This is a genomic window from Rhodanobacter sp. MP7CTX1, from assembly GCF_014205795.1.
GTDB lineage: Bacteria > Pseudomonadota > Gammaproteobacteria > Xanthomonadales > Rhodanobacteraceae > Rhodanobacter.
In genome coordinates this window covers 306156-361895 of the sequence record NZ_JACHCN010000004.1, presented here as the reverse complement: position 1 = coordinate 361895, position 55740 = coordinate 306156, and the positions used below count along the sequence as shown (strand labels likewise).

The window sequence follows — 55740 nt, the reverse complement described above, 5'->3', positions numbered from 1 at the left end:
GCAAGGCAATGCGGCCAAGATTAAACAGTACGAAACTCCGCAGTAACCATTCAAAAATAAACTTTACGATCGCAACCAGGCCTTCGGCGATTAAATCTTTCATGGAGGCCCCGCATCCGGTTCACTTCAGTGAGTGGTCGCTTCATCGAGTGTTGCCAATACCTGTGCTTCAGCCACACCCCCGACAATCTCGGCGCGACCGATGCCACGCCACAGAATCAGTCGCAGCGATCCGGCGGTGTTTTTCTTGTCCAGCCGCATCAGCGCGAGCAGTTGCTGCGCATCCATGCCGGCCGGGATCGAGGTGGGCAGGCCGAGTTTTTCCAGCAATTGGCGCAGGCGCGAGGTATCGGCGCTGCTGCTCATGCCCAGTCGTTCGGACAGCTGCGCAGCCAGCAGCATGCCGATCGCCACGCCTTCGCCGTGCAGCAACGTGGTGTAGTGGCCGGCGGTTTCCAGCGCATGCCCGAACGTGTGGCCGAGGTTGAGCAACGCGCGCTCACCCTGTTCGGTTTCGTCGCGGGCAACCACGCCGGCCTTGTAGCGCACCTTGCGCGCGATCGCTTCCAGTACCGTGCCGGCATCGCGTGCGGCCAGCGCGTCGGCATGTTGTTCCAGCCAGCCGAAGAAGGGTTCGTCGCCGATCGCTGCACCTTTCACGACTTCGGCGAGGCCAGCGCGATATTCGCGCGCGGGTAGGGTGGTCAAGGTGTCGAGGTCGGCGACTACGGCGCGCGGCTGGTGAAACGCGCCCGCGAGGTTTTTGCCCACAGGCAGGTTTACGCCGGTCTTTCCGCCGACCGAGGAGTCGACCATTGCCAGCAACGTGGTCGGCATCTGGATGAAGTCGATACCGCGCATCCAGCACGCGGCGCTGAAGCCGGCAAGATCACCGACCACGCCGCCGCCCAATGCGATCACGCAGGCATCGCGAGTCGCGCCGAGCTGGCCCAGCGCTTCGAGCGCACGGCCCACGTTCGCGAACGTCTTGTGCGCCTCGCCGTCGTCAAGCAGGAAGGATGACCAGTGCAGCCCTTCCAGCCCCGTCGCCACGCGTTCCAGATACAGCGGCGCGACCGTGGTATTGCTGATCACCATTGCATGTCGGCCACGTAACATGACGCGCCAGCGGGCATGGTCGGCGAGCAGGCCGGCGCCGATCCATACCGGATAGCTGCGCTGGCCGAGGGCGACCGTGATGGTCTGGAAATCCGGATTGTTCATGCGGTTTGCTGGGGCCATGCGGTGGGTGTGCGCTGCCAATGATGATCGATCAGCGCGATGCAGCGTTCACTGGCGGCGGCGACGCTGCCGTGCTCGCCGGGAACCGTCAAGTCGGCAAGGTCGCGGTATATCGGCCCGCGGACCAGTGCCATCGCCTGCAGTTTCTCGTGGCGATCCACGCCAGCCAGCAGCGGTCGGCGGGTGTCGCGCTCCAGTCTCTCCAGTTGTTGTTCGATGCTGGTCTGCAGCCATACCACGTAGCCGCGCTCGGTCAGGTGTCGGCGATTGTGTTCGGCGAGAACGGCGCCGGCGCCGGTCGCCAGCAATACGCCAGGGCGTTGGCTTTGCTCATCCAGCAAGGCGCTTTCGCGCTGGCGAAATCCGGCCTCGCCCTCGATCTCGAACACCGTGCTCACGTCCACGCCGCAATGGCGTTCGATTTCCTGGTCGAGATCAACGAACGGCAGTCCATAATGCGCGGCAAGGCGACGCCCGATGGACGTCTTGCCGGCGCCGGTCGGGCCGATGATGAACAGGTTGCACGACGGATTCATGGGCAAATGCTAACAGGGCAGGTCCGGCACCTGTGGAGAGCGAGGCAGTGGTGAATGAATGCGTGTTGCTGGCCGGCTGCGGCGACCTTGGCCTGCGTGTGGCGCAGCGCCTGCTGGCACGTGGCGACGAAGTGTGGGCGCTGCGGCGCAATCCACCGCTGCCGGACGACAGTGGCATCCGCTGGCTGCACGCTGATCTGACCCAACCGGAATCACTGCGCCAGCTTCCCGCAGGCATTACCCAGCTGGTGTATCTGCCGACGCCGGATCGACGCGACGAGTCCGCCTATCACGCGACGTTTGTGGATGGTCTGCGCCACCTGCTGGAGGCGCTGGGCAGCCGATCGCTGCAGCGTGTGCTGCTGGTTTCTTCCAGTGCGGTCTACGGCGAGCACGGTGGTGACTGGGTGGATGAATCCACGCCGCCGGCACCGCCGGGCTTCAACGGCAGGATTTTACTTGAGGCAGAACAGCTGCTCGCTGCGCAGCCGATAGCTTCGATCGTATTGCGCCTGGCGGGGCTGTACGGGCCCGGCCGCCTGCAGCTGCTCGAGCGCTTGCGGGCAGGGCAGGTGCGGGTGCCGCGCACGCTGCCACATTGGGCCAACCGCATCCACATCGACGATGCTGCTGCCGCGGTCGTGCATCTGCTGGAGCTGGCCGATCCGCTGCCGCTGTACCTGGGTGTGGACAGCACCCCATTGCCGCTTGACGTGTTGTATGACCACCTGGCCGGATTAGTGGGTGCGCTGCTCCCCGGCGACGGCCCTGCACCTGCCGGCGTCGGCAGCAAACAGCTCAGCAATGCACGTTTGCGCGCCAGTGGATTCAGACCACGGTGGCCGGATGCGCGAGAGGGTTACGCAGCACTCGTCGATCCATCGACGCAGCGCACTCTCTGAATCACTGGCGACCGGGGATAGTCACGCGGACGCGGCGATTCAGCCGTGACTAAGCCCGGTGACGTGCCGCTCGTCGTCGTATTCCACGCAGGTGTCGGCCAGTGCCGGCAGCGTGGCCAGCGCGTGCCGGCTCAGGCGCTCGAAGTGAGCGAGAAATCGCTGCATGGCTACTGCATCCAGGGCCAGTGGCGCGTGCCGTGCCAGCAGATCCTGTTCCTGTTCGCTGCGCCAGCGGTTCACGATCTGCCAGCTGGGCGCCTGCAGCACGATCAGCGCATCGAACTTGCGCCATAGCGGCTGGTAGCCGCGCAATTGCTTGTTGACCCAGTTTCGCCAGCTGCCATCAGGGTCTTCGGTGCGCTCCAGCTCGTTGATCGGGGCGCTCAATGCGCCCTGAAATTGCGGGCGGATGCCCAGCGCCCAGCCCTCCACGATCACCAGCTTCGGCGGGCGGGTAATGCGCGGCCAGCGCGAGGGCGGAATGCGCGTGTCGCGACCTTTGTCGAAACGCGGATGCGTCACCGGCAGCTTGTCCGAAGCAAGCGGCAGCGCCGACAGCACCGAGAGGAGTAGCTCGATCTCATGCGTGCCCGGAACGCCGCGACTGCGCAACAGTGGATGCACTTGTTGTGCCAGCGCCTCGCGATCGCCACGGGCGTAATAGAAGTCGTCCAGCGAAAGCACTTCGGTGGCCCAGCCGCGCGCCTCGGCCTGGACCTTCATCACCCGAGCCAGAGTGCTCTTACCGCTGCCCTGCAAGCCGGATAACCCGATAATGTAGGGCCGCCGTGAGCGGGCAATGCGGCCCGCATACTGGTCCAGCAGGTGGCTGGCCAGTCCCTCGTTCTGCATGCTGGGCTGAGATTTCATCCGCATCGTACCGTCGTGCACCGCCGCCGCGACTGGCAAGCCACACTAGTTGCCAGCCCGGCAGCGGAGCCGACGCCGCCATAACATGCCATGGCAGGGAAGTGCTCTGTCGCCGGATTTGTGATGGCGGTACTGGATAGGTGGGGCATTGCACTATCATCGGTAGTGATCATCTGCGCCATGATGGCGCGAGTCGGCCACGATGCAAAAGGAAAGTTTCAGACGCCATGCTTAATCCCGAAATTCTGGATACCTTGCTGCGACTCCTGGATGAAGCCAAAGCCAGTGACGAGCGCGAACCGACCGCGATGAACCTGGCCACTGTGGATAGTTCCGGCCGGGTGGCTTCACGCGTCGTCTTGCTGAAGGGCGTCGACGAGCGCGGCCTGCGTTTCTATACCAATTACCAGAGTGACAAGGGCGGCCAGATCGAAGCGCATCCGCAGGTCGCGTTGTGCATCCACTGGAAGCAGCTGCGCGAGGGTGTGCAGGTGCGCGTCGAAGGTGTTGCGCGCAAGCTGCAGGCGGAGGAATCGGATGCCTACTTTGCCAGTCGCGAACGCGAGAGTCAGATTGGCGCCTGGGCTTCGCTGCAATCGCAGACGTTGCCGGATCGCGACACGTTCGAGCAGCGTGTCGCGCGCTACGAACATGAGTTCGAGGGACGCGAGGTGACCCGGCCGCCCCATTGGGGTGGCTACGTGGTGGAACCGGACATGCTGGAGTTCTGGTACGGCGCCGAATTCCGCCTGCATGAGCGCGTGCGCTGGAGCCGCCACGGCCAGACCTGGACCAGCAGGCTGCTCTACCCGTGACTCGACCCATGCCCGCGGAGCATGTCGCGCAGGGCGGTTTCGCCGTGCACACGCGTGGCCGCGGCTTCAGCGACATCACGGCAAAGGTCGGAGATGCCGTGGCATCCAGTCATGTGCAGACGGGTATTGCGCATGTGTTCACCGCGCACACCAGCTGTTCGCTGCTGATCAGCGAGAATGCCGACCCCGCCGTGCGCACTGACCTGGAGCGCTGGTTCGCCCGCGCCGTGCCCGATGGCGATGCGATATTCCAGCACGATGCCGAGGGTCCTGACGACATGCCGGCGCATGTCCGCGCCATTCTCACCGGTGTCAGCCTCACCATACCCGTGCATGGCGGCAAACTGCAGTTGGGCACCTGGCAGGGCGTCTATCTTTGGGAACACCGTACCGACTCGCACCAGCGCAAGGTCACGGTGACCGTGCTGGGGCATTGAACGCGTGACCGATCCGAATCTGTTCGACCACTTTCCGCAGCGCATTGTTTGCCTCACCGAAGAACCGACCGAGGTGCTCTACGCGCTGGGCGAGGACCGACGCATCGTCGGCATCTCCGGTTTCACCGTGCGCCCGCCGCGAGCGCGCAAGGAAAAGCCCAAGGTCTCGGCGTTCATCAACGCGAAGATCGGCGAAATCCTGAAACTCGAACCCGACCTGGCGATTGGCTTTTCCGATATCCAGGCCGACATCGCGCGCGAGTTGATCAAGGCGGGCGTCGAGGTTTGGATCAGCAATCATCGCAGTGTGGATGGGATCCTCGCTTATGTCCGTCGACTTGGCGCGATGGTCGGAGCGCACGAAAAGGCCGAGGCCTATGCGCAGCAGATCGAGCAACACATCGCCGATATCCGCGCTGTAGCGGCGAAACTTCCGCGTCGCCCGAAGGTGTATTTCGAGGAATGGGACGAGCCGATCATCACCGGCATCCGCTGGGTCGCCGAAGTCATCGGCATGGCTGGCGGCGATGACTGTTTCCCCGAACTCGCACGCGAGCCACTGGCAAAGCAACGCATCCTGCCGAATGGCGATGAAGTGATACGTCGTGCGCCGGACATCATTCTCGGCTCGTGGTGCGGCAAGCGTTTCCGTCCGGAGAAGGTTGCGGCGCGGCCGGGGTGGGAGGCGATCCCGGCAGTGCGTAACGGCGACCTTTACGAGATCAAGTCGCCGATCATCCTGCAACCGGGACCGGCGGCGCTGCTGGATGGGCTGGATGCCATTCATCGAATCATCGTTGAGTGGGCGCAGCGCTGACGCTCTGCAGGTTGCCACCTTTTGTGGGAGCGACTTCAGTCGCGATGCTCTTCCTTTAGCTTTTGCTGTTCGCTTGCAAAACAGCAAAACCGACAGCAGAGCATCGCGACTGAAGTCGCTCCCACAACAGCGGCGGCTCGCCTGGTGGCAACCATTGCGGGCCGTCGACGGATCAGCCGCCCAATGCCAACCGGGTACCCAGATCCATCAGCGGCTGGGCCAGCAGCAGGCGGGCGAGTAGCAGGACGATCATCACGGCCATCGGTGCGAAATCGATCTGGCCGGCGATCAGCTTGCCGCGCAGTGGACGTAGTAAAGGCTCGACGATGGTGCCGGCGAGCCGAAGCAGGGGTTGTCGCCGATCCACCGCGAACATGCTCAGCAACGACCAGCCGAAGATCAGCACGATGTAGAACAAGAGTATGAAGTCGAGCAGCTCGGCCAGCGCCAGCACCAGGAGGCCGGTGAAGTGCGGCACAATTCCGATCACGGCAAACAGCAACAGGCGTTTGAGCAGCATGGCCAGCCACGCCAGCAACAGCGCGGCCAGGTTGATCCGGCGCCAGTTCGGCAACACACGTCGTATCGGCGCCAACACCGGATTGGTGTAGCGGTAGACGAACTGGCTCAGCGGGTTGTTGAAATCCGCTCGGCTGGCTTCGGCCAGCAGGCGCAGCACCAGCAAGGTGGCCACCGCGTCGAACGCCAGTTCGATCAGCAATGACAGTGCATTCAGCAGATAGATCACGAGAGCTTGTCCAGGCTGGCGGCGAGTTCCACGCCGCGGTGGGTGGCAGCAGCCACAGCGCGGGACACGATACGGGTCAGGCCATCGGCTGTGAAGCTTTCGAGTGCGGCTTGGGTGGTGCCGTTGGGCGAGGTGACGCGCTGGCGCAGGAGGGCGGGATCCTCGCCACCCTCCACCAGCATGCGGCCGGCGCCGAGGCAGGTTTGCGCGGCAAGTGCGCGGGCGGTGTCCCGTGGCAGCCCCTGCGCGACGGCGGCGGCTTCCAGTGCTTCGACCAAGGCAAAGAAATACGCCGGCCCGGAACCGGAGAGGGCGGTGACGGTATCCATCAATGCTTCGTCGTCGATCCAGCGGGTGATGCCGCAGGTATCCAGGATGTGCTGCGCCTGAGCCTTCTGCGGTGGGCTGACCCGGCTGTTGGCGCACAGCCCGGTGGCGCCGGCGCCGATCAGCGCCGGTGTGTTCGGCATGCAGCGCACGATCGGCAGGCTGGCGCCGAACCAGCGTTCCAGCTGATCCAGCCGCACCCCGGCCGCAATCGAGATCAGCAGTGGCCGGTTGCGCTGCAGGATGTCGCGTAGATCGGCGTGGATCGACGGCATGATCTGCGGCTTGACGGCCAGCAGGATGACTTCGGCTTCTGCCACCGCCAGCCGACTTTCGGCGTAGCAGGCGACCCCGAATTCGCGGCCCAGCGCATGCCGCGCTTCGGCCAACGGCTCGGCCACACTGATGCTGGCGGCGGCCACGCCGGTTTTCAGCAGGCCACCGATCAGGCTGCGTGCCATGTTGCCGCCGCCGATAAAGGCAAGTCGTGTCATGCGGGTTCCTCGAACGATCCAGAGCGCTACCTTAGCGGGAGCGGGCGCGACAGCGTAGCGGGGTTGCCCGCGGAAATGCGCAGGCCCCGGCAATGACTGCAGCACCGGCGGTATGGCGCATTTCTCCATCGACCACGCAAACCGTGGCGGTGGTTCGCATTTCGAGAACGGGAAAGACTGGCCGCATGACCCGTTGCGCGAGTAGTATCGACGCGGCTGCAAGGGGGATTCGGGTATTTTCGTTCAGGTGTTCCGATGGCGTCCGCGCCATGCGTTACGGCGCACTGCACCTGCGAACTTCGTCCACCCCCCGTTGCGGCATCCAATTCATGCCATCCAGACGATCGGTTGAGGGGAACGATAGATGGACATTGCCGAACTGCTTGCCTTCTCGGTGAAGAACAAGGCCTCGGACTTGCATTTGTCCGCAGGTCTGCCGCCGATGATTCGTGTTGACGGCGATGTGCGCCGCATCAACATCCCCGCGCTTGAACACAAGCAGGTGCACTCGCTGATCTACGACATCATGTCGGACAAGCAGCGGCGCGATTACGAAGAGTTCTACGAGACCGACTTCTCGTTCGAGATTCCCGGTCTGGCGCGCTTCCGCGTCAACGCGTTCAATCAGAACCGTGGCGCTGGCGCGGTGTTCCGCACCATTCCGTCCGAGGTGCTGACGCTGGAAGACCTGGGTGCCCCGCGCATCTTCAAGGAGCTGATCGAGCAGCCGCAGGGGTTGATCCTGGTGACCGGCCCGACCGGTTCGGGCAAATCGACTACGCTGGCGGCGATGGTCGACCACATCAACAAGAACGAATACGGCCACATGCTCACGATCGAGGATCCGATCGAGTTTGTGCATACGTCGCAGAAGTGCCTGGTCAACCAGCGCGAAATTCACCGCGACACGCTGGGTTTCAACGAGGCCCTGCGCTCGGCGCTGCGCGAGGATCCGGACTTCATCCTGGTCGGCGAGCTGCGCGATCTGGAGACCATTCGACTCGCGTTGACCGCTGCTGAAACCGGGCATCTGGTGTTCGCGACCGTGCATACCAGCTCGGCGGCCAAGACCATTGACCGCATCATCGACGTGTTTCCCGCCGGCGAAAAGCCGATGGTGCGTTCGATGCTGTCCGAATCGCTGCGCGCGGTCGTCTCGCAGTCGTTGCTGAAAAAGGTCGGCGGCGGACGTATTGCAGCGCACGAAATCATGGTCGGCATCCCGGCGATCCGCAACCTGATCCGCGAGGACAAGGTGGCGCAGATGTATTCGTCGATCCAGACCGGTCAGCAGTTCGGCATGCAGACGCTGGATCAGTGCCTGCAGGATCTGGTCAAGCGCGGTCTGGTGACGCGGCAGCAGGCGTCGAGCTATGCCAAGAACAAGGACAGCTTCAAGTAAACGGAATCGTCATCGAGGAACTAATTCACGGTGGGACGTCGGTTTTAGCGCTATATTTTTCACGCGGTATATGCGCTGCCACATCACCCGAACGCGACCGTCATGCCCAGGATGGCATGGGGATCCGGTCAAGCTGACCTCGATACGCCGTTCCACAATTCGGGAGTAGAACCATGAGCGATTTCGATTTCACCTCGTTCCTGAAACTGATGGTGCACAAAAAGGCATCGGACCTGTTCATCACGGCCGGTGTGGCACCTTCGATGAAGGTGCAGGGCCGGATCGTGCCAATTACGCAGAGCCCGCTCAGCGTGCAGCAGTCGCGCGACATGGTGCTCAACGTGATGACGCCAGGACAGCGCGAGGAGTTCGAGAAAACTCACGAGTGCCAGTTTGCGATCTCCGCGCAAGGCGTTGGCCGCTTCCGCGTGTCCTGCTTCTATCAGCGTAATTGTGTCGGCATGGTGCTACGCAGGATCGATTCGAAGATTCCGACCACCGAAGAACTGAACCTGCCGCCGGTGATCAAGCAGCTGGCGATGACCAAGCGCGGCATCATCATTTTCGTCGGCGCCACCGGTTCGGGCAAGTCGACCTCATTGGCAGCGATGGTTGGCTACCGCAATCTGAATTCGACCGGTCACATCATCACGATCGAGGATCCGATCGAGTACGTGCACAAGCACGAGGGCTGCATCATCACGCAGCGCGAAGTCGGCATCGATACCGACAGCTGGGAAAACGCACTGAAGAACACGCTGCGCCAGGCGCCGGACGTGATCATGATCGGCGAGGTGCGCACGCGCGAGGGTATGGATCACGCGATCGCGTTCGCCGAAACGGGCCACCTGGTGTTGTGCACGCTGCACGCGAACAACGCGAATCAGGCGATGGACCGCATCCTGCACTTCTTCCCGGAAGATCGTCGCGAACAGCTGCTGATGGATCTGTCGCTGAACCTGAAGGGCATCGTGGCGCAGATGTTGATCCCGACCCCCGACGGCAAGGCGCGCCGGGTGGCGGTGGAGATTCTGCTGGGCACGCCGCTGGCACAGGATTACATCCGCCAGGGCGAAATTCACAAGCTCAAGGAGCTGATGAAGGAGTCCAACCTGCTTGGCATGAAGACGTTCGATCAGAGCCTGGTCGAGCTGTATCACGCCGGCGAGATCTCCTACGAGGACGCACTGCGTCACGCTGACAGCTCCAATGAGGTGCGCCTGCGCATCAAACTGGCTCAGGGCGGCGACGCGCATACCTTGTCACAGGGACTAGACGGGGTGGAGCTGGAAGAAACCAGCAATGCGCAAAACTTTGGTGGTGGCAGCGGCCTGCTGAATCGCTGAATCTACAACGCGCCATGCGCAGACGAGAGAAGAAGGGGCCCGTGGGGCCCCTTCTTCGTTTTCGCTAGCTCGCGTCAACGATGACGCGGCTGATCTTTGCTCAGTGGCCGCTGGTCGAGCTCGAAGCCGGCATCGACGACTTCATGCTGTTCGACGTTGAAGGAGTAACAGTCAGGCCAGTAGCGTCGACACTCTTCACGCCCTTGACCTTCTTGGCAACACTGACAGCCTTTGATTTTTCATGACTGCTGGTCGCCGTGCCGGTCAACGTCACCTTGCCATCCGTGGTGGTTACTGAAATATCGGTGGAGCTGATCCCTTTGGTCGTGGTGAATTCGGATTTCACCTTGGTGGTGATCCATGCATCGCCAGTCTCGCTGGTAGACGAACTCGACATCGGGGCAGTCGAGTCCTGCGCTGCCACCTGGCCAAACGGCACCGCTGCGAAAGCGATCACCAGGCCAGCGGCAAACATGCTGTTGCGAATCATCGAAGGGGTACGCATGGGCAATCTCCTTGAGCGGTGAGGGTGTGCGAACGATGACAACAGCTGCTACGTGAATATCGCGTGGCCGTGCGAGGTAACGGTTCAGCAAGCGCTTATGGGGACGCGAAGGGGAGGTTATGGCGATGTTGGCGTGGCGTTCGACACAGCCACGCACATGAAAAAAAGACGGGGCGCCAGAGCGCCCCGTCTTTTTTTGCATCCGGTACTACCCGTGTCAGATGCTGCGTTACTTCAAAGCGGTCTGGCTGGTGATCACCATACCGTTGTCGTCGACGTGCATTTCGGCATCGATGGTGTTGACGCGTTCCGCCTGGGATTTCATGGCGGCGAACTGCGCCTTCGAGCGCGCTACATTGGCGGCGGCCTGGGTTGCATCGTCGGTGCTGCTGTCGTTATCGAGTGAAGGTTCGTCGCTCTTGTTGATCGCAGCGGTGGCTGCGGCCAGGCTGTCGGCCTTCTGCTCCATCAGCTGCAGCCAGTCCAGGTACATCGCGCCACTGAGATGCATGCGGGTCATGCGGCCGGCATCGCCGGTAGGAGCAGCCAGGGTGTCGCCGAGCTTGGCGTCCTCACCGGCGCCCACGCCGAGCGCGAGCGCCTTGTCGCTCATCGCGATCCAGGCCGGCTGTTCCAGCATGGCGGTCATGTCTTTCGGCAACGGCTGCGGCTTGCCATCGGTGGTGACCTTCAGCTGGGCCAATGCAGAGACCATCATCTGCCCCATAGCCAGCAAACCTGCCGGGTTGTTGGTACCCAGCACGATGCGGCCTGTGAACTTCGGCAGGCCGCCGTTCTGGCCAGGCGCAAGCGTGTCCAACGCGATGCGCAGGCCGAGCATGTCGCCGAACGGCGGAATTGCCGCTTTCTGCATGCTCGGGCCGAGCTTGGCAAAGCTGTCGTTGAGATCGGTCAGCGCCGGGCAGGTGAATGGCTTGGCGGCTACGGCATCGGCCTGTGCCAACCAGAACGTGCGCAGCGGTGCGACCGGCAGTGCGAGGCTCAGGTCAAATGGCGCGGTTCCGGTGCTGCCCAATCCAGGCATCTTCACTTCGAGCCCGGCGAACGCCTTGCTGATGTCATCGGCCAGTGCCACATCAAAGCGCACGTCCTGATGCCCGACATCCAGCTGGGTGTAGCCGAAACTCACGGCAGGTGCCCGGGCGGCAATGCGCCCGGCCTCGACGGCGCAGCTGGGTGAGGTCTGCAACTGGTTCGCGACGGGCTCGCCGGTCTTGGCCGAGATGGCCTCGGCATGCGCCTTGAGGATGGCGCTGAACAGTGGATCCTTGCCGCCCATCGCCAGCGGCAATGCGCGGGTCAGGTCGAGGTCGCCAACCAGCCACTTCTGGTAACCCTTGTCCTTGGCCAGGTTCGCCAGGCGGCCATCGTCCTGCAGGTTCTTTTGCGGTCGATCCAGGCCAAGCGCCTGGCGCAGCAGGGTCGGCGTGGTGTCGGCGGGCAACAGCGAAACCACGGCCTGTTTGCCGACCATCGCCAGAATCACCTCGGTGCCCGACGTGGCGAACGCGTATTTGCGATAGCTCTGGCCGCCGATGCTGGCGACATCGAGCTTCTTGCCATACGCAGTCTCAAGCCGGCCGATGAAACCTTCGAACGCTTTCGGATCGCTCAGTTCGAAACGCAGGACGGGTGACAGGCCCTGCCCGTAGAACGCCGAGTGCCCCTTGAGATCCAGGCCTGCATTCTGGGCAAAGGTCTCGACGCTCTTGCCGTTGAACTCGGCACCGAGCGCGCGCAGCAGACGGGCCCCGTCGGGGTCCTTGATCGCCATCTGGTCGGCGGCGGCATTGAGCTGGGCCAGCTGGGACGGCAACTGCGCATCGGCCTGGGCAAGCAATGCCTTGCGGGTGTTGTCATCGAGTACGTCCAGGTTGGCGACGACGTAGGGCGTGTCCGCCGGTACGAAGGCCAGCGGAGCATCTTTGTCCTTGTGTCCGCAAGCCGCCAGCATGACGCCGGCAAAGCCCAGCGCGATGAAGCGCGTCGTCGATCGCATCGTTGATCCCCTGCCTTGGTGAATGTTGCGCGCCATATTATGCCCGCTTTACGGGTTGTTGCGGCGCGTCAACCCGGGAAAAAGAGGTGGGATAACGGGATGCGCGAAAGGCGGGGCCGCTGCCCGGGCGCGGCCTATAAACGGGGCGTAAAAAAAGCGGTGAGCCGAAACTCCCCCGCTGAGAGCTGGAAATTCCGGCTCACTTCGAGCTGGCCGGTGTTTGCCAGGGCCCTGACTTCGATATGAACTCCGGCACCAATCGCGTGGATGCGGGCGCGCTCGCCGCGGGCATTCGTGCGCGGATGAATGCCCGCGGCTTTTCAGGAATTCAGTCGTGGTGTGCTTAGCGGGCGAGCACTTCGTTCAGTACGGCCATGCGTACGAACACGCCGTTGCCGACTTGTTCGAGGATGCGCGACTGCGCACCATCGGCCACGTCCGAGGCAATCTCGATACCGCGGTTGATCGGGCCAGGGTGCATCACCAGACAACCCTTCGCGGCGAGCGCCAGGCGTCGCTGATCGAGGCCGTAGCGGCTGAAATACGCCGCTTCGTCGGGCAGGTCGGTCGACGCCATCCGTTCTTTTTGCAGGCGCAGCATGATGACGGCATCGGCACCACCGATCGCCTGGTCGAAATCGTCGATGTGAAGGACGTGCGGAAATTCGTCCGGCTCCGGCATCAGCGAGGCTGGCCCGCACAGGCGAATTTCCTTCACGCCCAGGGTGGTCAACGCGTGGATATCCGAACGCGCCACTCGCGAATGCCGGATGTCGCCAGAGATCACCACCGTGAGATTCTCGAAATCCGGCCGATGCTGGCGAATCGTCAAAGCGTCCAGCAGACCTTGGGTGGGGTGCGCGCGGTTGCCGTCGCCCGCGTTGATCACCGAAACGCCACTCATCGCGTGATGCACCAGCTCCTCCGGCGTGCCCGAGTGCTTGTGCCGCACGATGATCGCGTCCAGGTGCATGGCTTCGAGCGTGTGCAGGGTGTCGAGGAGTTCCTCACCCTTGCTGGTGGAGGAAAAGCCGATGTCGAAATTGATCACATCGGCGCCGAGCCGGCGCGCTGCCAGCTCGAACGACGTGCGGGTGCGCGTGGAGGGCTCGAAGAACAGGTTCAGCACGGTGCGCCCAGTCAGTACGTCAAGCTTGCGGGTGCCGTGTGCACAGGCATCGCGCAGCGCTTCGGCGCGGTCGAGCAGGCGCTCGATGGTGGCGCGCGGCAGGTTTTCCAGGGTGGTGAGGTGGCGCAGGCGAGGGCTCATCGAGGGCTCATTTCGGCTGGTTTGCAAGGAATAAGGTGGGTGTTCAGCGTTCGAGCGTGCCCGGTGCGGGCGTGGGAGCTTCGATCAGCCAGCGCTCCAGGATGACCGCGGCGGCTTCGGCATCGATCGTGGCGGCATCGCGCCGCCGCTTCAGCCCCGCGGCGCGGGCGGCGGCGAAGCGATGCGCGGCGTCCTGCGAGCTATGACGTTCATCGACAAACACCACCGGCACGCCAAAGCGCTGCTGCAGCTGGGTGGCAAAGCGGCGTGCATTGCGGCTGGCGGGTTGTTCGGCGCCATCGAGGGTCAGCGGCAGGCCAACCACCAGGGTGTCAGGCAGCCACTCCTTGTGCAGGGTATCGAGCCTGCTCCAGTCCGGTTCGCCGTCCCGCATCGTGATCGTGGTCAGCGCCCGCGCGCTGGCGGTGAATGTATTGCCTACGGCCACGCCAGTCAGTCGGCTGCCAACATCGAAACCGAGCACACAACTCATGCGTGGCCCGCGTAACCGGACAGCTGTCGCGGGTCGACGCCGACCAGCCCGGCGGCGGCGCTCCAGCGTTCCTCCAGCGGGGTATCGAACACCACCCGGCCGCAGGCCTCGGTGGTGAGCCATGCGTTGGCCATCAGCTCCTGCTCCAGCTGACCGGCGTCCCAGCCCGCATAACCGAGCGCCATGACGGCCTGGCGCGGGCCTTCACCCGCGGCCATCGCGACCAGGATGTCGCGCGAGGTGGTGACTGACCATTCGGTGTTGATGCGGTAACTGGCTTCCCAGTAACCGGGCTCGCGGTGCAGCACGAAACCGCGCTCCTGTTGCACCGGGCCGCCGATGAGTACGGGCGCGTCGGCAAGTTCGCTGTCCACGCAGTCCAGTCGCATCTGCGCCAGCACGTCGCCAAACCGGTATTCGGACAGCTGGTTCACCAGTAGTCCCACCGCGCCATTCTCATCGTGCTGGCAAAGCAACGCGACGCCGCGCGAGAACGGCGGATCGGCCAGATTCGGCATGGCGATCAGGAAATGCCCGGTCAAGGTCGAGGGTTGCACGGCGGTCATGCGCGCATTGTAGGCGCGTTGCGGGCGCGCCGCATGTCGTAGGAGCGCAAGTTGCGCGGGCCGTGGGACATAGCGGGGCGTAGGTTGGGGTGAGCGAAGCGATGCCCAACGTCCCTGCGGGGGTGCATGAGGCATCTGTTGGGCATCGCTTCGCTCACCCCAGCCTGCGCCAGACTTGGCTGTCAGCGCGTTTGCAGCACGTTTTTAGGCTCGAATTCCCAGGTACGGGTGATATTGAGCTCGTCCACGTGTTCGCCGCTTTGCGGTGCCGGCGGGAACGGTGCCGCCAGTCGCACAATGCGTTCGGCGGCAGCGTCCAGTAAATGCTCGCCGGAGCTCTGGATCACTTCGATGCTCTTGATGCTGCCGTCCAGATTGAGCACCACCGTGAGCAACACGTCTCCGTGCAGGCCGCGGCGACGGGCTTCCTCGGGGTAGTTGAGATTGCCGACGCGTTCGACGCGGTCGGACCAGCCGCGCATGTAGGCCGCAAAGGCGTACTCCTTGGTGCTGGCCGTGAGGTATTTGACCTTCGGTCGCTTGGCATAGGCCGCTTTCTTCTCGCGCACCTCGGCCGCCAGCTGGGCGATCGCCTGTTGTTGCTTCAAGTCGGCTGCGGTCGGGGTTTGATCCTGCGGGTCGACCTGAGTTTGCGCTGTGTCACTGGACACGCTGAAGTTGGTTGCGCCGGTCGTCGTCACCATTCGCGTCGGCGTAGCCTCCCGCGGCTGGGGCGTGCTGGCTTCCACCGATTCGGCCGCGGTGCCCGGGTCCGGACGGGGCAGGGCGCCGGAAAACATCTCCGATGGCCGTGCCGCATGATCGCTCTGGCCGCCACCGCGATTGTTCGCCTGCGCCAGGAAGTCCGCCTTGTCCGGCGCTTCCTGATTGGCCACGTTGACCAGCGTCACATCCAGCGTCGGCAGGCTGGGTGCGAGCTTGGCGAAGTGGAACGTGATGCCCATCAACAGCACGCCATGCAGCAGCAGCGAAAACAGCAGGGTGGCGCTGATCGGGTCAGGCGCCGACGGGACCGGCGCGGGGCTCAGGGGTACAGCAGTTGCGGGGGTGCTCACGCGTTGCGATTTCCGATGACGTGCTGCTCGATGACGTCGAACAGCTGGCCCGCAATGTTAAGCCCGAACTGGGCGTCCAGTTCGCGTACACAGGTCGGGGATGTGACGTTGATCTCGGTCAGGTAGTCGCCGATGACGTCCAGCCCGACAAAAAGCAGCCCGCGCCGGCGCAGTTCCGGGGCCACCTGGTCCACGATCCAGCGATCGCGGTCCGACAGCGGCACGCCTTCACCACGTCCACCGGCGGCGAGATTGCCGCGAAACTCGTCGCCCTGGGGGATGCGGGCCAGCGCATAAGGCACCGGCTCGCCGTCGACAACCAGGATACGTTTGTCGCCAGCGCTGATCTCCGGCAGGTACTTCTGCGCAATGGTCAGCTGCCGGCCTTCGCCGTGCGCACCCCCGCCGATCAGGGTTTCCAGCATCGAGTTGAGGTTGCTGTCGCCGGCCTTGACCCGGAAGATGCCGCGTCCGCCCATGCCATCCAGGGGTTTCAGCACCACCTCGCCGTGCTCCTTGGTGAACCGGCGCAGTTCGCCTGCATCGCGCGCGACCAGGGTTGGCGCGATGCATTGCGGGAACTCCAGTGCAAACAGTTTCTCGTTGCAGTCGCGCAGCGCCCGCGGATCGTTGATCACGGCCACGCCGCCGCGCTGGGCGGCTTCCAGCACCATGCTGTCGTAGATGAACTGCGCGTCGACCGGCGGATCCTTGCGCATCAGCACCACGTCGAGCTCGCGCAGGTCGCGCCACTGTGCCGGTGCGAGCGTGTACCAGCCTTGCGGGTCCTCGCGAACGCTCAACGGCGCGATCCGCGCCCAGGGTTCGCCATTGCGCAGTGCCAGGTCGCCCTGCTCGAAATAGTGCAACTCGTGACCGCGGCGCTGGGCCTCCAGCAGCATGGCAAAGGTGCTGTCCTTGGCTATCTTGATCGCGCCGATGGGGTCCATCAGCACGGCGACCGAAAGGGTCATTGGGGTTCTCCGAAGGTGGCCCGCGCATGCGCGGACCGTGCGGGTGGGTTTGGATTTCAGGCCGACATCGACAGTGTGGATGGTCGCCGAGTCGATCGGCTGCGACAAGCTCGGTTGATTGTCGATGCTGTCGCGGTTGGCCAGATGGTGCCAATATGGGTCACGTTGTGCGCACCAGGCGACGGAGCGAATGATTATTGCTTGACAGTCTCGGCGGGCAGGCAGTAAACAGCAAAGGGTTGGATGCACCGCCGCAGAGCGGGTATTTGGGTGGTTCGTTTTGTTTTTTTTACATGAGCACCTGACGGCATGGCTGTTGCATGTCTTGGTGTCTATCCTGAGCTCGGGGCGGGCCGCAGGGGGAGTAAGTGAATTTGAACGTGAGTGCTAATGACTTGGCTGGTCTCAAGGTCATGGTGATTGATGACTCCAAGACCATCCGCCGTACCGCGGAAACCTTGCTGAAGAAGGAAGGGTGCGAGGTATTGACCGCAGTTGACGGATTCGAGGCGCTGGCCAAGATCTCCGACCAGAAGCCTGCGATCATCTTCGTCGACATCATGATGCCGCGCCTGGATGGTTATCAGACCTGCGCGCTGATCAAGAACAATCCACAATTCCGATCCACGCCGGTGATCATGCTGAGCTCGAAGGACGGGCTGTTTGACAAGGCGCGTGGCCGTATCGTGGGTGCCGAGCAGTATCTGACCAAGCCGTTCACGCGTGACGAGCTGCTTGGTGCCATCCATCGCCATGTCAGCACGGTGCCGAGCCACTGACTGCAGATTCTGAGGGGGACCTGTGGCCAATATTTTCATCATCGACGATTCGCCGACCGACGTGCGCGTGTTCACTACGCTGCTCGAACGGGCCGGTCATCAAGTTGCCGCCTTTGGCACCGCCGAGGAGGGCATCGAGCGTGTGCGCGCTGCGTTGCCCGATCTGATCATCATGGACGTGATCATGCCGGGCATGAATGGCTTCCAGGCCACCCGGACACTGACCCGTGACCCCGTGACGGCATCGGTGCCGATCGTGATGATCACGACCAAGTCGATGGAAACCGACCAGGTCTGGGGCTTGCGTCAGGGCGCCCGTGCGTTCATCACCAAACCGGTGAGCGAGAAAGATTTGCTGGCGTGTATCAACGATTTGTTGCCGAGTTCGACATGAACCAGTCCGTCAACCGCACTCCGTTCGAAATCCTGGCCCGCTACGAGCGGCTGTCGCTGGCGCATGCCTCCGATACGCAGGGCAAGCTGGAAGCCCCCGGGTTGTGGCGCGGCATCGGTTTTCGCGTCGGTTCGCGCTTGCTGGTCAGTGGCATCGATGAAATCAACGAGTTGCTGGCGGTGCCGACCCTCACCCCCGTGCCGGGCACCCAGCCATGGCTGCTCGGTGTGGCGAACGTGCGCGGCAATCTGGTGCCGGTGGTGGACTTCGCCCGCTTCCTGTTCGGTGAGCGCACCCAGCACTCCGAGCGCGCCCGCCTGCTGGTGGTGCGCCAGGGTGGTGGCAACGTGGCGCTGCTGGTCGACGAGGTATTCGGTCAGCGTACGGTGGATGAAGAGCAACGACGCGAGGCCCAGCGCGAGGACGATCCGCGGCTCACCCGCTTCGTCGATAGCCGGGTAGGCGAACAGCAATTGGCGATTTTCAGCATGAACAGGTTGGTGCGGGCGCCGGATTTCCGTCAGGCCGCGGCCTGATACCGGTCACGCTTCAGCTGGGGCACGATTCAACTATTGAAGGGCCGGCGCCCGTTGTGGCCGGAAATTAAGGGCAGCAAGTCCTTGGGTCAGTACCCGCTCGATGAAGCGGAGCTGGCAAGGTGTAGACGGACGAGGTGAACATGAGCACTACAGGGGGCGTCGGCAGGGAACGGAGCTATACGACCGTACTCATTGTCCTGTTGCTGATTGCGATCGGTCTCGCGGCAGTGGATTTCTTCCTGCTGTACCTGAAGAACGGCGAGGACCGGCAGGCGGTAACGCTGACCACGCAGATTCAGGTGTTGTCGCAGTCGACGGCGAAATTCGCGCTGGAATCCGCGGGCGGCAACGCCGACTCCTTCAAGGAGCTTGAAGGTGACCGCAACTCGATCGAGTCCGCGGTGCAGCGCCTGAACAAGGGCGACCCGGCAACTGGCATGCAGGGCTATGGCGACAATAACGCCACATCGTCCGGTCGCGCCGTGACGGCGCTCGACAGTTCGTGGAAGCAGCTCGACACCGACATCGGCAAGATCCTCTCGAACAAGGCGGTGGTGATTGACTCGGGACTGCGCGCCGGCACGCTGTCGCAGCAGATGCCCTTGCTCAACTCGAGCATGGAGCAGGTGGTCAACATCCTGCAGCAGCGCAACGGTGGCTCCGAGCAAATGCTCGGAACGTCGCGCCAGATGTTGTCTGCTGACCGAATCATCCGTCGAGTGCAGGAAATCCTGCAGGGTGGCGATACCGCGCAATCGGCGGCCGATGGCCTGTCCCGCGATGCCGACTTGTATGGCAACGTGTTGAAGGGCTTGCTGGTGGGTAACGCCGACAGCGGCGTGAAGCCCGTCGCGGACGCGAATGCGCACAAGATCCTTTCCGACATGGATGCCAGCTGGGGCAAGCTGGCCGATCCGGTGGCCAAACTGGCCGCTGCGGCCGGCAACATCGCCGACGTGAAGCAGGCAGCCAACCAGGCCTCACTGGATTCGCAGACAGTGCTGTTGCGCGCCAGCGACCTGGCCGAACAGATCGGCAAACTGCCGCTGCGGCGCCTGTTCCCGAACGTGTGGTGGGGTCTGTTCGGCGCGATCGGCGCGGTGGCATTCGCCCTGTTGCTGGTCATTACCCTGGTGACCGAACAGCGTCGCCGCTTCGCCAGCAGTATCGAGCTGAACCATCGTAACCAGGACGCGATTATGCGTCTGCTGGACGAAATGGGCTCGCTGGCCGAAGGTGATCTGACGGTCAAGACCACGGTGTCCGAAGACATCACCGGCGCGATCGCCGACTCCGTGAACTACGCCATCGACGAGCTGCGTTCACTGGTGACCACGATCAACGAGACCTCCGAACAGGTTTCGTCGTCGGCGCAGGAAACCCAGACCACCGCGCGCCATCTGGCCGACGCGGCCGAACAGCAGGCGCAACAGATCAGCTCGGCGACCTCGGCGATCAACCAGATCGTGAGCTCGATGGACACCGTGTCGAAGGATTCCGCCGAGTCGGCCGACGTGGCCGAACGCTCGGTGAAAATTGCCTCGCACGGCGCCGAAGTGGTGCGCGAGACGATCTCCGGGATGGACTCGATCCGCGACCAGATCCAGGAAACCTCAAAGCGCATCAAGCGCCTGGGCGAATCCTCGCAGGAGATCGGCTCGATCGTGGAACTGATCAACGACATCGCCGAGCAGACCAACATCCTCGCGCTCAACGCAGCGATCCAGGCGGCTTCGGCCGGTGAGGCGGGTCGCGGTTTCGCGGTAGTGGCGGACGAAGTGCAGCGACTCGCCGAACGCTCGACCAGTGCGACCAAGCGTATCGAAACGTTGGTGCAGACGATTCAGTCCGATACCAACGAAGCGGTGAACTCGATGGAGCAGACCACTGCCGAGGTGGTGGCTGGTGCCCGCAAGGCAGAGGATGCCGGCAGTGCACTGGGTGATATCGAGCGCGTGTCGCACGATCTGTCGGCGCTGATTCAGAACATCTCCAGCGCGGCGCGTCAGCAGTCCGCGGCGGCGACCGATATCTCGCATTCGATGAACGCGATTCAGGAAATTACCTCGCAGACCTCGCAGGGTGCCAGCCAGACCGCCGACTCGATCGGTACTCTGGCGCAGCTGGCGAGTGACCTGCGGCGCTCGGTAGCGCATTTCAAGCTACCGGGTTGACATCGGTCCGGTGGATTTGGCCAAGCTGGCATCGACAATTTGACGGGGGGCAGTCTCGCTGGTTGCGTGATGCGTACGTGATGCGACATTGGGCAACCGTTGAGAGAGGCGCATGAGACTTCAAGATCACATCGATTTCACCACTCTTCAGTGGGTCAAGCCGGAGCTCGACGAGACATTGTCGACTGCCCGCGAGGCGCTGGAGTCCTACGTCGAGAATCCGGACGATCGCGACGTCATGCGTTCGTGCACGCGACATCTGCATCAGGTGCATGGCACCTTGCGGATGGTCGAGCTGTACGGCGCAGCGTTGGTGACCGCGGAGATGGAGACGCTCTCCATCGCGCTGCTCGAGGATCACATTCCCTATCGCGAGGAAGCCTACGCCGCCCTGATGCGTGGCCTGATGCAGCTGCCCGATTATCTCGAGCGGTTGTCCAGCGGTCATCGTGATGTGCCGGTGGTGCTGTTGCCGCTGCTGAATGATTTGCGCGCCAGTCGCGAGCAGCCGCCGCTGCCCGAGTCGGCGATGTTTCATCCCAACCTTGATGCGTTCCTGCCGGATCTGGCGCCGGCCGCGATGAGCGCTGCGTATGCCGAATCGCATCGTGGCGAGTTGGTTAATCTGCGTCTGCGCTTTCAGCAGCAGTTGCTGAACTGGTTCCGCGGTCAAGCCGTTCCGCAGCAACTGGTCGGCATGCGCAAGACCTTGCTGGCTATCACCGCACGTTGCTATCACGTACACGGCAGGCGCTTGTGGTGGATTGCCGCCGGTGTGCTGGAGGGTCTCGAGCAAGGCATGATCAAGGGTCATGCCGGCGAAGTCCGCCAATTGATCGGCAAGGTGGATCGCAGCATCCGTCAGCTGATCGAGCATGGCGAAGACAGCCTGCGCGGCAGCGATGCCGACGCGGTTGCCTGCAAACTGCTTTACATCGTGGCCCAGGCCAAGCAGCGCAGCCCGCAGATGGAATTGCTGCGGCATACCTATGCGCTGGACAGTCTGGTACCTGATGCCGGCGAACTGGAACACGCGCGTGGCTCGATGTCCGGACACAACCGTGCGCTGCTCGATTCCGTATCGCGCGCACTGAAGGACGATTTGCTGCGGGTCAAGGAAGCGCTGGATCTGTTCCTGCGTCAGAGCGACGGCGACCCGGCGCAACTGAGCGAACAGAGCGAAGTACTCGACCGCGTTGGCGACACGCTGGGCATGCTGGCGCTGGCGGTACCGCGCCGGCTGGTCATCGAACAGCGGCGGGTGCTCGACGAGATCGCCAACCGCATGCGCAAGCCCGACGAGGACACCTTGCTCGATGTAGCCGGGGCCCTGTTGTACGTCGAAGCTTCGCTGGACGATCACATCGAGAGCCTGGGTTCCGAGGACGAAGCGGATACCGGCACCACGATGCAGGGACTGCCGCGCAGCGAAGCGCTGGGCGTGGTCACCGCGTTGATGCATGAAGCCATCAACAATACCGGCAAGGTGAAGGACGCGATCGTTGCCTTCGTCGAATCAGGTTGGGAGCACGGCCGTCTGGCTGTCGCGCCGCCACTGATGGAAGAAGTCGCCGGTGCCATGCGCATGCTTTCCTCACCGCGTTCGGCCGAGTTGGCCGAAGGCGTCGGCCGTTTCATCGGCAATGAATTGCTGGATGACCGACGCGTTCCGAGCGGCGCACAGATGGATCATCTGGCCGATGCGCTCGCGGCGCTGGAGTACTACCTCGAAGCGGCGCGTGAACATCGCGGCGGGCTGGAACATATTCTCGACGTGGCTGAGCACAGCCTCGGGCTGCTCGGCTACTGGCCGTTGCCAGCCGAGCGGTTGCCGTCCGAGAGAGTGTTGCGGCCGGCAGTTGCCGCGTCCGAGGCTGCCATGACGGCTCACGCCGGCGACGGCATCGAGCATGAAGAGCACCCGGAACTTTCCGAAACCGTCAGCCTGCTCCCCGGCAGCGATCTCGGACACCTGTTTGTCGGTTACAGCGAACCGCACCTTCCACCCACCCACAACCTCGATGGCTTGCGGCTGACGCAGACCGAATCGACCGCACCGCTGGCGCTGCGGGGCGATCTGCCCGGCCATGGGTCGAACGATGAGGATGGCGACTGGATCGAGGTCGAAGAAGAAATATTCGAGCAGATGCCGGCACGCGATGCCCTCGCGGCCAACACCAGCTTCAATGCCAATGCGGAAGGTATCGACGACGACATTCGCGAAATCTTCCTGGAGGAAATGCAGGAGGAAATCGACAGTCTGCGCGAGGCCGAGAAGGTCTGGCTGACCGATCCGACGCAAATGTCGTCGCTGGTCAGCATCCGCCGTTCGTTCCATACGCTGAAGGGTTCAGGCCGACTGGTCGGTGCCGGCGTGCTGGGCGAGTTCGCGTGGAAAGTCGAGGACATGTTCAACCACGTGCTGGATGGTTCCATCCAGCCGGACGAGGACGTACAGGCGCTACTGCGGCATGCGATCGACGCGCTGCCTCCATTGCTCGCCGCGCTCAAGGGCGAGGGCATGTCGAATGCTCCACTCAGTGCGATCATGCATACCGCGGAGCAGCTGTCCGCCGGTCATCCCGCGCGCGTGGAAGATTATCTGTCGGCGGCTACGGAAACAGTTCGCAGGGTGGTGCGTCATCGCATACCGCGCGTCGGCGCGGCGGCGGATGTAATTCCGGAAGCCAGTTTGACCGATGCCAACTCGGCGGGCTCCGAGCACGAGCCGGTTGAACACGAACAGGCGATATCGGGGCCGGTCATGCCGCCGGTGGATCCGGTGCTGCTGGAAATCCTGCGCAGCGAAGTTGCGCAATATCTGCAAACCATTCGCGCCGCCATCCAGCGCAGTGGCAACGAGCTGCCGATCGGCGAAGATCTGCTGCGGGCCGTGCATACGCTGCACGGCGCCATCGCGATGGTGGACATCCCGTTGCTGACACAGCTGTTGTCGCCGCTGGAGGGACTGTTCAAGCGCCTGCGTGCCGCCAATCTGCCGCTGCCGTCCGAAGGCGTGCGGTTGCTCGGTCAGGCGGCTGACCTGGTCGATCATGTGATGGGCCAGTTCGACGTGGCCGAGCCGCAATTGCCCGACACGGACGCGCTCACCGCACAAATCGTCGAAATGCGCGACCGCTACCCCGAGTCGCAGGTGGCGCATGTCGTGTTCGAACCGCAGCTGGACGAGGCGGCGACGGGCGCGATGGCCACGACGACAGATCAGCCTGCCGACGAAGAAGCGGCCATGGGCGCTTCGCTGGATGCCAGCATCGCCGATGCGGCTGGTGTGCACGCCGAAGAGACGCAAGACGAGGCGTCGTTGGAAGCGGACGACGTAATCGCGGCTCATCCGGACGATGCGCATCATGCGGCAGTTGCGGCTGAACTGTTTGAGGCATTGGACGCATTTGATCACGATGCCGCAGTGAGCGAACAAGCGGCCGCACAACAACTGGCCATCGAGAAAGCTGCGGCCGACCAAGCCGCTGCCGAACAAGCGGCGGCTGAGCAGGCCGCTGCCGAGCAGGCTGCCGCAGAACACGCGGCGATCGAACGAATGGCGGCCGAAGAAGCGGCTGCCGAGAAAGCGGCAGCGGAGCAGGCAGCGGCGGAGCAGGCAGCCGCTGAACAAGCTGCCGCAGAGCAGGCCGCAGCTGCACAAGCGGCAGCTGACCACGCAGCAGCAGAGCACGCAGCAGCTGAGGCCGCCGCAGCCGAGCAGGCCGCGGCGGAACATGCCGCGGCAGAACACGCGGCGGCAGAGCACGCTGCAGCAGAACACGCTGCAGCAGAACAAGCTGCAGCAGAACAAGCTGCAGCAGAGCACGCTGCAGCGGAGCAGGCCGCAGCAGAGCACGATGCAGCGGAGCAGGCCGCAGCAGAGCACGATGCAGCGGAGCAGGCCGCAGCGGAACACGCTGAAGCCGAACAAGCCGCTGCCAGTCGCGAGTCGGATGAAGAAAGCAAAACGGCCTCTGCGTCGGAGCATGTCCTTGCCCAGGGTGGGTCGGGCCACATCGACGCCGACCTGCTTGAAGTGTTTATCGACGAGGCGCGTGAAATTCTCGATCACGCCGATGGCGTGCTCGCGCAATGGCACGACGATCCGACAGAACTGAAGCATGTGGCCGAGCTGCAGCGCGATCTGCATACGCTCAAGGGCGGCGCGCGAATTGCGGGGTTGATGGGAGTGGGTGATCTCGCCCACGCCATTGAGACCTTGCTCGAAAAGCCGGCTCGCTACGCAACCAAGACCGGCCCGCTGATCGCAGCACTGGAAGCGGCGTTCGATCAGATGCATGCCTTGGTACAGCATGTGTCGCAAGGCGAGACAACCGAATATCCGCAGGCCACGATCGATCGCCTGCTGGCACTGGCTGGCGAAACGACACTGGCTGACGATGAGGCATTGGCCGCCGTTGCCATGCCAACCCTGAAACTGGTGCGCTCGACGCCGCAACCTGTGGTGCCGAGTGCTTCCACACTCGACCTGCCCGAACTGTTGCCGGAGATGGAGGAAGAGGTCCGCTCCTCGCAGGAGCAGATCCGTGTTCGCGCCGACCTGCTCGACAATCTGGTCAACCATGCAGGCGAAGTGGCGATCTACCGTTCGCGACTGGAACAGCAGGTCGCTGGTTATCGCTTCAACCTGGTGGAACTCGAGCAGACCGTGGCACGTTTGCGCAGCCAGCTGCGCATGCTGGAGATCGAGACCGAGGCACAGATCATCGCGCGCTTCCAGCGCGAGCATCGCGAAGCGGGACTGACCGCGTTCGATCCGCTCGAGCTCGATCGTTACTCGCAGCTGCAGCAGTATTCACGTGCACTGGCCGAGTCGGTCTCCGATCTGGTGTCCATCCAGAACATGCTCGACGAACTGACCCGGCAGGCCGAGACCCTGCTGATCCAGCAGTCACGCGTCAGTACCGAGTTGCAGGATGGTCTGCTGCGCACGCGCATGCTGCCGTTCGACACGATGGTGCCCAATCTGCGCCGCACGCTCCGTCAGGCGGCGCAGGAACAAGGTAAGCACGCCCAGTTGTATGTGGACGGTGCGCACGGCGAAATGGATCGCAACCTGCTCGACCGCATCAAGGCACCGTTCGAGCACATGCTGCGCAACGCGATTGCGCATGGCATTGAAACCCCGGCCGAGCGTCGCAAGGCCGGAAAGCCAGCCGAAGGCTCGGTGCATATCCAGGTCGCGCGCGAAGCTACCGAGGTGGTAATCCGGGTCAGTGATGACGGCCGCGGGCTGGATCGCGAGGCGATCCGCAAGCGCGGCATCGAGCGCGGACTGCTGCGGGCCAACATCAAGCCGACCGATAACCAGCTGCTTTCGTTGATCACCCAGCCGGGCTTCTCTACCGCCAGCAAGATCACTCAGCTGGCCGGTCGCGGCGTCGGCATGGACGTGGTGGCGAACGAGATCAAGCAGCTTGGCGGCTCACTCTCGATCGAGTCCGAAGCGAACAAGGGCAGCGTCTTCGTGCTGCGCCTGCCGTTCACCCTCGCGGTGACCCAGGCGATCCTGGTGCGCATCGGCGAGGCCACGTTTGCGATCCCGATGACGTCGGTACAGGGTGTGGCACGGGTCGACCAAGACGATCTGGCCGCGCGGCTGGCCGAGGACGAACCTTCGTTCCAGTACGGCAACGAACAGTACGGCATCCATGACCTCGCCGAGCTGCTGGGCCTTCCGCCAGGCCTGCCGGCCGAAGGCGAGCAGCAGCCGTTGCTGCTGACCCGCGCGGGTGATTTGCGCGCGGCGATTCGTATCGACGCGGTGCTTGGCTCACGCGAAATCGTGGTCAAGTCGGTCGGCCCGCAGATCAGCTCGGTACCCGGTCTGCTCGGCGCGACGATCATGGGCGACGGTTCGGTGCTGATCATTCTGGATCTGGCACCGCTGGTTCGTCATGGCATCACGCGTCGCCTGCAGCGTCTGTCCGATGGGCTGAGCGCGGTACAGGCGCCGATCATCGAAGAGACGCGGGTACGGCCGCTGGTGATGGTGGTGGACGATTCGATCACCATGCGCAAGGTCACCGGCCGTGTGCTGGAGCGTCACGAATACGAAGTCAGCACGGCCAAAGACGGTGTCGATGCGGTGGAGAAATTGCACGAACGCGTGCCGGATCTGATGCTGCTGGACATCGAGATGCCGCGTATGGATGGCTACGAACTGGCCGCCCACATGAAGGCCGATCCTCGACTGCGCAATGTGCCGATCATCATGATCACCTCGCGCAGCGGCGATAAACATCGCCAGCGGGCGTTCGACCTTGGCGTCGACCGTTACCTCGGCAAGCCCTATCAGGAGGCCGAGTTGCTGGCGCAGATCAGTGAAGTGCTGGAGCAGCGTGCGTTGGAGCCGAGTCATGATTGAAGCGGCACCTGCCGTTGCCTTGTTGTTTGACGACACCGAACTGGGCGGACAACTGCGCGAGGCGCTGCACGAGCGCGGCGCGCGGATTGTTCACGAGGGTGGAGTGTCCAGTCTCAGCCGGGAACTGCTGCAGAAATCGGGCGCTGAAGTCGTGGTAGTCAATCTGGACAATGCTGCCGACGATGCGCTCGATCAGCTGTACGAAGCGATCGACAGTGACAAACGGCCGCGGATTGTTTTCAACGATGCGCAGGCCAGCCGAGCGTTGGTGGGATGGGATCGCGCACGTTGGGCCCGTCACCTGGCAGTGAAGGTGCTGGCGGCAGGCGACATCGACCCGCCACGCCCTGAGAACGCTCGCCACATCGAGACGCAGCCCGCTGCAGCGATTGAAGCGCTTGCCGTCGAAGCTAGCCATGTGCAGGCACCGGCGCACGTAGCTGCGGTGGAAATCAGTCTCGCGGCCGCACCCGTGGCTGCTGCGGCGTTGGTCGCGGAACCTGCGATGGCCGAAGCATCTTCGTTGCCGGAGCCGGATCTGCCGGTGCACGCATACGCTGATGAGCACGAGCAAACGGCCACGGCCGAATCGGAAAGCCTGGCGGCGGAGCTGGAAGCGTTGCTGGCTTCCGACGAATTGCCCGCTGGCGAGGAGTACGGTGCCGGGTCTGGCCTGCGTTTCGCCCATGACGAAGAATTGCCCCCGTTGCACGACGGTAATTTCGGCGCACCTGTGGCAGGGGCCGACGATGATGCATTGGATGGGCTTGACCACCTTGATGGTCTCGCCGAGAGCACGCTGTCAGTTGCAGACGAAATAAGTGAAGAGCCGTCCAGCGCGCCGTCGCGTGTGTTCCAGCTTGATCACCTGCAGCTGTCGCCCATGGACGATGCCGAGGTTGCGACGATCGCTGCGGCTGCTGTTGCGCATATCCCGAGCGACAGCATGTCATCGACCACGCGCGCGCCTGATGAATGGGCACTGCTGGATGACGAGGTTCCGCTGGTTGCTGCGACAGATGCGGCTGCGGAAGCGACCGACGCCACGGTGTTTGGCATCGAGAAGTTGAGCGCCGCTGACTTCCTCGCGCCCGACGTCGAGCAGACCGCTGCGGGATTCGAGCCGATAATGAGTTTGCAACTGGTGTCGATGGAAGAGGCGATCGCCCCGCAGGCGTATGCCCCCGACCATGAAATGGTGCTTGACGACCGCGCAACTGCCTTGAGTCGCATTGTGGTGTTGGGTGCGGCGATCGATAGCACCGAATCCGTCTGTACCTTTCTGGGCGCGCTGTCGGCTGCCTCCCGGTTAACCATTCTGCATACCCAGCATTTGGGCGGGAAGTCGGCGCAGGCGCTGGTGGAAACACTGGCTGAGCGCTCCACGTTGCCAGTGCGACTGGCTGAGCACGGTGGTCAGGCCGGCGTTGGCGAGGTACTCGTAGTGCCGACGGGACTGCAGGTGCGCCTTCATCGCAATGGCAGTATCGAACTTGAGCCGAGCGATGCTGGTGCGACCCCGGCTCCGTCAATCGATGCAAGCCTCACCATGGCAGCGAATGCATTTGGTCGCGATGCGTTGGCCGTCGTGTTCTCCGGCCGGGCCAACGATTCGGTTGCCGGTTCACAGGCGATCCACGATCGTGGCGGTCAGGTATGGGTAGAGTCATCGTCCGAGACGCATTCCGCCGACATGGTCAGTGGGTTGTTTGCCGAACGATTGGTCAGTTTTTCCGGCACGCCGCATGAGTTGGCGGCGCGCCTGATCGAGGTGTTTCCATGAGTGATCCGCTGCCGCGTGAAATCCGCTGCGTACTGGTGCCCGTGGGCAACCTGCGTCTGCTGTTGCCGAACGCCACCGTCGCCGAAGTCATCACCCAGACCAAGCCTGAACCGGTCGCCGATGCCCCGGAATGGCTGCTGGGTCGTATCGCCTGGCGTGGCTGGCGGGTGCCGCTCGTTTCGTTCACCAAGCTGGCAGGCACCGAAGAAGGCGATGCCGACTTGAGCGTGCGCGTAGCCGTGCTCAAAGCGCTCGGCGGCAATCCCGGATTGCCCTTCATTGCGGTCGTGACGCAGGGCTTTCCGCGCCTGATCACGTTGAATGCCGAGTTGATCATTCCCACCCATGACGGCACTGCGCTGCCCCCGGGCTTGCGTGCAAAAGTCCTGGTGCGCGATGACGTCGCGATGATTCCCGATCTGGAATGGATCGAAACCGAGCTGCTCAGCTTGCTCGGTGCCGATTTGACAGAATCACCGGAACCGGCAGAACCGGCCGAGCCAGCCGGCAACACCGGCTGAAGTCGGCACAGGGAGCGGCCGCGACTTAGCCGTCGCCGTGCAGCGCCTGTAGCGCTGCAAGCGCGGCCAACCCGGCCGTTTCCGTGCGCAGGATGCGCGGCCCCAGTCGAAGTCCGTCGAAACCTGCGGCCGTCAGCGCGCGGATATCTCGTTCGCCCAGGCCACCTTCAGGCCCTACCACCAGCAGGCCGCCGGCAGTAGTGAAACGCAGGTCGCGCGATGACCGCGTGGCCTGCGGCAGCAAGGCCAGGCGCAAGGCGCCATCGGCGTCGAGACTGTCCAGCCACTGTGGCAAAGGTAACGCCGGGCTAATCTCCGGTAACCGCGCGCGGCCGCTCTGTTCGGCGGCACTGGCCGCCACCGCGCGCCAGTGCAGCAGCCGCTTTTCGGCCCGGCCGGCGTCCAGCTTCACTTCCGATCGCTCGGTCAGCAGCGGCACGATACGCACGATGCCCAGCTCGGTGGCCTTTTGCACGATCAGGTCCATCTTCTCGCCGCGCGCCACACCTTGCGCCAGGGTCAGCGACAGGGGCGATTCGTTGTGCAAGGCATGCTTGGCTTCCACCCTCACGATGACCTCGCGCTTGCCAACCGCAAGGATGATGGCCGGGTAGTCGCAGCCGTCACCGTTGAAGAGGGTCAGCGGGTCGCCGGCAACCAGCCGCAGGACCCGCGTGGCATGCTCGCCCGCCTGTGCCGGCAGCGGCAGTTCGGCGCCGACCGCGAGCAGCTGGTCAACATGGATACGGATATTTCGCATGAAGCGCTTGGCAGGGCAAAAGCCAAGCTTAGCCGAGCCGCACCTGCCGGACGACATCGATTGATCGAGCAGGAAGCTGAATCCCAGCGAGATGGCCTGGCGTCACGCATTGCCTCGCGCAAACACCGGGTGCAACATGGAGCAGCCAGATGCCGCCGCAACCGAGGTAATCCGCCATGTCCAAACTATCCATCCTTACGCTCGCGCTGATCACCAGTCTGGGTATCAGTGCGATGGCCTTTGCCCAAAGCCCGGTACCCACGACCAGCGGCCAAACCAGTCAGGACAGTCAGAAGACACCAGACCACGTCCCTAAACCAGGTGACCGTAATTGCATCCATGACACCGGCAGCCTGATTCCGGCGAAGAAAGGCGAATGCCTGCCGGTGCCGGGTCGCAGCTACAGCGGAGACGAGCTGCGCAGTCAGGGCACCAACGGCAATAACGCGCGCGCATTGCAAATGCTCGACCCAAGCGTGAGCGTTGGGCACTGACAGCTGCGTCGCTGAGCCCGCTGCCGCGCGTGTGCGGCAGTGGGGCGCTCAAGCCAGGAAGGCTCAGTTTCTTACGGCATGTTCGATGCCGACGATCGCCGTATCGACCAGCAGGTCGATTTCCTGCTCGCTCACCACGTATGGCGGCATGAAATACACGATGTCGCCTAGCGGTCGCAGCAACACGCCGTGTTGCAGCCCATGCAGATAGACGCGCAGGCCGCGCCGTTCGGCTGCAGGGAACGGCCGACGGCTAGTCTTGTCCGCAACCAGTTCAATCGCCGCGATCATGCCAGTCTGACGCACGTCGGCGACATGGGGATGTCCGCGTAGCGGCGCCAGCCTCTTCGCCAGATGCGCCGCAAGAACGCGGTTGCGTTCGAGTACCGGCTCATCGCGGAAGATCGCCAGTGTCTCAAGCGCCACGCGGCAGGCCAGCGGGTTGCCGGTATAGCTGTGCGAATGCAGGAACGCTTTGCCAGCGTTGTATTCCGCGTAGAACGCCTGATAGATGCCATCCGTCGTGAGTACTGCCGACAGCGGCAGGAAGCCACCGGTGAGTCCTTTGGACAGGCACAGAAAGTCGGGGCTCACGTTGGCCTGCTCGCACGCAAACAGGGTGCCGCTGCGGCCGAAGCCCACCGCGATCTCGTCAGCGATGAAATGCACCGAAAATTCGTCGCACAGCGCGCGCAAGCCACTCAGGTAGCTGGGGTGATACATGCGCATGCCGCCGGCGCATTGCACCAGTGGTTCGACGATGATCGCGCAGGTTTCGTGGGCATGGCGCTCCAGCAACGTGCGCAGCTCGCCGAGGCGGCGCGTGGCAATCTGTTCGGGCGATTCGCCCGGCTCGCCCTCGTAGGTGTCCGCCGAGGGCGCCAGGAACGGTGTCAGCAACAGCGGCGCGTAGGTCTTTCGGTACAGCGCCACGTCGCTCACCGAAAGCGCGCCCAACGTCTCGCCGTGATAGCTGCCGGTCAATGCGATGAAACGGGTCTTCTCGCCGTGGCCCTGATTGAGCCAGTAGTGGAAGCTCATCTTCAACGCCACTTCGATCGCTGCCGAACCGTTGTCGGCCAGGAACACGCGATTGAGTCCAGCGGGCGTGATGCGGACGAGTTCCTCCGCCAGCTCGATGGCCGGTTCGTGCGTGAAGCCGGCAAAGATCACATGCTCCAGCGTCTGCGCCTGGTCGGCCAGCGCCGCCGCAATGCGCGGGTTGGCGTGGCCGAACAGATTGGTCCACCAGGAGCTGATGCCATCGAGATAGCGGCGACCGTCGGCATCGATCAACCACGCGCCGTCGCCACGCGCGATCGGCACCATCGGCACGCTTTCGTGATCATGCATCTGCGTGCAGGGATGCCACAGGTGTTTCAGGTCGCGTCGGGCGAGCGCGGCGTTGTTGCTTGCGGGAATACTCATCCGGCTATCATCGTTGCTAGGCCATGGACGCTCAAGTCCATTCATTGGGAATGACACGCTCAAGTCCATTCATTGGAAACGACACGCGCAAGCCCCTTCATTCAAAATGACACGTTCAAGTTCGCTCATGGAAAATGGACGATCAGGTCCAGCCATGGACAGCTCGGGAATCGACGTTTGAACTACCTGCGAAAAAGCCTGGCTGGCCTGGGCGTGCTGATCCTGGTTACGGGCTTGCTGGCGTGGTTCCTGCCGGCGCGCTGGGCGTTGCCCTGGATCGAGCCACAACTGCACGGGCTGCGTCTGCAACAGGTGCAGGGCCAGCTATGGGACGGCCGGGCCGGGCAGATACTGAACGCTCAGGGAAATCCTGTCGGCCAAATTCAATGGCAGCTGTCGCGCCGCGCGCTGCTCGGGCAGGTGCAACTGCAGCTGGACTTTCAAGGGCCGCACCTGACTTTCTCCGGCGCCATGCAGCGGCTGCCGGACAACCAGGTCCAATGGCGAGGGGTGAGCGTGCATGCCGACCTGGCTTCACTGCTTCCCCGAGTCGCGTTGCTGCAAGGCCAGCCACTGGGCGAGCTGCAGTTGGCGGTCGATCAGGCCGTGCTGCAAGGCGGTTGGCCACTGCAACTGAATGCCCGTGCGCAGTGGCTGCACGCGGCCATGCGTACGCGCAGTGGCGATGTGGCCCTGGGCAATCTTCAATGGCAGGCGCAAGCGCAGGGTGGCGTGATTGAGGTGCAGTTGCATGATGACGGTGACGGCCCGCTGCAAGCCGAGGGCCAGCTCCAACTGAGTCCGCTGGGCTGGCGACTGGACGCGAAGCTGCGCGCCCGACAGACTGACCCAGCGCTACGTCATTGGCTGGCCGGGCTGGGCCAGCCGGATGCCGACGGTCGGGTGCATATTCAACGCAGCGGTGGTCTGGGCGGCAGCTTGCCGATGCCAGTCGCAAACCAGGACAAGCAGCGACCATGAACTCTGATATCACCGTACCGGCTCTGGCAGCCGCACGCGAAGCCGCCGCCGCCGCCACCGAGGTGATCCGCCATTATTGGCGGCGTGGCGTCGAGGTGGAGCTGAAAGCGGACGCGACACCGGTGACGGTGGCCGACCGCGAGGCCGAGCGCGCGATCCGGCAGATCCTGCAGGCGGCGTTGCCGCAGGCGGCGATCCATGGCGAGGAGTTCGGGCTCGAGGGTGAGCGGGGAGGGCTGTTGTGGTTGGTCGATCCGCTCGATGGAACCAAGAGCTTCGTGCGCCGCACGCCGTTTTTTTCCACCCAGATTGCACTGATGGATGGCGATGAGCTGGTGCTCGGCGTCTCCAGTGCACCGATCTACGGCGAAACGATGTGGGCCAGCGTCGGCGGCGGTGCGTGGCTCGACGGCGAGCGCGTGCAGGTGGCAGACACGGCGCTGATGGGTGAGGCATCGATTTCCAGCGGCAATATCAAGACGCTCACCATGGATGGTCGCTGGGATGCGTTCGGCGCGTTGATCCGCGACAGCAATCGAATTCGCGGCTACGGCGATTTCTGTCACTACCACCTGCTGGCGCGCGGCAGCCTGGATCTGGTGATCGAATCGGACGTGAATATTCTCGACATCGCCGCGCTGGCCGTGATCGTGCGCGAGGCCGGCGGCGTGTTCACAGAGCTTGATGGCGCCCCGGTCACGCTGGAGACCCGCAGCGTGCTGGCCGGCACACCATCGATTCACCGACAGGCGCTGCAGCGCCTGCGCCTGGGCAATGGCCAGGTGCGCTAGGCGTCTGCGTGCTTGCAGTTGACGCGTTAGAATGGCCGGATGCGCAAGCCACCCATCATCCATGCCACGCGAGACGTCGCCAACAGCCACTTCCTCCATGTCGAGCAGCTCGACCTGGAGTTTTCCAATGGCGAGCGCCGCACTTACGAGCGGCTGAAAGGCGGCGGCATGGGCGCCGTGATCATCGTGCCCATGCTGGATGATGAAACCGTGCTGCTGGTGCGCGAATACGGCGCCGGCGTCGGTCGCTATGAACTCGGCTTGCCGAAGGGTCGGCTGGATCAGGACGAGACGGCCGAGCAAGGCGCCGAGCGCGAGTTGAAGGAAGAGATCGGCTACGGTGCACGCCGACTGAAGATCCTGCACAACCTGTCACTGTCGCCGTCGTACATGACCCATATGGCCCATGTGGTGCTGGCGCAGGATCTATATCCGGAACGACTGCTCGGCGATGAGCCGGAGGAACTCGACGTGGTGCCATGGAAGATGTCTGAGCTGCATACCTTGCTCGGTCGCGACGACGTGACCGAAGGGCGCTCGATTGCTGCGCTGTTCATGGCCCGCGAATATCTCGCCGGGCGCTTTCAGCGCACATGACTGCGCCGATGAGTAGCGCACCTGCCTTGGCGCAGCAGATCGGTGATATCGCACGCGCGGCCGGCGATGCGATCCTGGCGATCTATCACAGTGATTTCGCGGTCGAGACCAAGGCGGATGCCTCGCCGCTGACTGCTGCCGATCTGGCGGCCCAGCAGGTCATCATGACTGGCCTGGCCGCACTCGACCCCGTGTTGCCGGTGCTGTCGGAAGAGGCCAAGACATTGGCCTGGTCCGAGCGCCAGCACTGGTCGCGCTACTGGTTGGTCGATCCGCTCGACGGCACCCGCGAGTTCGTCAAGCGCAACGGCGAATTCACCGTGAACATCGCGCTGATCGACGATCACCAGACTGTGCTTGGCGTCGTGCTGGCACCGGTCACGGGTGAGTTGTACATCGCCGCGCAAGGTCAGGGCGCGTGGTTGCAGACGCAGGTGGGAGGCGAGTGGCAGCGCATCCGGGCGCGCCCGTTGGCTCAGCCTCCGGTGATGGCCGGTAGCCGCTCGCACGGTAGCCTGCAGGATTCCATGTTGAACGCGCTGCTCGGTCCTGATCACCAGCTCGTGCCACTCGGTTCGTCGCTGAAGTTCTGCCTGATCGCGCGCGGCGCTGCGGACGTCTATTTGCGTCTCGGCCTCACCAGCGAGTGGGATACCGCCGCCGCACAATGCGTGCTTCAGGAAGCCGGCGGCGCGGTGCTCGATCTGCAGGGGCGGCCGTTTAGTTACAACCGTGGCGAATCGCTGCTCAACCCGGAATTCATCGCTGTGGGTGACCCTGGCGTTGATTGGGCGGGGCGGTTGCGGGTGGCTACACAGAGCTGATTTTGATGAAGGGTGCCGCCAGCGTGGCCCTTCATCCCGGCCTTCTTCCCAAAGGGGAGAAGGTGATCCTGTACTGATGGGATTTCGTGCTGCATGACTGACGTAGCAAAGCACAGCCTCGACGATTTGCTCGCCATCATGGCGAGGTTGCGCGACCCCCAAGATGGTTGCCCCTGGGACGTGCAGCAGGATTTTGCTTCGATTGCGGCCTATACCATCGAGGAAGCCTACGAAGTCGCCGACGCGATCGATCGCCGGGACTGGGACGACCTGCGCGATGAGCTGGGCGATCTCCTGCTGCAGGTAGTGTTTCACTCGCAGATGGCGAAGGAAGCGGGGCTGTTTGATTTTTCCGACGTCGCCCACGCGATCAGCAGCAAGATGCGCCGTCGCCATCCCCATGTGTTTGCCGACGTGCGCTATGCCGATGCGCAGGCACAGAAGCAGGCCTGGGAAGACATCAAGACAGCTGAGCGCGCGGGCAAGGGCGAGCTTGCAGACGATAGCGCACTGGCCGGCATCTCGTCGGGCCTGCCGGAATGGAAGCGTGCACTGAAGCTGCAGCAGCGCGCGGCCAGCGTGGGGTTCGACTGGCCCGATCCGCAGCCCGTGCTGGCCAAGCTGGCCGAAGAAGTGGAGGAGGTGCGCGCTGAATTCGCCGACGGCGCCGACCCGGGTCGGTTGCAGGACGAAATCGGCGACGTGCTGTTCGTAGTGGTCAATCTGGCGCGCCACGCCGGCGTCGATTTTTCCGCAGCGCTCCGCCACGCCAACGCCAAATTCGAACGCCGCTTTCGGCAGATGGAACATCTGGCGATCACCGATGGTGCAAAATTCGGCGAACGTACGCTGGCCGAACAGGAACAACTGTGGCTGCGCGCCAAGGCGCTTGAACCCAAGTCATGAGGCTGGCGACTTGCCTTCAGGGTTGACTCGGCATCCCATGGCGAAGATCGCCGGTCCGGGCGATGTCGTGCTACGCAAGGTTGGTGGCAACGCGCATCGCAAGATGCTTGAATCCGGCGATTTCAGCGTGAGCGTTGTGACGAGTGATTTCGATGTGGGCGGCTAGGGCAACGGCGACGTCAAGCATTCCAGTGTCAAAGGCAAGTTCTTCGAGCCGAAGGATGTGTTCTGACCGGCGCTCAGTCGCGATCGTGGTCGGCTTTGAGCATCTTCAGTCGCGTCTGTCCATCGGGCGTGAAGTGCGTGCCGAACCGAACCAGTCCTGCCTGTCGCAGATGACAACTCATCGTGAAGCTCAGCAGCATGCCTGGCTCGGTCTCCTCGATGTCGATAGCGATCGACGCCAGCCGCGGCTCGTATTTGAGTAGCGTCGTTTCGATCTCTCGCTTGAGCTTGTGCGCGGATGACGGCAGGTGACGGTAGATTTCGGACAGGTCACCGAGTCCGTAATCCGGAAGATGCGCAAGCCCGTTGCGTCGGCTGTTGAGGATGCGCTGGATATTGTCCTGCACCGACAGGAACGCCTGCGTCTGCGAATCGAAGATGCCCACGGGCGCACCGTTTGCGAAGTGCCCGGTCACCGTCTCGAACAGTCCCGGTCGGCCGTGTGTCATGGGGTGGTGTCATCGAAGTCGACCACGATACCCTGCTCCTGTGAGCAGGCGAGTCGAATCGCTTTCGGCATCTGATGCTCCGCCATACACAGCAGCAGTTCGCGCGACAGCACCGGCAGTATCTGCTGGTCGAGCAGGCTGTCGATATTGCGAGCACCGGAGTCAGGCAACAGGCAGGCGTTCACGAGTTCAGCCACCAGCGCGTCGTCGCACACCAGAGGTATGCCGTACCGGATCTTGATACGTTGAGCCACCTTGTCGAGCTTCATGCGCACTATCAGCGCCAGCGCGTCGGTCGCCAGTTGCCGGTACACGACGGTCTGGAAGCGCGCCAGCAGTGCCGGCTGGAAGTGCTCGACCAGCAACGGACGGATCGCCTCCATCAGTATCGACGTGGTGACTTCGCTGCCCGCTTCGGCTGCAGCCTCCGTTGCGGCGATGATCTGCTCGCTGCCAAGATTGGACGTCATCAGGATGACCGTGTTACGGAAGTCGATGACACGGCCTTCGCCGTCCCGCATAAAGCCGCGATCAAAAACTTGAAACCGAATTTGGAAAAAATATCGTTATCCGGTCGGTTTTCGCAGCGGAGGAACGGATGAGATATCGCGTTACCTGCTGAGTTTCGCCGGCCTTGGCATCGGTCAGCCGTCTATTGGACAGACCGTGGGTGCGCGCAAGCTGTTGTCGATGCTGGGCCTGGCGAGCCAGAAAACGCGCACTGCCGAAGGGCTGGCTGGTGTGCTGCAGCATGCGGTGCCCGATGCGCGGATCAGCGTGGAAGAGTTCCACCCTGTTTGGATCACCGTCGATGCATCCGAACCCATGCCGTTGGGCCAGAGCTGCCTGTTGGGCCGGGGCTTTTACGACAGGGGCAATGCGGTGCGCATCATCATCGCGCCACAAACGCGCGAATCCGTACTCGGGCTGATGCCCGGGCGCGCGAATCACCGCGAGGTGATGGCGCTGCTGAGGTTCTATCTGGGTTTTACGGCTTGGGCGGATTTGGAAATGCTGGTGGCGCCGGATTTGATGCCCGCGCAGATGCTGAATTCGGATCAGGTCAGTCTTAGCTACACGACCCAGCTGCCAGTGCCGCAAACGCAGTGCGCTACCGGCCTGCCCACACGAGTGCAACTGGGTCGCTGGAGTGGCGATGGCGATGCCAGCGACGATGCGCGGCACCAAGCTCACTGACATGGCCACTGGATTATCAAGGGAGTTACTTCAAATGCTGCGACAACTTCAAATCGGCATGATGATTTGCGCCATGCTCACCGTCACTGGTTGCGGCGCAGGGCAGGCGGTGAAGGACGGCACGGTGAATGCGGCGATGTGGGCGTTCACGACGCAGGTCAAGACGATGAATATTGATCTCGTCAGTCGCGCGTCATTGAACACCAGCGGCAGCGGACAATCGTTGTCGACGGTGGTGCGGATCTATCAGCTGAAAACTTCGCAGGCGTTCGAACAGCTGAGTTACACGCAATTGCAGACGGGGGATAGGGACGCGTTGAAAGCCGACCTGATGGCGACGAAGGATGTTGTACTACGCCCGGACGCGAGTGCGAGCATCAGTGAGCCGATGAACAAAGACGCGCAGGTGGTCGGCATCGTCGCGTTCTTCCGGGATGCGGGCAAAGAATCGACCTGGAAGCTGGTGGTGCCCAAGGCACAGTGGAAGAAGACCGATCCGGTGAAAATCGAAGTATCGGACACCCTGAGTGTGGTCGATGCAGTGTCGGCGCCCGTCAAGCAGAGTGCGCCGTTGCCGAGCGTGCCGAATCCGCCGAAACCTCCGTCGGCAACGGTGACCGCGCCGGTGGTGCCGGCAGGCTGAGTCATCTGCTGGGCCAGTGTGGTAATCAACACGGTGTGGGCAGTGCGACGTTTGATTTTCAGTAAGTTCAAGCTAATCCCGGGTGATGGCCTCGCCGACAATGGCGGGGGTATCGCGTGCAGCCGCCACGACGGAAGGGAAGCGGTTCACCACCCGCCGGACCCTTCGTTTCCGGCAGGTGCTGTTAGCCGGATCGCGCGCGCACCACATCGACCAGAAGATTGAGCGCGGCCGATGGGAGATGTATGCAACCCTTTTTGCGCCAGCTGCATCCTAGGCAAGACGACCATTCAAGGAGTTCACCATGCGCCGCCTTCTCACCGCCGCTCTGTTGCTTGCCCCGCTGGCCACGTTCGCCGCCCCGTGCAAGTTCGAGGCGCCGCGCAATCTCCAGCTTGATCTGGCTGGCGTCAGGGCGGTGCAGATCGAACTGCATAGCCAGAACCTGCATCTGACGGGTAGTGAAGGTGCCAAGGGACTGACCCTCAACGGCCGTGCCTGCGCTTCGGACAGCAAAACTCTGGACCACCTGACGGTCACTCAGCGGCGCGATGGCGATCAGCTGCTGATTGATATCGGTGGCGAAAATCATTTCACGTTCAATCTGTTTGGTGGCTCCTATGCCTATCTCGACGTCAACGTGCAGCTGCCGCCGAATGTCCCGGTAACGTTGAGCGTGGGTTCCGGTGATGCCGACGTCAGTGGACTGCAGCAGCTGCAAAGCGTCGTTGGTTCAGGCGATCTGCATGTCCGGCAGGTGTCCGGCAAGTTCGGCGCCAGCGTCGGTTCGGGCGACATCGATGCGCACGACATTGGCATTCTGGAGCTGGGTTCGGTGGGCTCGGGTGATTTCAAGGCCGAGGGCATCCGGGGCGACGCCAAGGTTGGCAGCGTGGGCTCGGGCGATGTCGTGCTGCGCAAGGTGGGCGGCGGCGTGCATGCCGACACGCTGGGTTCCGGCGACTTCACCGTTAGCGATGTTTCGGGTGATTTCACGCTGGGTGCCAAGGGCAGCGGCGACGTCAATCATTCGGGCGTCAGGGGCAAGGTCAGCGTGCCGAAGGATAATGACGATTGATGTGGGGTGAGCGTCCTTCCATGTCAGGCAAGGGAGGACGCTGGTGATCTCAGCCCAGCCAGCGCCAGGCCAGATAGACCAGTGGCGCGCACACCAGCAGGAACGGGATCGACACCAGCTGCAGCTGCCGCAAACCACGCGGCTGATTCGCCAGACGCAGTGCGATCAGATTGGCCAGCGAACCGATCGCCAAGCCGAAGCCGCCCACGTTCACCGCGACCGCCAGCGCGATCGCGTTGGACGTGCGGTCGAGCAGCAGCACCGTCGCCGGTACATTGCTGATCAGTTGCGAGGCAACGATGCCGCTGGCATACAAAGTCAGCGGCCGAGTGAAATCAACTTGGTCAAGCGCATGCCGCACTAGCGGCAGTTCGGCGAAGTGGCCCAGTCCCAGGAAAATCGCTGCGAATGTGAGCAGCAGCAACCAGTCGATCCGCGCCAGGCTCGATCGCGCCAGCAGCGCAAACAGCACGAGCATCAATACGGAGCCCAGCGGTGCTTGGTGATATTCCATCAGCAGCACCATGGCCAGCAACGCGGCCATCGACCATGCGCCGAGCCGGCGGGAGGTCACCTGGCCATCGATCTTGTCCGGCGCCAGTTCGATCCGATCGCGTGGCAACCATAGCCATGTAAACGTCGCCACCAGCGCAAACATCACGGCTGCGGCCGGCAGCATTGCCAGGGTGAAATGCAGGAACGGCAACTGCGAGTGCTGCCATAGCAGTAGATTCTGTGGGTTGCCGATCGGGCTCAGCGTGGAGCCCGCGTTCACTGCCAGCGCCTCCAGCACCACCATGCGCAATACCGGCAGGTTCGACATGCTGCCGATCGCCACCGTCAGCGGCACGATCAGAAACAGGCTCACGTCGTTCGTCAGCACCATCGACAACAGTGCCGTCGCCGTCACCAGCAGCAGTCCAAGACTGCGCAACGAATGGGCGCGCGCCACGACGGCGACCGCTGCGTGCTGCACCAGGCCACTGTCGCGGATGCCCTGGATCGCGATCAGCAAGCCCATCAAGCCGGCCAGTGTCGGTAACTGCAACCAGTGCTGATACTTCGCCAGCGATTGCGGGTCGAACAGGGCCAGTGCGATGGTCAATAAAGCGAACAGCAGCAACAGCCATTCGGCCTTCAGCTTTTGCATCCACGACGAGGGCGCTTCGGATGTTGCCTTCGCATCACTCATGCGTCGGCATCCCACCCGGCATGCCGATCACCACCCGCTGAGTCCTTCGATCTCGTACAGCTTCTGCCAGCTCGGTCGCGCGCGTACCAGATCGGCCAGCCGCTTCAGTGCGGGCCATTCGGTCACCGGACGTGGCATGTTGCGCGACCAGCGCATCAGCATGCCCAGCAGCAGGTCGGCGCCGGAGAACTCCTTGCCGAGAAGGTACGGCCCGTTCGCGGTGAGTTGTGCGTCGAGCAGATCCCACACGCCTTCGATCTTGCGTTGCAAGGCGGCGTGGACTTCAGGCGTGTGCTCCGCTGCACCAAGCTCCGGTGGATAGAACCAGAAGCGATACGTCGACATCAGCGTATTGCTGAGATAGACGACCCACTGCTGCCACGTTTCGCGCTCGGGCGTGCCCGGCGGCGGGGCCAGCTTGGATTCCGGGTGACGGTCGGCCAGCACCATCAGCAACGCCGCCGATTCCGACAATGGCCGGCCGTCGATCACCAGCGTTGGAACGACGCCGCGTGGATTCAGCTTCCGGTACTCGGGGTCGTGTTGCGCCTGCGTATCGATATCGATCAATCGCAGTTCATGCGGCGCACCGATTTCCAGCAGGGCCAGATGCACCACCATGCTGGCGGTGCCGGGTGAGTAGTAGAGGGTGTACATGGTGGGCCTGCGCTCGCGGATGAGAGACCAAAGATTGCAATGAACTATAACTTCCAGCTCCCCGCAAGCCGTTTCGCTCCTCCCCCTGCTTGCAGGGGGAGGTTGGGAGGGGATTGGGCTTTTGATCTTCTTGGCGAAGAGCGACCCCACCCCAACCCTCCCCTGCGAGCAGGGGAGGGGGCAGGTCTAAGGAATACTAACCTTCCCGCAACAGCCGCATTGGCGAGGTGCGCGTCACCTTCCGTGTCCCCGCCAGTCCCAGCAACATCACCACAAACGCAGCGCCGAGCGCAGCGAATGCGAGCGGCCACAGCGGCGGCACGAAGCCGTCGATATGGAAGACCGAGTGGCCGAGCCACACCCCGGCGCCGGCGGCGCCGAGCGCGGCGGTGAGGCCGGCGATCAGGCCGAGCAGGGCAAATTCGCAGGCGGCGGCGACACGCAGTTGATTGCGGCGTGCGCCGAGCGTGCGCAGCAGCGCCGCTTCGTGGCGTCGCTCGGCCGCGCTGGCGGCGAGTGCGGCGGCCAGCACCAGCGCACCCGCAAGCAGGCTGAAACCGAGAATCCAGCGCACGGCATTGCCGACGCGATCGACGATCTCGCGTACGCGGTCGAGCAGCGAGTCGACGTCGATCAGGCTTAGGTTGGAGTAATCGCGTGACAGTTGCGCCAGCTGCGTGGCATGGCTGCGCGGCAGGTAGAAACTGGCCAGCCAGGTATGCGGCAAGTCGCTGGCATGGGCCGCATCGAGCAGCAGGAAAAAGTTGACCCGGAACGAACTCCAGTCGACTTTGCGGATGCTGCTGACCTTCGCATTGACGCTGCCTTCGCCGATATCCAGGCTTAGGGTATCGCCCAGCTTCAAGCCGAATATGTCACGCCACATGGTGTCGATCGACACCTCGGCTTGCGCTGCGTTTGCTCCGGCCCATTGCCCGGCGATGACCTGATTTGCTGGTGGCAGGCTGCTCGCCCAGGACAGTCGCAGTTGGCGGTCGGTCCAGTCCTTTGCACGTTCGTCCTTGAAGGCGATCTGGTCGATCGGTCGACCATTGATGGCGGTGAGTTTCCCAACGGCCAGCGGCAACATGTTGAGTTGCTGGCCGTCGATCGCTGCCAACGTTTTTTCAAAACCTGCACGTTGATCGTCCTGCAGGTTCAACGCGAACCAGTTCGGCGTATTCGCCGGCAGCTCCTGCCGCCAGCCCTGCAGCAGCGAAGGGGCGACGATCGCCAGCAGCAGTAGCGCGCACAAGCCAATGCTGAGCGCGGTGGCCTGGATCAGGCTCAGGGTACGTCGCCGCGCCAGCGCCGCCAGCCCCAGACGCAGCGCAGGGTGCGCCCCGGGTGCCACGCGCCGAGCAACCCATAGCAATAGAGCAGCAAGCAAGGCCGCCACCACCGCCACGCCGAACAGGCTGGCGGCGAGAATACCGGCCAGCTTCAGCGAGTCGCTCTGGCTCCAGATCAGTCCCAGAGCCACCAACACCGGGATCAGATACAACGCGTCGAAACGGCGCATGCGTCGCGTGACGCTCTGACGGAACACCGCAACAGGCGGTACCTCTGCCAATCGCACCAGCGGCGGCAACGCGAAGCCCACGAGCACAGCGACGCCCATCGCTGCAGCGGCGAATGACGGCGCCAGCGGCAGTGCCGTCGGCACGCTACCGAACAACTGACTGGCAAACACCCATGCGAGCTGCGACAGGCCCAGAGCCAGCAATAGACCGAGCACCACGGCAGGCAGGGCGAGCGCACCGAGGGTGCCAAGCAGCAGACCCAGCACTCGCCGTCGCGACGTACCAAGCGCACGCAGCAGCGCCACCTCGGAGGTCTTGCGCCGCGCGTAGCGCTGCGCGGCCAGCGCAATCGCGACGCCGGCCAGCAGGGCCGACAGTAAGGCCGTAAGACGCAAAAACGCGCCCGCCCGATCAAACGCCGTGCGCATGCGCTCCTGCACTTGTTCCGGCGTGATCAGCTCAGCCCCTTGCGGCAGCGCAGTCGACTCCACCCAGTCGCGCCAGCCCTGTACCGCCGCAGGCGCGCCGGCCAGCAGCAGGCTATGCCGCGCGCGGCTGCCAACGCCGAGCAGCCCGGCCTGTTCGGCGTCGGTCAGGCTCATCATCGCGCGGGGTGCCATGGCGAACAGTTCGCCGCCGTCCGGCTCGCGCAGCAGTTCGGCGGCGATGGTCAGCTCGCGGCCGCCCACCTGCACTTGCTGGCCAATCTTGAGATTCAGGGCAACCAGCGCGCGATGATCGAGATAGACCTGGCCCGCGGCCGGCGCGCGGCCGTTGTACGAGCGACTCGTCGCGTTGCCCAATTCCAGAGTGCCGCGCAGCGGGTAGTGTTGATCGCCGGCCAGCACGTCGAGCAACTGGGTTTGTTCGTGTGCGAACGCCACGCTGGGGAAACTCGCCGTATGGGTCATGCTCAGATTGAGCTGGCGAGCCTCGGCGGCAAATGAGTCCGGCAAGGTTTGCGGCGAGGCGATGCCCACGTCGCCACCGATCAGTTCGGCGGTGCTGGCCAGCACGCCGTGCTCGGTCCGCGCGGCGAGGGTGGCAACCACACCGAGCGCGACCACCGCCAGTAGCAGCGAGGCGGCCAAGGTGCGCAACTCCGGCAAGTGCCATTCGCGACGCAGGCTGCGCAGAGCGAGCAGCAGCAGCTTCATGCCTGCGTGCCCGTGGCGGGCGGTACGACGCGACCTTCTTCCAGCTCGATGCGACGATCGCAGCGCGCGGCCAGTGCTGCATCGTGGGTAACCAGCACGAGCGTGGTGCGGTGGTCGCGGTTGAGTGCAAACAGCAAGTCGCACACGTGATGGCCTGTGCGCTGGTCGAGGTTGCCGGTGGGTTCATCGGCAAACAGCACACGCGGGCCGTGTACGAACGCGCGGGCAATCGCCACGCGTTGTTGCTCGCCGCCGGACAGCTGCGCCGGATAGTGCCGCCGCCGCGCACCCAGGCCCACCGCTTCGAGCGCAGCACGGGCGCGAGGCCGGGCGGCACTGCTGCCTTCCAGCTCCAGCGGCAGCATCACGTTTTCCTCGGCGGTGAGCGCGGGCAGCAGGTGGAACGACTGGAACACGAAACCTACCAACTGACGACGCAGGTCTGCCCGCGCTTCTTCGTCGAGTTTTTCCAGCGCGTGGCCATCGAGCTGGATGCTGCCGGTGTCGGGAGTGTCCAGTCCGGCCAGCAGGCCGAGCAGGGTGGTCTTGCCGGAGCCGGAGGCTCCCACGATGGCGAAGCTCTCGCCCGAACGAATCTGCAGGCTGACGTTGTACAGGATGTCGAGTCTTCCCTCGGGGCCGCTGACCGACTTGCTAACATCGCAGGCCTCGAGAAGAAGACGGGAAGAATCACTCATGCGTCGATGCCTTGGCTGGTTGATGTGGAGCGGCTTGATACTTTGGTGTGGCATCGGCACTGCCATGGCGGAAACGCCGAAAACTGTCCTGGTGCTGGGTGATTCGTTGTCCGCCGCGCACAACATACCGGTCGAGTCCGGCTGGGTATCGCTGCTGGATGCGCGTTTAGGCAAGATGGTGCCGATGTGGACCGCGGTCAATGCCAGCATCAGTGGCGAAACATCGCTGAGCGGTCGCAACCGCCTGCCGGCGCTGCTGCAGAAGTACCACCCGGCCGTGCTGGTGCTTGAACTGGGTGCCAATGACGGCTTGCGTGGACTGCCGTTGCCGCTGTTGCACGACAACCTGGTGGCCATGATCGATGCGGCGCAGCAGGCGAAGGTCAGCGTGTTGCTGGTTGGCATCGAACTGCCGGTGAACTACGGCCCGCAGTATCGCGATGGCCTGCGGGCGATCTATGCGGATCTGGCCCGAACCAAGCACACCTCGCTGGTGCCCTTCCTGCTCGATGGCGTGGCCCTCAATCCCGCGCTGATGCAGGAAGATGGGCTGCATCCGGTGGCCAGCGCGGAGCCGAAAGTGCTGGAAACGGTCTGGAATCAGCTGCAACCACTCTTGCACTGACGGTAAAAATCGAACGCATTCTGAATGACTTGCGCGCCTTTCACGCTGTGCTCACCCCCTAAACGGTTAGCTCTTCACATTTGTGAAGCCAAGCAAGCGAGGACGACATGACCGTACATGACGAGCAAGCGGGACTGATTCTGCTGGTTGAGGACAATCGCCAGATCGCCGAAATGGTCGGTGAGTTTCTCGAGCGCCGCGGCTACTCGGTCGACTACGCCGCCGACGGCGTCAGCGGCCTGCACCTGGCGGTATCCAACAGCTACGACGTGATGGTGCTGGATCTGATGCTGCCGGGCCTGGACGGGCTGGAAGTTTGTCGCAAGCTGCGCAAGGAAGCGAAGAAATCGACCCCGGTGTTGATGCTGACGGCGCGCGACACCCTGGAAGACAAGCTGGTGGGCCTCGAAGCGGGCGCCGACGACTACCTGGTCAAGCCGTTCGAAGTGCGTGAGCTGGAGGCGCGATTGCGCGCCCTGATCCGTCGCGATCGCCGCCAGGTCTCCACGGAAGTGCTCACGGTAGGCGACATGACCCTCGATACCGCGACACTGCGGCTGACCCGTGAGGGCCAGGAACTGGTGGTGTCGCCGATCGGCCTGAAGCTGCTGGCGATCCTGATGCGCGAATCGCCGCGCGTCGTCAGCCGGCGTGACATCGAACGCGAGATCTGGGGCGATACGCTGCCCGACTCCGATACCTTGCGCTCGCATCTGTACAACCTGCGCCGAGTCATAGACAAACCCTTCGCACGGCCCCTGCTACACACCATCCATTCAGCCGGTTATCGCCTCGCGGATCTTGAATCAGAGGTGGCAACCACCGCCCAGACGATTTGAGACGGACACGGCGAAGGTAATGGACAGCAGGAGAAAGCCAGTAGCCACATTTCATGTGGGCGCCTTCCGGCGTCGAATCGCATGGGTGTTTGGCCTGCAGTTTCTGGCTGTGGCGATCATCTGTGTGATGGGCATTTATGACGTCGCACCGGTGGCAGCGGTGATCGCGGTGATCGTGATCACCACCACTCTCGCCTGGTCAGCCACGCGTCGTGGGTGGCTGCCGGTCCGTGCGCTGGCACGTATCATCAATCGATGGGATGGCCAGCAGTCCGATCCGGACGCGTCGCAATTGAGCCGGTTGTCGCTGGATACTGACGCCGATGTCGCCGCGCTGGCGAGCGGGCTGCATGGGTTTGCCACGCGTATTGCCGGTTATAACCAGCGCGAGCGCAACTTTACCCGTGACGCCAGCCATGAGCTGCGCAGCCCCCTCACGGTGATCAAGATGTCGGCCGACATGCTGTCCGACGAAGACGGCCTCAGCGATTTCGGTTGCCGCTCGGTGCGCCGGATCAAGCGGGCCACGCGTGAAATGGAAGCACTGGTCGAAGCCTTGTTGATACTCGCACGCGAGTCCGATACGGGCCTCGATAGCGAACGATTTGTCGTGAATGATGTGTTGCGACACGAGTTGGAATCGGCTCGTGAGCTCCTGGTCGGACGGCCGATCGAACTGGAGCTGGAGGAATCGGCGCGCTTCGCGCTGCAAGGATCATCACGGGTGTTTTCGGTGTTGTGCTGGCAACTGATCCGCAATGCCTGTCAGCAAACCGAACAGGGACGCGTGGTGATCAGCGTGCTGCCCGGCGAAGTGAGCGTGAGCAATCATTCCGATCCATTGATGGTCGCTGATGGCTCCCGCGCGACGCGTGAGCATGGCGCTGACCGGCACGGCTTTGAACTGGCGATCGCCCAGCGCATCAGCGACAGGTTCAAGTGGCCGCTGGAACTACAGACGCGTCCCGGGCATGAAAACATCGCCCATATCCGCTTTCCGCATCCGTTGCCGGTCGAAGTCTGAGTTAACCACCATCGTCGTTGAAACCCTGTAGGGGCGCACCCTGTGCGCGATGCCCTTGTGGGAGCGACTTCAGTCGCGATAACCCGACCTGAGGTCACGCAGGCTTTCGCGACTGAAGTCGCTCCCACAGGTCTTTCGCGCGAACCTTTCGCGTTACAGGTTGCGGGAGATTGGCTTTCAGTGCTTCAACGACGGATCCACGGCAAACTCGCAGCCAGTTTTCGCCTTCACTTCATCGAGCGTGACACCATCGTTGAGCTCGATCAGCAGCAGCCCCTCACCCTTGTTGACCTTGAACACGCACAGGTCGGTGATGATCAGGTCGACCACTTGCTTGCCGGTCAGCGGCAGCTCGCATGCGGTCCTGATTTTCGGCGTGCCATCCTTTGCGTTGTGCTCCATCAGCACCACCACACGCTTGACGCCGCTGACCAGGTCCATCGCGCCGCCCGGTCCCTTCACCATCTTGCCCGGCACCATCCAGTTCGCCAGATCGCCATGCGCGGAGACTTCCAGCCCGCCAAGGATCGACAAGTCGATATGGCCGCCGCGGATCATCGCGAACGACTCCGCGCTGGAGAAGAAGCTTGAGCCGGGCAGGGTGGTGATGGTCTGCTTGCCGGCGTTGATGAGATCCGGATCGATCTGCTCCTCGGTCGGAAACGGACCGATGCCGAGCAAGCCGTTTTCCGATTGCAGGGTGACGTTGATGCCGTCCGGAATGTAGTTGGCGACCATGGTCGGAATGCCGATGCCAAGGTTCACGTAAAAGCCATCCTGCAGTTCCTGCGCAGCGCGCTTCGCCATCGCCACACGGATCGGACTTTCCTTGCCGCCGACCACGCCGGCGACAGTACGAAACTCGATCCGCTTCTCGTACTTCGCACCCTGGATGATGCGGTCGACATAGATGCCCGGCACGTGGATCGCATCCGGTGCCAGCTCGCCCACTTCCACAAGCTGCTCCACTTCAGCCACGCAGATCTTGCCGCAGGTGGCGATCATCGGATTGAAGTTGCGCGCGGTCTCGCGGAACACCAGGTTGCCGTGGGCATCGCCCTTCCATGCCTTCACGATCGACAGATCGGCGTGGATCGCTTCCTCCAGCACGTATTCCTTGCCATCGAAATCCTTGGTTTCCTTGCCCTCGGCCAGCTTGGTGCCGAACCCGGTGCGCGTGTAGAAGCCGGGGATGCCGGCGCCGCCCGCGCGCAGCTTCTCGGCAAGCGTACCTTGCGGCACCAGGTGCAACTCCAGTTCACCGGCCAGCACCTGTCGCTCGAATTCCTTGTTCTCGCCCACGTAGGAGGCGTATACGCATTTGACCTGGCGCGTCTTGAGCAGCGGGCCCATGCCGAAGTCGTCCACGCCGGCATTGTTGCCGACGATGGTCAGCCCCTTGGTGCCGGCTTCCAGCAGCGCGCCGATCAGGTTTTCGGGGATGCCGCACAGGCCGAAGCCGCCGGCGGCAATCGTCATGCTGTCGACCAGCAGCCCGTCGAGGGCTTTCGCCGCGCTTGCATACACCTTGTTCATTGCTATGCCTTCCTGCAGGGAGAGTCAGCTGTCAAGGATACGATGGATTGGGCCCGGTCGTTCCTGTAGCAAGTTCGCGCAGGCGGGCAGGGGCTGTTGTCATCAAGCATGGCAATGTGGCTCGCTATACTCGCCGTGTTGCTTTTGGGGATAGAGAAGTGAAATTGCACCGCCTGTTCGTTGCTCTTGCCACCTTCGGAATTGCCACCATGAGCCATGCCGCTGTCTCGCCCGTCCTGGTGATCCATGGGGGCGCCGGCGTGATCAAGCGCGACATGACGCCGGCCCGTGAGAAGGCGGTGCGCGCTGCGTTGACCCTGGCGTTGCGGGACGGCTATGCCCAGCTCAAGGCAGGCAAGCCGGCGCTCGACGCCGTGACGGCAGCGATCGCCGTGCTCGAGGACGATCCGAATTTCAATGCTGGCAAGGGATCCGTATTCACCCACGACGGCAAGAACGAGATGGACGCGGCGATCATGGATGGCAACACGCTGCGCGCTGGTTCAGTGGCGGATGTGCAGCGGATCAAAAACCCGATCCTGCTGGCGCGCGCCGTGATGGAAAAGTCATCGCACGTGATGCTGGCCGGGGAGGGGGCGGAGGCGTTTGCGCAAAGCGTCGGCATGCCACTGATCGATCCTTCGTATTTTCGTACCGAGGAGCGTTGGCAACAACTGCAAAAAGCCTTGAAGGAAGACGCCGCAAAGCAGCCGCATGCGAACGTGGAGACGGCCAAACATTTCGGTACGGTCGGCGCGGTGGCGCTGGATTCAGAAGGCCATCTCGCCGCCGGCACCTCCACCGGAGGCATGACTGACAAGCGCTGGGGACGCATCGGCGATTCGCCGATCATCGGCGCCGGCACCTATGCGAACGCCGGTTGTGCGGTGTCCGGCACCGGCTGGGGCGAGTTCTATATTCGTACGGTGGCCGCACACGAAATCTGCATGAAGGTGACCCAGATGCGTGAGCCACTCAAACTTGCCGCCGCCGAAGTGATCAACCAGGAGATCCCCTCGATGGGCGGCAACGGCGGCGCCATCGCGCTGGACGCGGAAGGCCATATTGCGATCCCGTTCAATACCGATGGCATGTACCGCGGCTGGATCAGCGCCGACGGCGTGCCGCATGTGGCGATCTACGGCGATGAAGACGACGGCATCGCCGAACCACCGGCACCAGCTCCAGCGGACAGTGGCGAGCAACCCTGATTTTCGACGGGTGGGACCACGCCTCGATGCCGCAAGGCTTGATCTCGAGCCCTGACCTAAAGGCTTGCCTCCCTCCCCTGCTTGCAGGGGAGGGCTGGGGTGGGGTCGCTCCTTACGGCGAGAATCAAAAGCCACCCTCTCCCAACCTCCCCCTGCATGCAGGGGGAGGGACAACGGCGGGCAGCTTCGAAAAGGTTTGACCTCGAGGCTCGGCAATGCAGATTTGCTCCCTCTACTGCTTGCAGGGGAGGGTTGGGGTGGGGTCGCTCTTCGCGGCGAAGATCAAAAGCCACCCCCTCCCAACCTCCCCTGCAAGCAGGGGGAGGGGCAAAGGCGGGCAGGCTCAAACGACTCGTGACCAAGCTCGTCGTCCCTGCGAAGGCAGGACAAGCGCAAAGCGCGCAGAACGCTCCAGGAGCGGCCCCGCAGGGGCGTGCGGAGCGAGTAACCCGGCGACCTTAAGCTCTTGACAGGCGAAGACGCTGCATTCGCCTGCAGCAAAAACCTACTGTTCGGGCCGCTCGCGCACTGGGTGCTTGCTCAGCTTGCGCTGCAAAGTGCGGCGGTGCATCCCAAGCCGGCGGGCGGTTTCGGAAATGTTGCCATCGCACTCTGTCAGCACACGCTGGATGTGCTCCCACTCCAGCCGGCGCAGTGCCAGTGGCGCTTCGGGGGCGTCGGGTGGATCGGTGTCGTCGATGTCCGCGTTGTCGCCATCCAGCAGCGCCCGCACGACGGCGTCGGCATCGACCGGCTTGGACAGGTAGTCGTGGGCGCCACGCTTGATCGCTTCCACGGCGGTGGCGATCGAGGCGTAGCCGGTCAGCAGCAACACGCGCAGGTCGGGTACCAGCGCGTGCAGCTCGGGAATCAGGCGCAGGCCGTTTTCTTCACCAAGCTTGAGATCGAGCACGCAGTAACGCGGCTGATGCCGGCGCGTCAGCGCACGCGCCTCGTCGAAGTTGGTCGCGGTGATCACCTCAAAACCACGTGAGCTGAGTGCGCGCGCCAGCACGCGCACGAAGGTGGCGTCATCGTCGACCAGGAGCAGCGGACGCGCCGTGACGGTTTGCGGTAGCTCGGTCATCGCAGCGTTTCCTCGCAGTGGATCAGTGCCCATTCTTGCCGGATGCGACATCGCTTGCACGTGTGGCGTCGTGTCGCAGGCCGCGGAGCCTCCGGACGGACGCTAGTGGTCGGCGATGACTGCCAGCGGCAGCCGCAGGCACACTTCGGCACCGTGCTCGGTATTACCGGCGATCAGCTCGCCGTTCAGGCGCTCGGCAGTGGCCTCGGCCAAGGCCAGGCCAATGCCAAGGCCGCTTTGCTTTTGCGACTGGCCGAGCAGCGCAAGCTCGCCCGTGGAGGCAAAGCCGGGGCCATGATCGCGCACGCTCAACTGCAGCCAGCCACCCTCGCGCAGCACCAGCAAGGCCACTGCGTTGGAGTCGCGACTGGCCGAGGCGTCGGCGGCGTTGTTGAGCAGGTTGATCAGCGCATGACGCAGGCCAGGCGGCGTGCGCAGCACGGTGTGCGAGGTGCCCTCATCCATGCTCAGGGTGACTTCGGCTTCCGGGCGCAGCAACTGGAAGCGCTCCAGGCAGCCGTGGATGAACTGCGTCACGCTGAGCCGTTCCGGTTCCTGCGAGAGCTGCGCCTTGCCGAACGCGACCATTTCACGAAGGATCGTTCGGCAACGATCCACCTGACCCTCAAGCAGTTTCAGATCCTCTGCCAGCAACGCATCGCCGGCATGTTCGCGACGCAGTTCGGGCAACAGCGTGCGCATCGTGGACAGCGGCGTATTGAGCTCGTGCGCGGCCCCGGCAGCCTGGGTGGCGATGGCCAGGATGCCCTCATCGCGCAGCGCACGCTCGCGCACGCGCTGCACTTCAAGCTGCTGTCCGCGCAATGCGTAGGCCAGCCGATTGATGAAAAAGCCCAGCAGCAGCGCGCTGATGACGAAGTTCACGCCCATGCCCGCCACATGCAGCGAAAAGCCGCCATGCGATTCGTCGTGCATCGGCATCGGCAACGGCACATGCCAGTACAGCAGCACCAGGTAGGCGAAACCGGCCAGCGCGGATACCGCCAGAATGGCACGCACTGACAGCGCCGCCGCACTGAGTGCGATCGGTACCAGCAGCAGGGTGATGAACGGATTGCTGGCGCCGCCGGTGAAATACAACAAATACCCCAATACCAGCGTGTCGACGGCGATATGGCCGACGGTTTCCCACTCACGCACCGGCCAGGGCTGGGTGAGCCGCCACGCGGCAAACACTGAAAACACCGCGAGCAGGCCGATGCCGACCAGCAGCGGCAACAGCGGGATCTCCAGCTGCATCCACCAGGCACACACCAGCACCGCCACGCTTTGCCCGGCGATCGCGCACAGCCTGAGCCAGGCCAGTGTGCGCGCCAGTGCGAAGGGACCAATGCGTTGTGCGGGTCGGTGCGGCATGGCGATCATCCCGGCTTGCTCGCTCGGAACCTGCAGGAAACCGCCGTGCGTTGCACGGCGGCTAAATGGCAACGCACGGAGGGTTCTCAGTCCATGGAGGGCTCTCAGTGCAGCGGTGGCGTGTCGAATTCCTCACTGCGAACAGCCGGCAGCGGGACATGGCTGGCGGCCGCGTCGGCATGGCCGGTCGACAGCTTTTTCATCAGCGGCAGTATCCCCAGCGCGACACCCGTGCAGGCCAGGCCGACGAAGCCGAGGATGTTGAAAAGATGGGTATAGATCACCAGCGATTCGACCGGGTTGGTGATGTTGTCCGGAATGTGCGCGCCGTTCGCCACCACACTGCCCAGGTACTGCGAGATGCCGACGGCTACGAAGTAGGCGCCCATCATGAAGCCGCCCATGCGCGAGGGCACGTAGCGGGCGATCATCGCCAGCCCGAGGCCGCTGACCAGCAGCTCGCCTAGGGAATAAAGGCCGTAGCCCCACACCATGATCCACGACGAAACCTGGCCGTTGACCGCACCCAGCGCACCGACGCCGTAAATGAAGAAGCCCAGCGCGACGGCAGCAAAGCCAAAAGCGAACTTGATGGCTACCGATGGATCCTTGCCGATCCGACCAAGTGTGTTGTAGATGAGTACCAACACCGGACTGAGCAGCACGATCCAGATCGCATTCAGATTCTGGTACTGCTCGGGAATCCAGTTGAACAAATGGAAGCCGAAGATGTTGAACGAAAGATCGACGTTGTGCTGCGCGAACAGGTTCAGCGAGGTCGCCATCTGAGCGTAGAAGATGAAGAAAAAGATCGTCTGCACGGTCAAGACCAGCGCGGCGATCAGACCGGCACGTTCGTTCTTCTGGCTGCTTCGGATCAAGTGGAAAAAGATGCCGAGGATAACGACGCCGGCCGCGTACACGCAGACTTTGGCGATCAACAGACTTTGCAGGATGGCAGCGGCGATAAACACCATGCCAACTGCTGCGACGAAAATCCCGGCTGCTTTGCCAAGATTCAAAGGCTTTTCATCTGCCGGTGATCCGACGTGTGCAAGCGTCCGGTACATCAGTATGTAGTTGCCGAGACCCAGCAGCAGGCCGACCGCGCAGACACCGAATGCGGTGTGCCAACCCAGCTCGTCGCCGTAGCGTGCACCTACGTAGTCGCGGATCAGCGGCGTCAGCGTCATCGAAAACATTGAGCCGAGATTCACGGCCATGTAGTAGATGGTGAATGCGCTGTCGATGCGGGTGTCGTCACCCTCATAGATCTTGCGCACAAGGTTGCCGGCGTTCGGCTTGAAGAAGCCGTTACCCACGACGATCACGCCCAGAGCGACATACAGAAAGTAAGCGTTGTTGGTCGGGATCCACAACATCGCATAGCCGAGAGTCAAAACCACCGCACCGATCAGCATGGTGCGACGCGTGCCGATCAACTTGTCGCCAACCCAGCCGCCGATCGCCGGTGTGGCATAGATCAATGCCGCTGCTGCGCCCCAGACCAGGTTGGCCTTGGTATCGATGAAGCCAAGCTTCTTCATCATGTAGGTGACCATCAATACCTGCATGCCGTAAAAGCCGAAGCGCTCCCACATCTCGATCAGGAAGACTGTGCTGAAGGAGCGATTCTGGGAGACCGGCGGATTCTGAATTGCCATACTCTTTTCCGTGCGTGATTCAAATCATGGCGGCGCCTCGGCGCTACCCGTTCACTGCAACCCTGAACGGGCTACAACCGCTGAAGCGTAACCTATTCGTCATTCCGGTGTAGCTGCACTGCGGCATGACAAAAAGTTACGATTTGCGCCCATCAGCACTGCTCCGCATGTGATAAAGAGGCCCCGGCCGCTTGCGGCATCGACGCTTGTGGCATCATTGCCCGCTTGTGCCCGCCCGCTTTCCGGAGCTTGCCCCAGGATGCCGATCACCGAGCTTTTGCAGTCGAGCCCCTTGACGACGGCCTGGATTTTCGTCGCCGGGCGTACCTTCCATCTTGATGCCGGGCAGTCGCTGCCGGCTGCTGCCTGAGCGGTCGCGTCGAAATGGCAGCCGAAGGTTTTCGCGGTCCGAAGCAACTCTGGATGGCGTTCCAGTGGTCGATGAAAGGCTTCAGGGCTGGCTGGCGGCATGAGGCGTCGTTCCGGCTTGAAGCCAGCCTGGCGATCGTGCTGATTCCGCTCGGCCTGTGGCTGGGGCATGGTGCGCTGGAAAAACTCGCGCTGGTTTTCCCGTCGATCCTCGTGCTGTCGGCCGAGCTGCTCAATTCGGCGATCGAGGCGGTGGTCGACAAGGTCAGCCCGGAATTCCACGAACTGGCTGGCCGCGCCAAGGACATGGGTTCGGCGGCGGTCTTCCTGCTGCTGGTGCTGGTGGTGCTTAGCTGGGGCCTGATCCTCGGTCCGCGTCTGCTCGGCTGAGCCGGGTCTTCGCTGTCCAGGCCCGTCGCGATGCGGCGAGCAGATATGGGATGATGGAATGGTCTTCCACCGGATCGGAGCGACCCCATGAAATTTCTTCGCAATCTCGTGCTGTTGTTGCTGGCCTTCAGCGTTGCCGGCTGTGGCTACAACGCCATCCAGCGACAGGACGAAGCAGTCAAGGCAGCCTGGTCTGAAGTGCTCAACCAGTATCAGCGTCGTTCCGACCTGGTGCCCAACCTGGTCAACACGGTGAAGGGTTACGCCCAACACGAGGAAAAAGTGTTCACCGAAGTGACCAATGCCCGTGCGAAGGTCGGCAGCGTCCAGGTGACGCCGGAGCTGGCGAACGATCCGGCCGCGCTGGCGAAATTCCAGGCCGCACAGGGTGAATTGGGCAATGCGCTGTCGCGGCTGATGGTGGTCAGCGAGAACTACCCCAACCTCAAGGCCGACGGCTTGTTCCAGAACCTGCAGGCCCAGCTGGAAGGTACCGAGAACCGCATTACGGTGGCGCGCAACCGTTACGTGTCCTCGGTACAGGACTACAACTCGATGATCCGCACGTTCCCGAACAATCTCACCGCGAAAATGTTC

General features: G+C 63.2%; 55 protein-coding genes and 1 pseudogene (2 of these 56 running past the window's edge). 29 read left to right on the top strand and 27 right to left on the bottom strand.

Annotated features, from left to right (window positions below):
* The 3 genes in view from HDE77_RS08220 to HDE77_RS08210 are tightly spaced (at most 23 nt apart) and all read right to left on the bottom strand, a layout consistent with a single transcriptional unit that may run on beyond the window.
* Positions 1-103: the start of a hypothetical protein gene (locus HDE77_RS08220; protein ID WP_184416655.1), read on the bottom strand. 149 nt of this gene lie to the left of the window's left edge; the window shows 103 of its 252 coding nt (coding positions 1-103); the start codon lies at positions 101-103; its stop codon lies beyond the left edge, outside the window.
* Positions 104-126: 23 nt separating this feature from the next.
* Positions 127-1224, bottom strand: coding sequence for a 3-dehydroquinate synthase (gene aroB, locus HDE77_RS08215; RefSeq protein ID WP_184416654.1), 1098 nt, complete (start codon positions 1222-1224; stop codon positions 127-129).
* A complete protein-coding gene (locus HDE77_RS08210) occupies positions 1221-1778 on the bottom strand; it encodes a shikimate kinase (RefSeq protein WP_184416653.1) in 558 nt (185 codons plus the stop codon). Before HDE77_RS08210 ends, aroB begins: the two co-directional genes overlap by 4 nt.
* A gap of 50 nt (positions 1779-1828) precedes the next feature.
* Here HDE77_RS08210 and HDE77_RS08205 point away from each other — a divergent pair, with 50 nt between their 5' ends.
* Positions 1829-2680, top strand: coding sequence for an NAD-dependent epimerase/dehydratase family protein (locus HDE77_RS08205; RefSeq protein ID WP_184416698.1), 852 nt, complete (start codon positions 1829-1831; stop codon positions 2678-2680).
* Positions 2681-2719: 39 nt separating this feature from the next.
* On the opposite strand, the gene HDE77_RS08200 is transcribed toward HDE77_RS08205, so the two are convergent.
* Positions 2720-3550, bottom strand: coding sequence for a kinase (locus tag HDE77_RS08200; protein WP_184416652.1), 831 nt, complete (start codon positions 3548-3550; stop codon positions 2720-2722).
* 227 nt (positions 3551-3777) lie between these two features.
* Between HDE77_RS08200 and pdxH the strand changes: the two genes are divergently transcribed.
* The 3 genes from pdxH to HDE77_RS08185 are packed head-to-tail and all read left to right on the top strand — an operon-like array spanning position 3778 to position 5619.
* A complete protein-coding gene (pdxH, locus tag HDE77_RS08195) occupies positions 3778-4365 on the top strand; it encodes a pyridoxamine 5'-phosphate oxidase (protein WP_184416651.1) in 588 nt (195 codons plus the stop codon).
* The gene (locus HDE77_RS08190; RefSeq protein WP_184416650.1) at positions 4362-4802 is read left to right on the top strand and encodes a secondary thiamine-phosphate synthase enzyme YjbQ; all 441 of its coding nucleotides are present in this window, start codon (positions 4362-4364) and stop codon (positions 4800-4802) included. The genes pdxH and HDE77_RS08190 overlap by 4 nt, the downstream gene beginning before the upstream one ends.
* A gap of 4 nt (positions 4803-4806) precedes the next feature.
* Positions 4807-5619, top strand: a complete 813-nt coding sequence (locus HDE77_RS08185) for a cobalamin-binding protein (RefSeq protein ID WP_343206075.1) — start codon at positions 4807-4809, stop codon at positions 5617-5619.
* Between the two features lie 172 nt (positions 5620-5791).
* On the opposite strand, the gene HDE77_RS08180 is transcribed toward HDE77_RS08185, so the two are convergent.
* Both HDE77_RS08180 and proC read right to left on the bottom strand, forming a co-directional pair.
* Positions 5792-6367 carry a YggT family protein gene (locus HDE77_RS08180; RefSeq protein WP_184416649.1) on the bottom strand — a complete coding sequence of 192 codons (576 nt, stop codon included), beginning with the start codon at positions 6365-6367 and terminating at the stop codon, positions 5792-5794.
* On the bottom strand, positions 6364-7188 hold the full coding sequence (gene proC / locus HDE77_RS08175) for a pyrroline-5-carboxylate reductase (protein ID WP_184416648.1): 825 nt from the start codon (positions 7186-7188) through the stop codon (positions 6364-6366). The genes HDE77_RS08180 and proC overlap by 4 nt, the downstream gene beginning before the upstream one ends.
* A gap of 364 nt (positions 7189-7552) precedes the next feature.
* Between proC and HDE77_RS08170 the strand changes: the two genes are divergently transcribed.
* A complete protein-coding gene (locus HDE77_RS08170; protein ID WP_184416647.1) occupies positions 7553-8590 on the top strand; it encodes a type IV pilus twitching motility protein PilT in 1038 nt (345 codons plus the stop codon).
* A 173-nt stretch (positions 8591-8763) separates the two neighbouring features.
* Positions 8764-9936 (top strand): PilT/PilU family type 4a pilus ATPase, encoded by a 1173-nt coding sequence (locus HDE77_RS08165; RefSeq protein WP_184416646.1) that lies wholly within the window; start codon positions 8764-8766, stop codon positions 9934-9936.
* Positions 9937-10036: 100 nt separating this feature from the next.
* Here HDE77_RS08165 and HDE77_RS08160 read toward each other — a convergent pair whose 3' ends face one another.
* The 7 genes from HDE77_RS08160 to gshB form a co-directional block, all read right to left on the bottom strand.
* Positions 10037-10441, bottom strand: a complete 405-nt coding sequence (locus HDE77_RS08160; RefSeq protein WP_184416645.1) for a BON domain-containing protein — start codon at positions 10439-10441, stop codon at positions 10037-10039.
* Between the two features lie 229 nt (positions 10442-10670).
* On the bottom strand, positions 10671-12461 hold the full coding sequence (locus HDE77_RS08155) for a hypothetical protein (protein WP_184416644.1): 1791 nt from the start codon (positions 12459-12461) through the stop codon (positions 10671-10673).
* A gap of 343 nt (positions 12462-12804) precedes the next feature.
* Complete coding sequence (locus HDE77_RS08150) at positions 12805-13731, bottom strand: aspartate carbamoyltransferase catalytic subunit (RefSeq protein ID WP_184416643.1); 927 nt, start codon at positions 13729-13731, stop codon at positions 12805-12807.
* 43 nt (positions 13732-13774) lie between these two features.
* Complete coding sequence (gene ruvX / locus HDE77_RS08145; RefSeq protein ID WP_184416642.1) at positions 13775-14224, bottom strand: Holliday junction resolvase RuvX; 450 nt, start codon at positions 14222-14224, stop codon at positions 13775-13777.
* Positions 14221-14790 carry a YqgE/AlgH family protein gene (locus HDE77_RS08140; protein ID WP_184416641.1) on the bottom strand — a complete coding sequence of 190 codons (570 nt, stop codon included), beginning with the start codon at positions 14788-14790 and terminating at the stop codon, positions 14221-14223. The genes ruvX and HDE77_RS08140 overlap by 4 nt, the downstream gene beginning before the upstream one ends.
* Before the next feature lie 182 nt (positions 14791-14972).
* Complete coding sequence (locus HDE77_RS08135) at positions 14973-15866, bottom strand: energy transducer TonB (protein WP_343206074.1); 894 nt, start codon at positions 15864-15866, stop codon at positions 14973-14975.
* Positions 15863-16840, bottom strand: coding sequence for a glutathione synthase (gene gshB, locus HDE77_RS08130; protein ID WP_184416640.1), 978 nt, complete (start codon positions 16838-16840; stop codon positions 15863-15865). Before gshB ends, HDE77_RS08135 begins: the two co-directional genes overlap by 4 nt.
* Positions 16841-17208: 368 nt before the next feature.
* Here gshB and pilG point away from each other — a divergent pair, with 368 nt between their 5' ends.
* The 7 genes from pilG (at position 17209) to HDE77_RS08095 (ending at position 29421) form a co-directional block, all read left to right on the top strand.
* Positions 17209-17619 carry a twitching motility response regulator PilG gene (pilG, locus tag HDE77_RS08125; RefSeq protein WP_343206073.1) on the top strand — a complete coding sequence of 137 codons (411 nt, stop codon included), beginning with the start codon at positions 17209-17211 and terminating at the stop codon, positions 17617-17619.
* Between the two features lie 22 nt (positions 17620-17641).
* Complete coding sequence (locus HDE77_RS08120) at positions 17642-18013, top strand: response regulator (protein ID WP_184416639.1); 372 nt, start codon at positions 17642-17644, stop codon at positions 18011-18013.
* Complete coding sequence (locus tag HDE77_RS08115) at positions 18010-18549, top strand: chemotaxis protein CheW (RefSeq protein WP_184416638.1); 540 nt, start codon at positions 18010-18012, stop codon at positions 18547-18549. The genes HDE77_RS08120 and HDE77_RS08115 overlap by 4 nt, the downstream gene beginning before the upstream one ends.
* Before the next feature lie 143 nt (positions 18550-18692).
* Entirely contained in the window at positions 18693-20726 is a 2034-nt protein-coding gene (locus HDE77_RS08110) for a methyl-accepting chemotaxis protein (protein WP_184416637.1), read from the top strand.
* A gap of 112 nt (positions 20727-20838) precedes the next feature.
* The gene (locus HDE77_RS08105) at positions 20839-27117 is read left to right on the top strand and encodes an Hpt domain-containing protein (RefSeq protein WP_184416636.1); all 6279 of its coding nucleotides are present in this window, start codon (positions 20839-20841) and stop codon (positions 27115-27117) included.
* Complete coding sequence (locus HDE77_RS08100; RefSeq protein ID WP_184416635.1) at positions 27110-28900, top strand: chemotaxis protein CheB; 1791 nt, start codon at positions 27110-27112, stop codon at positions 28898-28900. Before HDE77_RS08105 ends, HDE77_RS08100 begins: the two co-directional genes overlap by 8 nt.
* Positions 28897-29421, top strand: coding sequence for a chemotaxis protein CheW (locus tag HDE77_RS08095; protein ID WP_184416634.1), 525 nt, complete (start codon positions 28897-28899; stop codon positions 29419-29421). Before HDE77_RS08100 ends, HDE77_RS08095 begins: the two co-directional genes overlap by 4 nt.
* Positions 29422-29446: 25 nt before the next feature.
* On the opposite strand, the gene HDE77_RS08090 is transcribed toward HDE77_RS08095, so the two are convergent.
* Entirely contained in the window at positions 29447-30181 is a 735-nt protein-coding gene (locus HDE77_RS08090; protein WP_184416633.1) for a 16S rRNA (uracil(1498)-N(3))-methyltransferase, read from the bottom strand.
* Positions 30182-30357: 176 nt separating this feature from the next.
* Between HDE77_RS08090 and HDE77_RS08085 the strand changes: the two genes are divergently transcribed.
* On the top strand, positions 30358-30675 hold the full coding sequence (locus tag HDE77_RS08085; protein WP_184416632.1) for a hypothetical protein: 318 nt from the start codon (positions 30358-30360) through the stop codon (positions 30673-30675).
* 63 nt (positions 30676-30738) lie between these two features.
* On the opposite strand, the gene HDE77_RS08080 is transcribed toward HDE77_RS08085, so the two are convergent.
* Positions 30739-32103, bottom strand: coding sequence for an adenosylmethionine--8-amino-7-oxononanoate transaminase (locus HDE77_RS08080; RefSeq protein WP_184416631.1), 1365 nt, complete (start codon positions 32101-32103; stop codon positions 30739-30741).
* A 177-nt stretch (positions 32104-32280) separates the two neighbouring features.
* Here HDE77_RS08080 and HDE77_RS08075 point away from each other — a divergent pair, with 177 nt between their 5' ends.
* The 6 genes from HDE77_RS08075 (at position 32281) to HDE77_RS20460 (ending at position 36368) form a co-directional block, all read left to right on the top strand.
* On the top strand, positions 32281-33084 hold the full coding sequence (locus HDE77_RS08075) for a type II secretion system protein N (RefSeq protein WP_184416630.1): 804 nt from the start codon (positions 32281-32283) through the stop codon (positions 33082-33084).
* The gene (locus HDE77_RS08070) at positions 33081-33875 is read left to right on the top strand and encodes an inositol monophosphatase family protein (protein ID WP_184416629.1); all 795 of its coding nucleotides are present in this window, start codon (positions 33081-33083) and stop codon (positions 33873-33875) included. The genes HDE77_RS08075 and HDE77_RS08070 overlap by 4 nt, the downstream gene beginning before the upstream one ends.
* 39 nt (positions 33876-33914) lie before the next feature.
* Positions 33915-34472: an ADP compounds hydrolase NudE gene (gene nudE, locus HDE77_RS08065; RefSeq protein ID WP_184416628.1), complete on the top strand. Its 558-nt coding sequence runs from the start codon at positions 33915-33917 to the stop codon at positions 34470-34472.
* An 8-nt stretch (positions 34473-34480) separates the two neighbouring features.
* Entirely contained in the window at positions 34481-35296 is an 816-nt protein-coding gene (cysQ, locus tag HDE77_RS08060; RefSeq protein WP_184416627.1) for a 3'(2'),5'-bisphosphate nucleotidase CysQ, read from the top strand.
* A gap of 93 nt (positions 35297-35389) precedes the next feature.
* Positions 35390-36202 (top strand): nucleoside triphosphate pyrophosphohydrolase, encoded by an 813-nt coding sequence (gene mazG / locus HDE77_RS08055; RefSeq protein WP_184416626.1) that lies wholly within the window; start codon positions 35390-35392, stop codon positions 36200-36202.
* A gap of 37 nt (positions 36203-36239) precedes the next feature.
* The gene (locus HDE77_RS20460; RefSeq protein ID WP_255482594.1) at positions 36240-36368 is read left to right on the top strand and encodes a hypothetical protein; all 129 of its coding nucleotides are present in this window, start codon (positions 36240-36242) and stop codon (positions 36366-36368) included.
* 73 nt (positions 36369-36441) lie between these two features.
* Here HDE77_RS20460 and tssE read toward each other — a convergent pair whose 3' ends face one another.
* Both tssE and HDE77_RS20715 read right to left on the bottom strand, forming a co-directional pair.
* Positions 36442-36876 carry a type VI secretion system baseplate subunit TssE gene (tssE, locus tag HDE77_RS08050; RefSeq protein ID WP_184416625.1) on the bottom strand — a complete coding sequence of 145 codons (435 nt, stop codon included), beginning with the start codon at positions 36874-36876 and terminating at the stop codon, positions 36442-36444.
* A complete protein-coding gene (locus tag HDE77_RS20715; protein ID WP_343206079.1) occupies positions 36873-37427 on the bottom strand; it encodes an AAA family ATPase in 555 nt (184 codons plus the stop codon). The genes tssE and HDE77_RS20715 overlap by 4 nt, the downstream gene beginning before the upstream one ends.
* Here HDE77_RS20715 and HDE77_RS08040 point away from each other — a divergent pair.
* From HDE77_RS08040 to HDE77_RS08030, 3 genes are all read left to right on the top strand, one after another.
* On the top strand, positions 37426-38073 hold the full coding sequence (locus tag HDE77_RS08040; RefSeq protein WP_184416694.1) for a type VI secretion system baseplate subunit TssG: 648 nt from the start codon (positions 37426-37428) through the stop codon (positions 38071-38073). The genes HDE77_RS20715 and HDE77_RS08040 overlap by 2 nt on opposite strands.
* 34 nt (positions 38074-38107) lie before the next feature.
* Positions 38108-38716 carry a type VI secretion system lipoprotein TssJ gene (gene tssJ / locus HDE77_RS08035; RefSeq protein ID WP_184416623.1) on the top strand — a complete coding sequence of 203 codons (609 nt, stop codon included), beginning with the start codon at positions 38108-38110 and terminating at the stop codon, positions 38714-38716.
* A 304-nt stretch (positions 38717-39020) separates the two neighbouring features.
* Positions 39021-39794: a DUF4097 family beta strand repeat-containing protein gene (locus tag HDE77_RS08030; protein ID WP_184416622.1), complete on the top strand. Its 774-nt coding sequence runs from the start codon at positions 39021-39023 to the stop codon at positions 39792-39794.
* 49 nt (positions 39795-39843) lie between these two features.
* On the opposite strand, the gene HDE77_RS08025 is transcribed toward HDE77_RS08030, so the two are convergent.
* The 4 genes from HDE77_RS08025 to HDE77_RS08010 form a co-directional block, all read right to left on the bottom strand.
* The gene (locus tag HDE77_RS08025) at positions 39844-40986 is read right to left on the bottom strand and encodes an SLC13 family permease (RefSeq protein ID WP_255482593.1); all 1143 of its coding nucleotides are present in this window, start codon (positions 40984-40986) and stop codon (positions 39844-39846) included.
* Positions 40987-41013: 27 nt separating this feature from the next.
* Complete coding sequence (locus tag HDE77_RS08020; RefSeq protein ID WP_184416621.1) at positions 41014-41643, bottom strand: glutathione S-transferase family protein; 630 nt, start codon at positions 41641-41643, stop codon at positions 41014-41016.
* Between the two features lie 196 nt (positions 41644-41839).
* On the bottom strand, positions 41840-44323 hold the full coding sequence (locus HDE77_RS08015; protein ID WP_184416620.1) for an FtsX-like permease family protein: 2484 nt from the start codon (positions 44321-44323) through the stop codon (positions 41840-41842).
* The gene (locus HDE77_RS08010) at positions 44320-45021 is read right to left on the bottom strand and encodes an ATP-binding cassette domain-containing protein (protein ID WP_255482592.1); all 702 of its coding nucleotides are present in this window, start codon (positions 45019-45021) and stop codon (positions 44320-44322) included. The genes HDE77_RS08015 and HDE77_RS08010 overlap by 4 nt, the downstream gene beginning before the upstream one ends.
* Here HDE77_RS08010 and HDE77_RS08005 point away from each other — a divergent pair.
* The 3 genes from HDE77_RS08005 (at position 45020) to HDE77_RS07995 (ending at position 47509) form a co-directional block, all read left to right on the top strand.
* Positions 45020-45646 (top strand): arylesterase, encoded by a 627-nt coding sequence (locus tag HDE77_RS08005; protein WP_255482591.1) that lies wholly within the window; start codon positions 45020-45022, stop codon positions 45644-45646. The genes HDE77_RS08010 and HDE77_RS08005 overlap by 2 nt on opposite strands.
* Positions 45647-45753: 107 nt before the next feature.
* A complete protein-coding gene (locus tag HDE77_RS08000) occupies positions 45754-46485 on the top strand; it encodes a response regulator transcription factor (RefSeq protein ID WP_184416618.1) in 732 nt (243 codons plus the stop codon).
* A gap of 19 nt (positions 46486-46504) precedes the next feature.
* A complete protein-coding gene (locus HDE77_RS07995) occupies positions 46505-47509 on the top strand; it encodes a HAMP domain-containing sensor histidine kinase (protein ID WP_184416617.1) in 1005 nt (334 codons plus the stop codon).
* A 177-nt stretch (positions 47510-47686) separates the two neighbouring features.
* Here the strand turns inward: HDE77_RS07995 and HDE77_RS20445 are convergent, their stop codons facing one another.
* Positions 47687-48316, bottom strand: coding sequence for a 3-oxoacid CoA-transferase subunit B (locus HDE77_RS20445; RefSeq protein WP_255482604.1), 630 nt, complete (start codon positions 48314-48316; stop codon positions 47687-47689).
* A 93-nt stretch (positions 48317-48409) separates the two neighbouring features.
* Positions 48410-49045, bottom strand: a pseudogene (locus tag HDE77_RS20440) (CoA transferase subunit A); the annotation flags it as partial.
* 209 nt (positions 49046-49254) lie between these two features.
* On the opposite strand from HDE77_RS20440, the gene HDE77_RS07985 reads away from it, so the two are divergent.
* Positions 49255-50256: an isoaspartyl peptidase/L-asparaginase gene (locus tag HDE77_RS07985; protein WP_184416691.1), complete on the top strand. Its 1002-nt coding sequence runs from the start codon at positions 49255-49257 to the stop codon at positions 50254-50256.
* A gap of 505 nt (positions 50257-50761) precedes the next feature.
* Here HDE77_RS07985 and HDE77_RS07980 read toward each other — a convergent pair.
* The 4 genes from HDE77_RS07980 to HDE77_RS07965 form a co-directional block, all read right to left on the bottom strand.
* Entirely contained in the window at positions 50762-51343 is a 582-nt protein-coding gene (locus HDE77_RS07980) for a response regulator transcription factor (RefSeq protein WP_184416615.1), read from the bottom strand.
* Positions 51344-51445: 102 nt separating this feature from the next.
* Positions 51446-52720, bottom strand: coding sequence for an ATP-binding protein (locus HDE77_RS07975; RefSeq protein WP_184416614.1), 1275 nt, complete (start codon positions 52718-52720; stop codon positions 51446-51448).
* A 104-nt stretch (positions 52721-52824) separates the two neighbouring features.
* On the bottom strand, positions 52825-54384 hold the full coding sequence (locus tag HDE77_RS07970) for an oligopeptide:H+ symporter (protein ID WP_184416613.1): 1560 nt from the start codon (positions 54382-54384) through the stop codon (positions 52825-52827).
* Positions 54385-54483: 99 nt separating this feature from the next.
* Positions 54484-54855, bottom strand: a complete 372-nt coding sequence (locus tag HDE77_RS07965; protein WP_184416700.1) for a hypothetical protein — start codon at positions 54853-54855, stop codon at positions 54484-54486.
* Here HDE77_RS07965 and HDE77_RS07960 point away from each other — a divergent pair.
* Both HDE77_RS07960 and HDE77_RS07955 read left to right on the top strand, forming a co-directional pair.
* Positions 54769-55143, top strand: a complete 375-nt coding sequence (locus HDE77_RS07960; RefSeq protein WP_184416612.1) for a diacylglycerol kinase — start codon at positions 54769-54771, stop codon at positions 55141-55143. The two genes, HDE77_RS07965 and HDE77_RS07960, sit on opposite strands and share 87 nt — an antisense overlap.
* Before the next feature lie 87 nt (positions 55144-55230).
* Positions 55231-55740, top strand: the 5' portion of a protein-coding gene (locus HDE77_RS07955) for a LemA family protein (RefSeq protein ID WP_184416611.1). The gene runs 111 nt beyond the window's last position; 510 of the gene's 621 nt are visible here — the first part of the coding sequence; its start codon is at positions 55231-55233; the stop codon falls past the right edge of the window.

What these genes read in the sequence shown, in the direction of transcription:
- aroB (WP_184416654.1), bottom strand. Translation starts at nt 1,224, where the DNA reads ATGAACAATCCGGATTTCCAGACCATCACGGTCGCCCTCGGCCAGCGC.
- HDE77_RS08085 (WP_184416632.1), top strand. Translation starts at nt 30,358, where the DNA reads ATGTCCAAACTATCCATCCTTACGCTCGCGCTGATCACCAGTCTGGGT.
- HDE77_RS08025 (WP_255482593.1), bottom strand. Translation starts at nt 40,986, where the DNA reads ATGAGTGATGCGAAGGCAACATCCGAAGCGCCCTCGTCGTGGATGCAA.
- HDE77_RS08095 (WP_184416634.1), top strand. Translation starts at nt 28,897, where the DNA reads ATGAGTGATCCGCTGCCGCGTGAAATCCGCTGCGTACTGGTGCCCGTG.
- gshB (WP_184416640.1), bottom strand. Translation starts at nt 16,840, where the DNA reads ATGACCCTTTCGGTCGCCGTGCTGATGGACCCCATCGGCGCGATCAAG.
- HDE77_RS20445 (WP_255482604.1), bottom strand. Translation starts at nt 48,316, where the DNA reads ATGGCGAAGCGCGCTGCGCAGGAACTGCAGGATGGCTTTTACGTGAAC.
- HDE77_RS08030 (WP_184416622.1), top strand. Translation starts at nt 39,021, where the DNA reads ATGCGCCGCCTTCTCACCGCCGCTCTGTTGCTTGCCCCGCTGGCCACG.
- HDE77_RS08110 (WP_184416637.1), top strand. Translation starts at nt 18,693, where the DNA reads ATGAGCACTACAGGGGGCGTCGGCAGGGAACGGAGCTATACGACCGTA.
- HDE77_RS08150 (WP_184416643.1), bottom strand. Translation starts at nt 13,731, where the DNA reads ATGAGCCCTCGCCTGCGCCACCTCACCACCCTGGAAAACCTGCCGCGC.
- HDE77_RS08155 (WP_184416644.1), bottom strand. Translation starts at nt 12,461, where the DNA reads ATGCGATCGACGACGCGCTTCATCGCGCTGGGCTTTGCCGGCGTCATG.
- HDE77_RS08165 (WP_184416646.1), top strand. Translation starts at nt 8,764, where the DNA reads ATGAGCGATTTCGATTTCACCTCGTTCCTGAAACTGATGGTGCACAAA.
- HDE77_RS07965 (WP_184416700.1), bottom strand. Translation starts at nt 54,855, where the DNA reads ATGCCGCCAGCCAGCCCTGAAGCCTTTCATCGACCACTGGAACGCCAT.
- HDE77_RS08005 (WP_255482591.1), top strand. Translation starts at nt 45,020, where the DNA reads ATGCGTCGATGCCTTGGCTGGTTGATGTGGAGCGGCTTGATACTTTGG.
- HDE77_RS07975 (WP_184416614.1), bottom strand. Translation starts at nt 52,720, where the DNA reads ATGCCGCACCGACCCGCACAACGCATTGGTCCCTTCGCACTGGCGCGC.
- HDE77_RS08115 (WP_184416638.1), top strand. Translation starts at nt 18,010, where the DNA reads ATGAACCAGTCCGTCAACCGCACTCCGTTCGAAATCCTGGCCCGCTAC.
- HDE77_RS08010 (WP_255482592.1), bottom strand. Translation starts at nt 45,021, where the DNA reads ATGAGTGATTCTTCCCGTCTTCTTCTCGAGGCCTGCGATGTTAGCAAG.
- HDE77_RS08070 (WP_184416629.1), top strand. Translation starts at nt 33,081, where the DNA reads ATGAACTCTGATATCACCGTACCGGCTCTGGCAGCCGCACGCGAAGCC.
- HDE77_RS08160 (WP_184416645.1), bottom strand. Translation starts at nt 10,441, where the DNA reads ATGCGTACCCCTTCGATGATTCGCAACAGCATGTTTGCCGCTGGCCTG.
- tssJ (WP_184416623.1), top strand. Translation starts at nt 38,108, where the DNA reads ATGCTGCGACAACTTCAAATCGGCATGATGATTTGCGCCATGCTCACC.
- HDE77_RS08140 (WP_184416641.1), bottom strand. Translation starts at nt 14,790, where the DNA reads ATGACCGCCGTGCAACCCTCGACCTTGACCGGGCATTTCCTGATCGCC.
- HDE77_RS08210 (WP_184416653.1), bottom strand. Translation starts at nt 1,778, where the DNA reads ATGAATCCGTCGTGCAACCTGTTCATCATCGGCCCGACCGGCGCCGGC.
- HDE77_RS08105 (WP_184416636.1), top strand. Translation starts at nt 20,839, where the DNA reads ATGAGACTTCAAGATCACATCGATTTCACCACTCTTCAGTGGGTCAAG.
- nudE (WP_184416628.1), top strand. Translation starts at nt 33,915, where the DNA reads ATGCGCAAGCCACCCATCATCCATGCCACGCGAGACGTCGCCAACAGC.
- HDE77_RS07985 (WP_184416691.1), top strand. Translation starts at nt 49,255, where the DNA reads ATGAGCCATGCCGCTGTCTCGCCCGTCCTGGTGATCCATGGGGGCGCC.
- HDE77_RS08200 (WP_184416652.1), bottom strand. Translation starts at nt 3,550, where the DNA reads ATGAAATCTCAGCCCAGCATGCAGAACGAGGGACTGGCCAGCCACCTG.
- HDE77_RS08080 (WP_184416631.1), bottom strand. Translation starts at nt 32,103, where the DNA reads ATGAGTATTCCCGCAAGCAACAACGCCGCGCTCGCCCGACGCGACCTG.
- pdxH (WP_184416651.1), top strand. Translation starts at nt 3,778, where the DNA reads ATGCTTAATCCCGAAATTCTGGATACCTTGCTGCGACTCCTGGATGAA.
- ruvX (WP_184416642.1), bottom strand. Translation starts at nt 14,224, where the DNA reads ATGAGTTGTGTGCTCGGTTTCGATGTTGGCAGCCGACTGACTGGCGTG.
- HDE77_RS07960 (WP_184416612.1), top strand. Translation starts at nt 54,769, where the DNA reads ATGGCAGCCGAAGGTTTTCGCGGTCCGAAGCAACTCTGGATGGCGTTC.
- HDE77_RS08000 (WP_184416618.1), top strand. Translation starts at nt 45,754, where the DNA reads ATGACCGTACATGACGAGCAAGCGGGACTGATTCTGCTGGTTGAGGAC.
- tssE (WP_184416625.1), bottom strand. Translation starts at nt 36,876, where the DNA reads ATGACACACGGCCGACCGGGACTGTTCGAGACGGTGACCGGGCACTTC.
- HDE77_RS08170 (WP_184416647.1), top strand. Translation starts at nt 7,553, where the DNA reads ATGGACATTGCCGAACTGCTTGCCTTCTCGGTGAAGAACAAGGCCTCG.
- HDE77_RS07980 (WP_184416615.1), bottom strand. Translation starts at nt 51,343, where the DNA reads ATGACCGAGCTACCGCAAACCGTCACGGCGCGTCCGCTGCTCCTGGTC.
- proC (WP_184416648.1), bottom strand. Translation starts at nt 7,188, where the DNA reads ATGACACGACTTGCCTTTATCGGCGGCGGCAACATGGCACGCAGCCTG.
- HDE77_RS08100 (WP_184416635.1), top strand. Translation starts at nt 27,110, where the DNA reads ATGATTGAAGCGGCACCTGCCGTTGCCTTGTTGTTTGACGACACCGAA.
- HDE77_RS08020 (WP_184416621.1), bottom strand. Translation starts at nt 41,643, where the DNA reads ATGTACACCCTCTACTACTCACCCGGCACCGCCAGCATGGTGGTGCAT.
- HDE77_RS20460 (WP_255482594.1), top strand. Translation starts at nt 36,240, where the DNA reads ATGGCGAAGATCGCCGGTCCGGGCGATGTCGTGCTACGCAAGGTTGGT.
- HDE77_RS07970 (WP_184416613.1), bottom strand. Translation starts at nt 54,384, where the DNA reads ATGGCAATTCAGAATCCGCCGGTCTCCCAGAATCGCTCCTTCAGCACA.
- mazG (WP_184416626.1), top strand. Translation starts at nt 35,390, where the DNA reads ATGACTGACGTAGCAAAGCACAGCCTCGACGATTTGCTCGCCATCATG.
- HDE77_RS07995 (WP_184416617.1), top strand. Translation starts at nt 46,505, where the DNA reads ATGGACAGCAGGAGAAAGCCAGTAGCCACATTTCATGTGGGCGCCTTC.
- HDE77_RS08090 (WP_184416633.1), bottom strand. Translation starts at nt 30,181, where the DNA reads ATGCGAAATATCCGTATCCATGTTGACCAGCTGCTCGCGGTCGGCGCC.
- HDE77_RS08015 (WP_184416620.1), bottom strand. Translation starts at nt 44,323, where the DNA reads ATGAAGCTGCTGCTGCTCGCTCTGCGCAGCCTGCGTCGCGAATGGCAC.
- cysQ (WP_184416627.1), top strand. Translation starts at nt 34,481, where the DNA reads ATGAGTAGCGCACCTGCCTTGGCGCAGCAGATCGGTGATATCGCACGC.